The organism is Salinivibrio sp. PR932 (assembly GCF_001996125.1).
GTDB classification, from domain to species: Bacteria; Pseudomonadota; Gammaproteobacteria; order Enterobacterales; family Vibrionaceae; genus Salinivibrio; species Salinivibrio proteolyticus.
The window spans coordinates 57,672-115,342 of the sequence record NZ_MUFM01000001.1 but is presented as its reverse complement, the minus strand read 5'-3'; the positions used below and the strand labels follow the sequence as shown (position 1 = coordinate 115,342).

51 protein-coding genes and 1 tRNA gene (2 of these 52 cut by a window edge) are annotated in these 57,671 nt (G+C 50.7%); 33 read left to right on the top strand and 19 right to left on the bottom strand.

The window, feature by feature from the left end; translation table 11 throughout:
• A protein-coding gene (rfaH, locus tag BZG84_RS00510; RefSeq protein ID WP_077662255.1) for a transcription/translation regulatory transformer protein RfaH crosses the window boundary here: on the top strand, window positions 1-137 show its 3' end. 361 nt of this gene lie to the left of the window's left edge; only the last 137 of its 498 coding nucleotides appear in the window; its start codon lies off the left edge, out of view; the stop codon is at window positions 135-137.
• 222 nt (window positions 138-359) lie between these two features.
• On the opposite strand, the gene folD is transcribed toward rfaH, so the two are convergent.
• A complete protein-coding gene (gene folD, locus BZG84_RS00505) occupies window positions 360-1,217 on the bottom strand; it encodes a bifunctional methylenetetrahydrofolate dehydrogenase/methenyltetrahydrofolate cyclohydrolase FolD (RefSeq protein WP_077480675.1) in 858 nt (285 codons plus the stop codon).
• 296 nt (window positions 1,218-1,513) lie between these two features.
• Here folD and BZG84_RS00500 point away from each other — a divergent pair.
• The 10 genes from BZG84_RS00500 to BZG84_RS00455 all read left to right on the top strand — a co-directional run bounded on the left by BZG84_RS00500 (window position 1,514) and on the right by BZG84_RS00455 (window position 13,241).
• A tRNA-Arg gene (locus BZG84_RS00500) sits at window positions 1,514-1,590 on the top strand.
• Between the two features lie 345 nt (window positions 1,591-1,935).
• The gene (gene tig / locus BZG84_RS00495) at window positions 1,936-3,240 is read left to right on the top strand and encodes a trigger factor (RefSeq protein ID WP_077480677.1); all 1,305 of its coding nucleotides are present in this window, start codon (window positions 1,936-1,938) and stop codon (window positions 3,238-3,240) included.
• A gap of 278 nt (window positions 3,241-3,518) precedes the next feature.
• The gene (gene clpP / locus BZG84_RS00490; protein WP_069590560.1) at window positions 3,519-4,142 is read left to right on the top strand and encodes an ATP-dependent Clp endopeptidase proteolytic subunit ClpP; all 624 of its coding nucleotides are present in this window, start codon (window positions 3,519-3,521) and stop codon (window positions 4,140-4,142) included.
• A gap of 265 nt (window positions 4,143-4,407) precedes the next feature.
• Window positions 4,408-5,685: an ATP-dependent protease ATP-binding subunit ClpX gene (gene clpX / locus BZG84_RS00485; RefSeq protein ID WP_069590558.1), complete on the top strand. Its 1,278-nt coding sequence runs from the start codon at window positions 4,408-4,410 to the stop codon at window positions 5,683-5,685.
• 144 nt (window positions 5,686-5,829) lie between these two features.
• The gene (gene lon, locus BZG84_RS00480) at window positions 5,830-8,202 is read left to right on the top strand and encodes an endopeptidase La (protein ID WP_077677920.1); all 2,373 of its coding nucleotides are present in this window, start codon (window positions 5,830-5,832) and stop codon (window positions 8,200-8,202) included.
• Window positions 8,203-8,390: 188 nt separating this feature from the next.
• Entirely contained in the window at window positions 8,391-8,663 is a 273-nt protein-coding gene (gene hupB, locus BZG84_RS00475; protein WP_069590554.1) for a nucleoid-associated protein HU-beta, read from the top strand.
• 168 nt (window positions 8,664-8,831) lie between these two features.
• Window positions 8,832-10,712, top strand: coding sequence for a peptidylprolyl isomerase (gene ppiD, locus BZG84_RS00470; protein WP_077480683.1), 1,881 nt, complete (start codon window positions 8,832-8,834; stop codon window positions 10,710-10,712).
• A 170-nt stretch (window positions 10,713-10,882) separates the two neighbouring features.
• Window positions 10,883-11,185, top strand: coding sequence for a ComEA family DNA-binding protein (locus BZG84_RS00465; RefSeq protein WP_077480685.1), 303 nt, complete (start codon window positions 10,883-10,885; stop codon window positions 11,183-11,185).
• A gap of 108 nt (window positions 11,186-11,293) precedes the next feature.
• The gene (gene yfbR, locus BZG84_RS00460; protein WP_077480687.1) at window positions 11,294-11,896 is read left to right on the top strand and encodes a 5'-deoxynucleotidase; all 603 of its coding nucleotides are present in this window, start codon (window positions 11,294-11,296) and stop codon (window positions 11,894-11,896) included.
• Window positions 11,886-13,241, top strand: a complete 1,356-nt coding sequence (locus BZG84_RS00455) for an anti-phage deoxyguanosine triphosphatase (protein ID WP_077455697.1) — start codon at window positions 11,886-11,888, stop codon at window positions 13,239-13,241. Before yfbR ends, BZG84_RS00455 begins: the two co-directional genes overlap by 11 nt.
• Here BZG84_RS00455 and BZG84_RS00450 read toward each other — a convergent pair.
• Together BZG84_RS00450 and BZG84_RS00445 are read right to left on the bottom strand one after the other, a co-directional pair.
• On the bottom strand, window positions 13,238-13,861 hold the full coding sequence (locus BZG84_RS00450; RefSeq protein WP_077480689.1) for a tRNA-uridine aminocarboxypropyltransferase: 624 nt from the start codon (window positions 13,859-13,861) through the stop codon (window positions 13,238-13,240). The genes BZG84_RS00455 and BZG84_RS00450 overlap by 4 nt on opposite strands.
• A 65-nt stretch (window positions 13,862-13,926) precedes the next feature.
• Window positions 13,927-15,159 (bottom strand): pyridoxal phosphate-dependent aminotransferase, encoded by a 1,233-nt coding sequence (locus BZG84_RS00445; protein WP_069590543.1) that lies wholly within the window; start codon window positions 15,157-15,159, stop codon window positions 13,927-13,929.
• Between the two features lie 268 nt (window positions 15,160-15,427).
• On the opposite strand from BZG84_RS00445, the gene BZG84_RS00440 reads away from it, so the two are divergent.
• Genes BZG84_RS00440 through BZG84_RS00415 form a run of 6 tightly spaced genes read left to right on the top strand, consistent with a single transcriptional unit; the run spans window position 15,428 to window position 22,525 of the window.
• The gene (locus BZG84_RS00440) at window positions 15,428-16,729 is read left to right on the top strand and encodes an isochorismate synthase (RefSeq protein WP_158011458.1); all 1,302 of its coding nucleotides are present in this window, start codon (window positions 15,428-15,430) and stop codon (window positions 16,727-16,729) included.
• Window positions 16,726-18,450 carry a 2-succinyl-5-enolpyruvyl-6-hydroxy-3-cyclohexene-1-carboxylic-acid synthase gene (gene menD, locus BZG84_RS00435; protein ID WP_077677919.1) on the top strand — a complete coding sequence of 575 codons (1,725 nt, stop codon included), beginning with the start codon at window positions 16,726-16,728 and terminating at the stop codon, window positions 18,448-18,450. Before BZG84_RS00440 ends, menD begins: the two co-directional genes overlap by 4 nt.
• Entirely contained in the window at window positions 18,443-19,252 is an 810-nt protein-coding gene (menH, locus tag BZG84_RS00430) for a 2-succinyl-6-hydroxy-2,4-cyclohexadiene-1-carboxylate synthase (RefSeq protein ID WP_077677918.1), read from the top strand. Before menD ends, menH begins: the two co-directional genes overlap by 8 nt.
• Before the next feature lie 12 nt (window positions 19,253-19,264).
• Window positions 19,265-20,131 carry a 1,4-dihydroxy-2-naphthoyl-CoA synthase gene (menB, locus tag BZG84_RS00425; protein ID WP_069590537.1) on the top strand — a complete coding sequence of 289 codons (867 nt, stop codon included), beginning with the start codon at window positions 19,265-19,267 and terminating at the stop codon, window positions 20,129-20,131.
• A gap of 7 nt (window positions 20,132-20,138) precedes the next feature.
• Window positions 20,139-21,128, top strand: a complete 990-nt coding sequence (gene menC / locus BZG84_RS00420; RefSeq protein WP_108743584.1) for an o-succinylbenzoate synthase — start codon at window positions 20,139-20,141, stop codon at window positions 21,126-21,128.
• 23 nt (window positions 21,129-21,151) lie between these two features.
• Window positions 21,152-22,525 (top strand): AMP-binding protein, encoded by a 1,374-nt coding sequence (locus tag BZG84_RS00415; protein WP_158011457.1) that lies wholly within the window; start codon window positions 21,152-21,154, stop codon window positions 22,523-22,525.
• Here the strand turns inward: BZG84_RS00415 and BZG84_RS00410 are convergent.
• Both BZG84_RS00410 and BZG84_RS00405 read right to left on the bottom strand, forming a co-directional pair.
• Window positions 22,522-24,384: an MFS transporter gene (locus tag BZG84_RS00410; RefSeq protein WP_077677916.1), complete on the bottom strand. Its 1,863-nt coding sequence runs from the start codon at window positions 24,382-24,384 to the stop codon at window positions 22,522-22,524. The genes BZG84_RS00415 and BZG84_RS00410 overlap by 4 nt on opposite strands.
• Before the next feature lie 182 nt (window positions 24,385-24,566).
• On the bottom strand, window positions 24,567-24,962 hold the full coding sequence (locus BZG84_RS00405; protein ID WP_077455705.1) for an NINE protein: 396 nt from the start codon (window positions 24,960-24,962) through the stop codon (window positions 24,567-24,569).
• Window positions 24,963-25,163: 201 nt separating this feature from the next.
• On the opposite strand from BZG84_RS00405, the gene BZG84_RS00400 reads away from it, so the two are divergent.
• Complete coding sequence (locus tag BZG84_RS00400) at window positions 25,164-26,027, top strand: Tim44 domain-containing protein (protein WP_077481345.1); 864 nt, start codon at window positions 25,164-25,166, stop codon at window positions 26,025-26,027.
• 56 nt (window positions 26,028-26,083) lie between these two features.
• Here BZG84_RS00400 and BZG84_RS00395 read toward each other — a convergent pair whose 3' ends face one another.
• On the bottom strand, window positions 26,084-26,350 hold the full coding sequence (locus BZG84_RS00395) for a YkgJ family cysteine cluster protein (RefSeq protein WP_077455707.1): 267 nt from the start codon (window positions 26,348-26,350) through the stop codon (window positions 26,084-26,086).
• 164 nt (window positions 26,351-26,514) lie between these two features.
• Between BZG84_RS00395 and BZG84_RS00390 the strand changes: the two genes are divergently transcribed.
• The 8 genes from BZG84_RS00390 (at window position 26,515) to BZG84_RS00355 (ending at window position 33,133) form a co-directional block, all read left to right on the top strand.
• Window positions 26,515-26,955, top strand: coding sequence for a YcgN family cysteine cluster protein (locus BZG84_RS00390; protein WP_077481343.1), 441 nt, complete (start codon window positions 26,515-26,517; stop codon window positions 26,953-26,955).
• 179 nt (window positions 26,956-27,134) lie between these two features.
• Window positions 27,135-27,494 carry a hypothetical protein gene (locus tag BZG84_RS00385; protein ID WP_077481341.1) on the top strand — a complete coding sequence of 120 codons (360 nt, stop codon included), beginning with the start codon at window positions 27,135-27,137 and terminating at the stop codon, window positions 27,492-27,494.
• A gap of 49 nt (window positions 27,495-27,543) precedes the next feature.
• Entirely contained in the window at window positions 27,544-29,667 is a 2,124-nt protein-coding gene (locus BZG84_RS00380) for a protein-disulfide reductase DsbD family protein (RefSeq protein ID WP_077677915.1), read from the top strand.
• On the top strand, window positions 29,664-30,182 hold the full coding sequence (locus BZG84_RS00375; protein WP_077481337.1) for a protein disulfide oxidoreductase: 519 nt from the start codon (window positions 29,664-29,666) through the stop codon (window positions 30,180-30,182). The genes BZG84_RS00380 and BZG84_RS00375 overlap by 4 nt, the downstream gene beginning before the upstream one ends.
• 29 nt (window positions 30,183-30,211) lie before the next feature.
• Complete coding sequence (locus BZG84_RS00370) at window positions 30,212-30,943, top strand: DsbA family protein (RefSeq protein WP_077481335.1); 732 nt, start codon at window positions 30,212-30,214, stop codon at window positions 30,941-30,943.
• A gap of 120 nt (window positions 30,944-31,063) precedes the next feature.
• Window positions 31,064-32,068, top strand: a complete 1,005-nt coding sequence (gene dusC, locus BZG84_RS00365) for a tRNA dihydrouridine(16) synthase DusC (RefSeq protein ID WP_069589999.1) — start codon at window positions 31,064-31,066, stop codon at window positions 32,066-32,068.
• The gene (locus BZG84_RS00360) at window positions 32,056-32,688 is read left to right on the top strand and encodes an SEC-C metal-binding domain-containing protein (RefSeq protein WP_077481331.1); all 633 of its coding nucleotides are present in this window, start codon (window positions 32,056-32,058) and stop codon (window positions 32,686-32,688) included. The genes dusC and BZG84_RS00360 overlap by 13 nt, the downstream gene beginning before the upstream one ends.
• Before the next feature lie 19 nt (window positions 32,689-32,707).
• Window positions 32,708-33,133, top strand: coding sequence for a (deoxy)nucleoside triphosphate pyrophosphohydrolase (locus BZG84_RS00355; protein ID WP_077481329.1), 426 nt, complete (start codon window positions 32,708-32,710; stop codon window positions 33,131-33,133).
• Between the two features lie 49 nt (window positions 33,134-33,182).
• On the opposite strand, the gene dsbB is transcribed toward BZG84_RS00355, so the two are convergent.
• Both dsbB and nhaB read right to left on the bottom strand, forming a co-directional pair.
• Window positions 33,183-33,722, bottom strand: coding sequence for a disulfide bond formation protein DsbB (dsbB, locus tag BZG84_RS00350; protein ID WP_077481327.1), 540 nt, complete (start codon window positions 33,720-33,722; stop codon window positions 33,183-33,185).
• 91 nt (window positions 33,723-33,813) lie between these two features.
• The gene (nhaB, locus tag BZG84_RS00345) at window positions 33,814-35,394 is read right to left on the bottom strand and encodes a Na(+)/H(+) antiporter NhaB (RefSeq protein WP_077677927.1); all 1,581 of its coding nucleotides are present in this window, start codon (window positions 35,392-35,394) and stop codon (window positions 33,814-33,816) included.
• A gap of 405 nt (window positions 35,395-35,799) precedes the next feature.
• On the opposite strand from nhaB, the gene fadR reads away from it, so the two are divergent.
• Complete coding sequence (fadR, locus tag BZG84_RS00340; RefSeq protein ID WP_077677914.1) at window positions 35,800-36,651, top strand: fatty acid metabolism transcriptional regulator FadR; 852 nt, start codon at window positions 35,800-35,802, stop codon at window positions 36,649-36,651.
• Window positions 36,652-36,775: 124 nt separating this feature from the next.
• On the opposite strand, the gene BZG84_RS00335 is transcribed toward fadR, so the two are convergent.
• The 3 genes from BZG84_RS00335 to BZG84_RS00325 are packed head-to-tail and all read right to left on the bottom strand — an operon-like array spanning window position 36,776 to window position 41,612.
• Entirely contained in the window at window positions 36,776-38,320 is a 1,545-nt protein-coding gene (locus tag BZG84_RS00335) for a SpoVR family protein (RefSeq protein WP_077677913.1), read from the bottom strand.
• Between the two features lie 41 nt (window positions 38,321-38,361).
• Complete coding sequence (locus BZG84_RS00330; RefSeq protein ID WP_077479289.1) at window positions 38,362-39,636, bottom strand: YeaH/YhbH family protein; 1,275 nt, start codon at window positions 39,634-39,636, stop codon at window positions 38,362-38,364.
• Window positions 39,637-39,677: 41 nt separating this feature from the next.
• Window positions 39,678-41,612 (bottom strand): PrkA family serine protein kinase, encoded by a 1,935-nt coding sequence (locus tag BZG84_RS00325; RefSeq protein ID WP_069590012.1) that lies wholly within the window; start codon window positions 41,610-41,612, stop codon window positions 39,678-39,680.
• A 319-nt stretch (window positions 41,613-41,931) separates the two neighbouring features.
• On the opposite strand from BZG84_RS00325, the gene BZG84_RS00320 reads away from it, so the two are divergent.
• Complete coding sequence (locus BZG84_RS00320; RefSeq protein ID WP_077479290.1) at window positions 41,932-42,687, top strand: MipA/OmpV family protein; 756 nt, start codon at window positions 41,932-41,934, stop codon at window positions 42,685-42,687.
• A gap of 95 nt (window positions 42,688-42,782) precedes the next feature.
• On the opposite strand, the gene BZG84_RS00315 is transcribed toward BZG84_RS00320, so the two are convergent.
• The 3 genes from BZG84_RS00315 to BZG84_RS00305 form a co-directional block, all read right to left on the bottom strand.
• Window positions 42,783-43,676 (bottom strand): D-hexose-6-phosphate mutarotase, encoded by an 894-nt coding sequence (locus BZG84_RS00315; protein WP_077479291.1) that lies wholly within the window; start codon window positions 43,674-43,676, stop codon window positions 42,783-42,785.
• 92 nt (window positions 43,677-43,768) lie between these two features.
• Window positions 43,769-44,764: a glyceraldehyde-3-phosphate dehydrogenase gene (gene gapA, locus BZG84_RS00310; RefSeq protein WP_077479292.1), complete on the bottom strand. Its 996-nt coding sequence runs from the start codon at window positions 44,762-44,764 to the stop codon at window positions 43,769-43,771.
• A 359-nt stretch (window positions 44,765-45,123) separates the two neighbouring features.
• On the bottom strand, window positions 45,124-45,981 hold the full coding sequence (locus BZG84_RS00305) for a DUF2989 domain-containing protein (protein WP_077479293.1): 858 nt from the start codon (window positions 45,979-45,981) through the stop codon (window positions 45,124-45,126).
• A 152-nt stretch (window positions 45,982-46,133) separates the two neighbouring features.
• Here BZG84_RS00305 and BZG84_RS00300 point away from each other — a divergent pair, with 152 nt between their 5' ends.
• Window positions 46,134-46,415: a YeaC family protein gene (locus tag BZG84_RS00300; RefSeq protein WP_077479294.1), complete on the top strand. Its 282-nt coding sequence runs from the start codon at window positions 46,134-46,136 to the stop codon at window positions 46,413-46,415.
• 57 nt (window positions 46,416-46,472) lie between these two features.
• Here the strand turns inward: BZG84_RS00300 and BZG84_RS00295 are convergent, their stop codons facing one another.
• The 4 genes from BZG84_RS00295 to sppA all read right to left on the bottom strand — a co-directional run bounded on the left by BZG84_RS00295 (window position 46,473) and on the right by sppA (window position 51,712).
• A complete protein-coding gene (locus BZG84_RS00295; RefSeq protein ID WP_077479295.1) occupies window positions 46,473-47,777 on the bottom strand; it encodes a YjiH family protein in 1,305 nt (434 codons plus the stop codon).
• A gap of 124 nt (window positions 47,778-47,901) precedes the next feature.
• Window positions 47,902-48,570 (bottom strand): glutathione S-transferase family protein, encoded by a 669-nt coding sequence (locus BZG84_RS00290; RefSeq protein WP_077479296.1) that lies wholly within the window; start codon window positions 48,568-48,570, stop codon window positions 47,902-47,904.
• A 107-nt stretch (window positions 48,571-48,677) separates the two neighbouring features.
• A complete protein-coding gene (gene ansA, locus BZG84_RS00285) occupies window positions 48,678-49,691 on the bottom strand; it encodes an asparaginase (protein ID WP_069590079.1) in 1,014 nt (337 codons plus the stop codon).
• 134 nt (window positions 49,692-49,825) lie between these two features.
• Window positions 49,826-51,712, bottom strand: a complete 1,887-nt coding sequence (sppA, locus tag BZG84_RS00280; RefSeq protein ID WP_077479297.1) for a signal peptide peptidase SppA — start codon at window positions 51,710-51,712, stop codon at window positions 49,826-49,828.
• Between the two features lie 214 nt (window positions 51,713-51,926).
• Between sppA and BZG84_RS00275 the strand changes: the two genes are divergently transcribed.
• From BZG84_RS00275 to BZG84_RS00265, 3 genes are all read left to right on the top strand, one after another.
• Window positions 51,927-53,939, top strand: a complete 2,013-nt coding sequence (locus BZG84_RS00275; RefSeq protein WP_069590026.1) for an NADPH-dependent 2,4-dienoyl-CoA reductase — start codon at window positions 51,927-51,929, stop codon at window positions 53,937-53,939.
• A 113-nt stretch (window positions 53,940-54,052) separates the two neighbouring features.
• Complete coding sequence (locus tag BZG84_RS00270) at window positions 54,053-54,601, top strand: NAD(P)H nitroreductase (protein WP_069590027.1); 549 nt, start codon at window positions 54,053-54,055, stop codon at window positions 54,599-54,601.
• 98 nt (window positions 54,602-54,699) lie between these two features.
• Window positions 54,700-56,652, top strand: a complete 1,953-nt coding sequence (locus tag BZG84_RS00265; protein WP_077677912.1) for a DNA topoisomerase III — start codon at window positions 54,700-54,702, stop codon at window positions 56,650-56,652.
• Between the two features lie 10 nt (window positions 56,653-56,662).
• On the opposite strand, the gene BZG84_RS00260 is transcribed toward BZG84_RS00265, so the two are convergent.
• Window positions 56,663-57,421 carry a sulfite exporter TauE/SafE family protein gene (locus BZG84_RS00260; protein WP_077479299.1) on the bottom strand — a complete coding sequence of 253 codons (759 nt, stop codon included), beginning with the start codon at window positions 57,419-57,421 and terminating at the stop codon, window positions 56,663-56,665.
• A gap of 235 nt (window positions 57,422-57,656) precedes the next feature.
• Between BZG84_RS00260 and BZG84_RS00255 the strand changes: the two genes are divergently transcribed.
• Window positions 57,657-57,671 carry the start of a bifunctional diguanylate cyclase/phosphodiesterase gene (locus tag BZG84_RS00255; protein WP_077479300.1) on the top strand. 2,934 nt of this gene lie beyond the right edge of the window, so the window shows 15 of its 2,949 coding nt (coding positions 1-15); the start codon lies at window positions 57,657-57,659; its stop codon lies off the right edge, out of view.

The window sequence follows — 57,671 nt, the reverse complement described above, 5'->3', positions numbered from 1 at the left end:
TCCAAGCGGGGCAATTTGAAGGGGCGGAAGCGATTTTTAAGGAAAAAGACGGCGAGATGCGCTCTATTTTGTTGATCAAAATTCTTAATAAGCAGACTGAACTTCGCGTCGACAATCGATATGTGAGTGCTGGTTGAATCACAGAGCACGGCGAGTGACTGGCGTCAGGAGATTTAGGCCTCCTATATCTATGATGTCGGCCGCTCAATGCTATATATACATGCAGATGGCCTGACTGCTATTCCATACCGCTGATGTATTTCCCGGCATAGCAATTGTCTCGAAGCGTCAGAGCCGGAACCGGCGCTGTTGATGTAAAAAAGCCGGCGGTCAGCCAGCTTCTTCTCATCATGACACGATTAGGCGTCGTGGTATTGCTCGCAGGCCATCAAGGTATTCTCAATCAGTGTCGCCACCGTCATTGGGCCAACACCGCCGGGAACAGGCGTGATATGGCTTGCCTTTTCGTATGCCACGTCATAGTCAATATCACCGATTAGCTGGCCGTTATCCATGCGATTAATCCCCACATCAATCACAATTGCACCGGGCTTAATCCACTCGCCGGGAATAAATTTAGGTTTACCGACGGCGACCACTAACACATCGGCTTGACGTACATGCGCTTCGAGATCTTGGGTAAAACGATGGCAAGTGGTTGTGGTACATCCGGCGAGGAGCAACTCTAGTGTCATCGGACGGCCGACAATGTTTGAGGCACCGACCACAACGGCATGTTTGCCACGCAAAGGTACGTTGTAGCGGTCAAGTAAGGTGATGATCCCTTTTGGGGTGCAGGAACGCAGGGTTGGCATACGTTGGCACAAACGGCCCACATTGTAAGGATGGAAGCCGTCGACGTCTTTGTCGGGACGGATACGTTCAAGGACAGAGGTAGCATCAATGCCCGCAGGTAAAGGCAGTTGCACCAAGATACCATCGATGGTGTCGTCATCATTGAGTGTATCGATCAGCGTCAGTAATTCATGCTGAGAGCAGGTTGACGGCAAATCGTAAGAGCGAGAGACAAAGCCCACTTCATCACAGACGCGACGCTTACTGCCCACATAGACCTGTGACGCTGGATCGTCACCCACTAAAATCACGGCAAGCCCGGGCGCACGGCGTCCCGCTTCTTTACGGGCAGCAACACGTGCTGCGACTTCTCGACGCACCGTTTGCGCGATCAGTTTTCCATCAATGATTTGTGCGGCCATAAGTATCCTTTGGCTAAGAGAGCAAAAAACGGGTCGATATTGTGACAAACTTTGGGCTTAAAAGCTATTGCGCAAACGTTTGCTTTGAGTGGTTTGGTGGCAGAGAAACTGTCAAAGTCATTGTGAATCAAAGGTGTTGTGCCAGATATCGCCTTATATTGGTTGGAGGCACACCACACAAAAGGGCTTTTATGCCGCGCGAACTGGCGTGCTTTTGAGCAACTGATTAGACATTTCGGTGAAAACCGTTGACGACGCCTGACCTCGCTTTATAATCCCCGCTGCATATCTATTTTGCGCCCTTAGCTCAGTTGGATAGAGCAACGGCCTTCTAAGCCGTGGGTCACAGGTTCGAATCCTGTAGGGCGTGCCATTTCTCTTGTTCTCGCTAGTGAAAATAGTCTCCCATTTCTGCTCAAAATCTAACCAAACAGTGCAAAAACACAAAAAGATGTGATCTTGCCCGGTTGAATTGTGAGATATCACCCCAATTTCGATATTGAAACGCCATCGGTCGCCCCTTGTCTCGACTCAGTTGACGGGTGCCGCTATAATAGCGCGTCTTAATTTTCAGTCTCGGATGAGATAGCTCGATACGCCAATTGCGTGTATCCGGATTCGCAGGGGCTATGACGGATTCATAGCTCGGATGATGACACCAGTAAAAACTGGTCAACATCACTCAGTACCCCTGAGTAAATTTGAGGTTAATTTTATAATGCAAGTTACCGTTGAAACCACCGAAGGCCTAAAGCGCCAAATGACCATCACTGTGCCTGCTGCAAACATTGAAGACGCAGTCACGAAAGAGCTACGCAACATTGCTAAAAATCGTCGTTTTGATGGTTTCCGTAAAGGTAAAGTACCTTTGAAAATGGTTTCTCGCATGTATGGCGATGCAGTACGCCAAGACGTGCTGGGCGAGGTAATGCAGCGTCATTTCATCGAAGCCATCATCCAAGAGAAAACTAATCCAGCAGGCGCGCCAACCTTTACACCGGTAGAGAATGAAGCGGGTAAAGATCTGGTATTCAAAGCTGAATTTGAAGTGTACCCAGAAGTTGAACTGCAAGGTTTGGAAGCGATCGAAGTTGAAAAACCGCACGCAGAAGTACAAGACAGCGACGTTGAAGAAATGCTGACTACCCTGCGTAAGCAGCAAGCGAACTGGGTTGAAGCTGACGGTGAAGTAAAAGAAGATAGCCGTGTAACGCTAGACTTCACAGGTACCATTGACGGCGAAGAATTCGAAGGCGGTAAAGCGGAAGGCTTCCAGCTAGTCATGGGCCAAGGCCGCATGATCCCTGGTTTCGAAGATGGCTTGGTTGGCAAAAAAGCGGGTGAAGAATTCACTATCGACGTCAACTTCCCAGAAGACTACCACGCTGAGAACCTAAAAGGTAAAGCGGCGCAGTTCGCGATCAAACTTCACACTGTTGAAGCGCAAGAATTGCCAGAGCTAACTGAAGAGTTCGTTCAGCGCTTCGGTATTGCGGATGGCAGCGTTGAAGGCCTAAAAGCCGAAGTCCGTAAGAACATGGAACGCGAGCTGAAGCAAGCGATCAAAAACAAGATCAAAGAGCAAGTCCTTGACGGCTTGGTTGAGCAAAACCAAATCGACGTACCGTCTGCCTTGATCGATCAAGAAATCAATGTTCTGCGTCAGCAAGCGGCTCAACGCTTTGGTGGCAACATGGACAGCGCATCACAACTGCCACGTGAGCTGTTTGAAGAACAAGCCAAACGTCGTGTTAGCGTTGGCCTGCTGCTGGGTGAAGTGATCAAAGCAGAAGAGCTAGAAGCAGACGACGAGCGAGTTAAAGCTCTGATCGAAGAAATGGCTTCTGCATACGAAGATCCAGCAGAAGTGGTTGCTTACTACGAAAAAGATCAGAAGCTGATGGAAAACATGCGTAATGTCGCGCTTGAAGAGCAAGCGATCGACGCGCTGTTGGGTAAAGCGAAGGTTTCTGAAGCCAACGTTGGCTTTAGCGATCTGATGAACGCAGCACCACAAGCGTAAAAACGCAATAAAAAACGTGGGTGTTGTCATTGACACCCCGTTCATGTATCTGCATAAAATGGCCCTAATGACTTGTCATTTGGGCCATTTTTTCCGTCTAAGGTTCTATTCGACTGTCCGCCAATCATGCGATAGCGAAGGTAACTTTTGCTTAGAAAATTGTCGATGAATCATCCAGCTGCGATCAACGACATAACATTTTAGTGACCTGTTACAGCGTTTTATGCTAAACCTTGGTTAAGGCGAGAGTTAACGAATTCGATTAGGGATATTACGCTATGAGCAATCAAGATAAACACGCAATGCCCCCCATCATGGATGCTTTGGTTCCCATGGTGGTTGAACAAACATCGCGAGGAGAGCGTTCCTACGATATCTACTCCCGCCTGTTGAAAGAACGCATCATTTTTCTCACTGGTCAGGTAGAAGATCAAATGGCCAACCTGATTGTGGCCCAGATGTTGTTCTTGGAGTCGGAGAATCCAGAAAAAGATATTTATCTATATATCAACTCCCCAGGTGGTGTGGTGACCGCCGGTATGGCAATTTATGACACCATGCAGTTCATCAAACCGGATGTGAGCACACTGTGTACAGGCCAAGCCTGTTCAATGGGCTCTTTCCTACTTGCGGGGGGGGCAAAGGGTAAGCGTTATTGCCTACCAAACTCACGCGTGATGATTCACCAACCACTTGGCGGTTTCCAAGGGCAGGCGTCAGATATTGAAATCCATGCCAAAGAAATGATCAAAACCAAGCATCGCCTGAATACCTTGCTGGCAGAGCATACGGGTCAGCCGATGGAGATTATCGAACGTGATACGGACCGCGATAATTTCATGTCTGCTCAAGAAGCGGTGGACTATGGCTTGGTTGACGCCGTACTCAATCAACGAGATTAAACCAGACGAATACCCTACATGCTTGGCGTGACAGCGGAAAAGACCATGGCTCGCCGGATTACATCCAAACATGGATGTAATGCTAGAGCGCACGGAATCCGGTATTGTTGCGCCAAGTAGAAAAGGTATACCGCTATGCATTGAAATGAGAGGATAACTTCTCATTCCCACACATGTGAGCGGGTGTCGGGTCGGAAAAAGTGGCCGATTTGTTGTAAACTCAACAAAAGGCAACGATGGGCAAACGCCCCAAAGAGGTTAGCGAATGACAGACAAGCGAAAAGACGGTGGAAGCGGCAAGCTGCTTTACTGCTCGTTCTGTGGTAAGAGCCAACATGAAGTTCGCAAGTTAATTGCTGGGCCATCGGTCTACATTTGCGACGAATGTGTCGACCTATGTAACGACATCATCCGTGAAGAAATCAAAGAAGTGATGCCAAAGCGTGAAGGGGATGCCCTTCCTACGCCGCGTGAAATCCGTGAGCATCTGGATGATTATGTTATCGGCCAAGAGCAAGCCAAAAAGGTACTGTCGGTTGCCGTGTACAACCACTACAAACGCTTGCGCAATGGCGATAAAAGCGCCGACGGTGTTGAACTTGGCAAAAGTAATATCTTGCTGATAGGCCCGACGGGTAGTGGTAAAACCCTACTGGCTGAGACGCTTGCGCGTTTCCTTGATGTACCATTTACCATGGCGGATGCCACCACATTGACCGAAGCGGGTTATGTCGGTGAAGACGTCGAAAACATTATCCAAAAGCTGCTGCAAAAGTGTGACTATGATGTCGCCAAAGCAGAGCGCGGCATTGTATATATTGATGAGATTGACAAAATCTCACGCAAATCCGATAACCCATCGATCACGCGAGACGTATCGGGTGAGGGTGTGCAGCAAGCCCTACTCAAATTGGTAGAAGGGACAGTCGCATCGGTTCCACCTCAAGGTGGCCGTAAGCATCCGCAACAAGAGTTCTTGCAAGTTGATACCTCGAAAATCCTCTTTATCTGTGGCGGTGCATTCGCTGGATTGGATAAAGTGGTTGAGCAGCGTGTCGATAAGGGATCTGGCATCGGTTTTGGTGCAGAAGTCCGAGGTGCAAGCGACAAGTCAGCGGACGAGTTTTTCGGTAAAGTTGAACCAGAAGATTTGGTCAAATACGGCTTGATCCCTGAGTTTATCGGCCGTTTACCTGTCACTGCGGTGCTTAAAGAATTGGACGAGCATGCGCTTGTACAGATTTTGCGAGAGCCGAAAAACGCGCTAACCAAGCAATACAGTGCATTGCTAGAGTTAGACGGGGTTGAACTTGAGTTCCGTGATGACGCGCTTCGTGCCATCGCTAAGAAAGCCATGGAACGCAAGACAGGTGCTCGCGGTCTACGCTCAATCGTAGAAGCTGTGTTGTTGGATACCATGTACGACTTGCCATCGAGTAAAGAGGTAAGCAAGGTGGTGATTGACGAATCAGTGATCCGTGGTGAGTCAGCGCCGCTATTAATATATGAACACGCTGATAGCCAAGCAGCTGGTGGTGAATAACCGCGAGTATTGCGTGTAACCTTATCAGTGGTAAAAGAAAAGGGAGTGATTGCTCCCTTTTTTATTTTCTGGCGGTGGAGCCGTTGAAACCTGTCCAACAGTCCCCATATACTCTTAATCAGATTGAACGGAAGAGAGAAGCATATGAACTTGGAGCGTTCCGAGCGCATTGAAATTCCGGTGCTGCCACTTCGGGATGTGGTGGTTTATCCTCACATGGTGATACCACTCTTTGTGGGAAGGGAAAAATCGATCCGCTGTTTAGAAGCGGCGATGGACAATGACAAACAAATTCTGTTGGTGGCGCAAAAAGATGCCGCCACCGATGACCCGAGCATCTCTGACTTGTACACCGTTGGTACGGTGGCGACGATCCTTCAGCTTCTTAAACTTCCGGATGGTACGGTTAAGGTGCTGGTTGAGGGGATGCAACGTGCACGTATTGACCAGTTTAGCGAAGACGACTTCTTTACGGCGGAAGCCGAGTATCTTACCACGCCAGCTATGGATGAGCGTGAGCAAGAGGTATTGGTTCGCACTGCGATTAGCCAATTTGAAGGCTTTATCAAGCTGAATAAGAAGATCCCGCCGGAAGTGTTAACGTCATTAAATGGGATTGAAGAAGCTGCTCGCCTAGCTGACACCATCGCGGCTCACATGCCGTTAAAACTGCAAGATAAGCAAAAAGTTCTCGAAATTATCGACATCGCTGAGCGCCTTGAATACTTGATGACCATGATGGAGTCAGAAATTGACTTGCTGCAGGTCGAAAAGCGTATTCGTGGCCGCGTGAAAAAGCAGATGGAGAAAAGCCAGCGCGAGTACTACCTCAATGAGCAGATGAAAGCCATCCAAAAAGAGTTGGGTGAGCTGGATGATGCTCCCGATGAGTTTGAAGCGCTGAAGCAGAAAATCGAAGAATCTAAAATGCCGCAAGAAGCTCGAGAAAAAACCGAGCAAGAATTGCAGAAGCTGAAGATGATGTCGCCAATGTCGGCAGAAGCGACCGTTGTGCGCAGCTACATCGATTGGATGATCAGTGTGCCTTGGACCAAGCGTTCTAAGGTTAAAAAAGACCTCGCCAAAGCTGAAGAAGTACTCAATGCTGATCATTATGGCTTGGAGCGTGTTAAAGACCGTATCCTTGAGTACCTCGCAGTGCAAAACCGAATGAACAAGCTCAAGGGCCCCATCTTGTGCTTGGTTGGTCCTCCGGGGGTAGGTAAAACCTCTCTGGGACAGTCGATTGCACGCGCCACTGGGCGTAAATATACCCGTATGGCGTTGGGTGGAGTGCGTGATGAAGCGGAAATCCGTGGCCACCGCCGCACCTACATAGGGTCGCTGCCGGGTAAATTAATCCAGAAAATGGCGAAAGTGGGTGTTCGCAACCCGCTGTTCTTGCTAGATGAAATCGACAAGATGTCATCGGATATGCGTGGCGATCCGTCTTCGGCATTGCTTGAAGTTCTCGATCCTGAGCAAAACAACGCCTTTAACGACCATTATCTGGAAGTGGATTACGACTTGTCAGACACCATGTTCGTGGCAACGTCGAACTCCATGAATATTCCTGGCCCGTTATTGGATCGGATGGAAGTTATTCGTTTGTCTGGCTACACCGAAGACGAAAAACTGAATATTGCTAAACGTCACTTGATTGACAAGCAAGTGAAGCGCAATGGCTTGAAGCCTCACGAGATCACCATCGAAGATTCTGCCATTATCGGCATTATTCGTTACTACACGCGCGAAGCGGGCGTGCGTAACCTCGAGCGTGAAATCTCAAAGCTGTGCCGTAAAACCGTGAAAGAGATCTTGTTGGATAAAGATCTTAAAGCGGTCACAGTCACCGCGGATAACCTAAAAGATTACTTGGGTGTGCGCCGCTTTGACTACGGTAAAGCCGATGAGCAAAACCGAATTGGTCAGGTGACAGGACTTGCGTGGACAGAAGTGGGCGGTGACCTACTGACCATCGAGACTGAATCGATGCCGGGTAAAGGCAAACTCACCCACACAGGTTCGTTGGGTGATGTGATGCAAGAGTCTGTGCAGGCAGCCATGACTGTGGTGCGTAGCCGTGCAGATAAGTTGGGCATTAATAGCGACTTTTACGAAAAACGTGATATTCACGTGCACGTTCCTGAAGGGGCAACGCCTAAAGACGGCCCGAGTGCAGGTATCGCTATGTGTACGGCGCTGGTGTCGAGCTTAACCGGTAACCCAGTTCGTTCTGACGTCGCAATGACGGGTGAGATTACTCTACGCGGTGAAGTACTGCCTATCGGCGGCTTAAAAGAGAAACTGCTGGCGGCACGTCGTGGTGGCATCAAAACCGTGGTGATCCCAAAAGAGAATGAACGGGATCTTGAGGACATTCCTGACAATGTGAAAGAAGAAATCGACACTCATCCCGTGCGTTGGATTGATGAGGTTTTGACCATTGCGTTGGAAAATAATCCACTCGGTATTGAGCTAGTTAAGCCCGAAAAGAGTGACATGCAGCAAAATTAAGCAACGTAAAACGCTGACAGACCGCAAAAGGCTTGTCAGCGTTTTTTTTGCTAGCTAACGTTAAGTCGAAGCCTTGGCCCGCATGGGGTGGGCAAGGAAGCTTTCAACGTCTTTCGTCGATAAAGCGTCTTTTATTGATACCGCAAAATAATGGGATTTGCGGGGAAGTATTGTAAGGGGATGAAAAAGTGAATAAGTCGCAACTGATTGATCAAATCGCAGAGGGTGCCGATATTTCTAAAGCGTCGGCGGGCCGTGCATTGGATGCCTTCGTAGAAGCGGTTTCTGATACGCTGAAGTCGGGTGACCAAGTCGCTCTGGTAGGCTTTGGTACCTTCTCTGTACGCGAGCGTGCAGCGCGTACTGGCCGTAACCCGCAAACCGGTGCAGAGATTCAAATTGCTGCCGCCAAAGTACCTGGCTTCAAAGCAGGTAAAGCACTGAAAGACGCTGTGAACTAATCACAGCGTGAGCCATTGCCGAATTATTCAAGTTTGACTGGGTGTTAGAGCTGCAAAGCCAATAACAACCGCGTATAATCCGGCAAGAAGAGCGTAAAGGCGCATCATTCGATGCGCCTTTTTAGTTGATAAACCACCAGCCCAAATCAGTTGGAGTACCGGCCAGTTATGATGGAACGTATACGCGAAGGCACCAACAGCCTTGCGGTGAAGATCATTTTAAGCCTTATTATCTTTTCCTTTGCTTTTGCCGGGGTCGGCAGCTATCTGGCAGGGGGTTCCAACCCGCCCGCGGCAACGGTAGGCGATAAAGAAATTAGTCGTGCACAGCTTGAGCGTGCATACCAAAACGAACGCGCGCGCATGCAGCAGCAAGCCGGTGAGCTGTTCAATCAACTTCTGGGTGATCCTGAGTATGTGAAGCGTTTTCGTCAAAACATTCTCGACCGGATGGTTGACGATCTCCTGCTTGAACATGAAGCCAGTGAGCTCGGGTTACGTGTCAGTGACGCGCAAGTCAAAGATGCCATTCGTGCGATGCCACAATTCCGTCAAGGCGGACAATTCAACAATGAGCGCTATCAAGCCGCATTGCGCCAGACTGGGTTGAGCGCGGATGAGTTTGCCAACTACGTACGTACTGACTTAGTCCGTCAGCAGCTGCTTACGGCATTGCAAGCCTCTGAATTTGTGCTGCCGAGTGAGCTAGAAAGTCTCTACCGTCTAGAAGCGCAAAGCCGTGAAGTGCGCACTATCACGCTGCCGGTGGATGCATTTGCTGCCAAGGTGTCTTTGTCAGACGAGGAGCTTGAAGCTTACTATCAAGCCAATCAAGACGACTATGTGCAACCTCGCATGGTAAAAGTGGCGTATGTGGAGTTAACCGGTGAAGGGCTGGCTGACGATATCCAAGTCACTGACGAAGACATTGCCGCTTACTATCAAGAAAACCAATCGCAGTATGGTTCTCAAGAGCGTCGCAAAGTCAGTCATATTCTGATTGAAGGGACTGGTGACGACGCCAAAGCTCGTGCTGAGGCAGCACTTGAGCGCTTGAACCAAGGCGAAGACTTTAGTGAACTGGCACAGCAAGTCTCTGATGATACTTACAGTGCCGAACAAGGCGGATCACTGGATTGGATTGAGCCCGGTGTGATGGATCCTGCGTTTGAAAAAGCGGCGTATGCGCTAGCCAACAAGGGTGACTATAGCCAAGTAGTAAAATCAGACTTTGGCTATCACATCATCCGTCTGGATGATATCGATGCTGCGGATATCACGCCACTGAGCGAGGTGAAAGACGATATTCGCGTTGCGCTGCAGCAAGAGCGCGCGGCGGATCGTTTCTATGCTCAATCAACAAAGCTTGCCGAAGTCGCGTTTGAAGATGCCAATGGTCTTGAACCAGCTGCTGCTGCAATCAATGGTAAGGTACAAATCACTGACTTCTTTGCCCCAGAGCAAGCGCAAGGGGTAATGGCACGCCCAGAAGTGCAACAAGCGCTGGACAGCTATGACGTACGTGAAAATGGCCTGAACTCGGAACTGATCGAGCTTTCGGGTGAGCATGCCATTGTGGTCCGCTTGGATGATGTCAAACCAGAGAAACAACTGAGCTTTGACGAAGTGAAGGATCAGGTGGCACAGACCTTGGCTGCACAAAAAGGCCAGCAGCAAGCCCAAGAGCAAGCAGATGCTTTGCTGACACAGCTTGAAGCCAATGGTGCTCTGACTGATAGTGAATATACATTCAGCGAGCCACAAACCTTAAACCGTGTTGCTCAACAACGTGCGATTTCTGAACTGGCCTTTACCTTACCGAAGCCGGAAGCGGATACCTCGAGCTACGGGGTGACTACAGACGAGCAAGGTAATGTGGTGGTTGTGGCTCTGGATAAAGTGATTGATCCAGAGGTGCCTGAAATTAGCCCGCAAAGCCAAATGGCAGCCCGTGTTGCCCGTGCGATGAGCAATATGTCTTTATCAGCAACCTTGGAAGAGTTACGTAACCAAGTGGATGTCAATTACGCGGACTCAGACAGCCAATAAGCGGATAACGGCACACCGCGAGAGTTAGATGTCTCTCGCAGCAAAGTGTGCGAAACAACAAAAACGGCGTAGGACTTTTGTCCTGCGTCGTTTTTCTTTTTTTGAGCGCATGCAAGGCGTGTAGGAGTGGCGTAGGTTGAGAGCGACAATTCACCAGAAGAGGACACCAGATGAAACAGCTACTCACTTGCCTAATGTTTGCTCTCTCTTTGGTCTTGGCACCCACGGCGTGGAGCGCGGATGAGAGCGCGACTCCTGCGGCAGCTCAAGCGCAGACTATACAGGTCAATATCAACACCGCGGATGCAAAAACTCTCGCCGAAAAGTTAGAGGGCGTGGGGCCATCAAAAGCCGCCGCGATCATCGAATATCGCGATGACCATGGCGCTTTTCGCGCACCGGATGATTTGATTAAGGTTAAAGGGATTGGGAGCGCGACGCTAAAGAAAAACCGGGATCGTATCAAAGTCTAAGTGACCCTTACGCGCAAAGGTTTTGCACAACCTTTGCGCGAATAAGGCTTGAGTCTTTGCCTGCCAAGACACACAATGACTCCATAACCGTCAATGTAGCAGGATGCGATGACTCAAAAACAAAGCCACTTTTTTGCCCACCTCGCGCGGATGAAGCTGATTTATCGTTGGCCATTAATGCGCAATGTTTCCGCAGAAAATATCTCAGAGCACAGTTTGCAAGTTGCTTTTGTGGCGCATGCACTCGCGCTTATCAATAACAAGCGGTTTGGCGCAAATTATCAGCCCGATCGGATCGCGGTGTTAGCCATGTTTCATGACTGCAGTGAAGTGATTACTGGTGATTTGCCGACGCCGGTGAAGTACTTCAATCCTTCTATTGCGACCGAATATAAAAAGATCGAGAAAATGGCGGAGCAAAAACTGATTGCGATGTTACCGCCGGAGCTGCAAGACGATTACCGTAGCCTGATTGATTCAGACACGATCGATGCAGATGATTATTTGCTAGTCAAGCAAGCCGACACGCTATGTGCTTACCTCAAGTGTTTGGAAGAGATTGCGGCTGGCAATCATGAGTTTGAGCAGGCTAAAAAGCGCTTAGAGACGGCGATGGAAAAGCGCCGTTCGCCGGCGACCGATTACTTTATGGCGACGTTTGTTCATAGTTTTACCTTATCGCTCGATGAGATCAGTGACGATGGACTTTAATCTTCCTGACGCGTGGCAAGCGCGTCGCATGCGCAATGAAAATAAAAAGCGACGCAATGATAAACGCTCCGTCTATCAGCGCGATAGAGCGCGCATTTTACACTCGGCGGCTTTTCGCCGCCTACAAGCGAAAACGCAGGTGTTGGGGGCTGAACACAGTGATTTTTATCGCACTCGACTCACGCATTCATTGGAAGTGTCCCAAATTGGTACTGGGATTGTCGCGCAACTGAAAGAAAAGCAGCCGACCTTTCGAGCGCTGTTGCCTTCAACCGGACTGATGGAAAGTTTGTGTCTAGCGCATGATATTGGTCATCCGCCCTATGGCCACGGCGGCGAGATCGCACTGAATTACATGATGCGTGAAGAGGGTGGGTTTGAAGGCAATGCCCAAACGTTCCGTATTGTCACTTTGCTAGAGCCTTATACTCAGCATCATGGTATGAACTTAGCGCGAAGAACCTTATTGGGAGTGATGAAGTACCCTGCCTTAATCAGTGCTGCCCATAACGGACAATCGCCCACGCCGGTGACGGACTTTCGGCACTTGAAGGCGCGCGATTGGCAACCTGCTAAGGGCATTTATGATCATGATAGTGCGCGGCGCGACTGGGTTCTCGAACCATTATGTGACGCGGATAAAGCCCTCTTTTTAACCTTTCGTGATAACCAACCTGATGGCGAACACCGCAAAACCCGCTTTAAATCTTTAGATTGCTCCATTATGGAGCTGGCGGACGACATCGCTTATGGCGTTCATGATCTTGAAGATGCGATAGTGATGGGCTTAGTGAACCGAGAACAGTGGCAAGAAGCGGTTGCCAGTGTGCTCGCCGAGTGTGGCGATCCATGGTTAGAAAGCCATATTGGGGAGCTGAGTGAGCAGATGTTTGGCCCTCCTTATGAGCGCAAAGATGCGATTGGCGCGCTGGTGAATACCTTGCTCACGTCGGTTGAGATTGCGCCCACCGTGCAAGATGGGGCACAGTGCTTTCAATCACCGTTACTGGCGTGGAATGCGTTCTTGCCGGATGTGATGGCTGGTGTACTGGAGACACTGAAACGCTTTGTCAGTGAGTTTGTGGTTAAACAGCCAGAGCTTCAGGTGGTGGAGTACAAAGGGCAACAATTGGTGATGGAGCTTTTTGATGCGTTTGCCTCGGACCCGGAACGTCTCCTACCCAAAGATTACCGGCAAGATTGGCTGATAGCGCAACAGGCGGGAGAGTCAGGAATGCGCGTCATTGCGGATTATTTGTCGTCGATGACTGACAGTTTTGCCCAGAAGCTGCATAGCACCATGTTTACCGCCGCCAGCAATGGTCCGCTTTATGCGATTCGCTAGTCGTCCTGCTGGCCGGATTGAGTGTGTGATGCCGGCATAAATGCCAGTTGGCGCGCGATCATGGCCTTAAAGCTTGCGAGCAATGGCTGATAATACTCACTGTCACCACTGAGTTCGCTAAGTGCGGCAAATCCTGCCTCTAGGGTAGACAAGGCGCCCGGCTTGCGGCTTTTACGTATCCTGTATTGGCTTGATTGCATGGTGTTGATGGTAGCGGTAGGCAAGTCATGCAGGTTGGTTGAAAGCTGATACATCTTGTAGGCTTTTTTCCATGTCCCGTCGAGTAAGATAATCCCCCATGGCCGCGGCTTGTCTTCCTCGCCCAACGCCTCGGTCAGTGATGAAAGGGAGCAAGCGTGCTCGCCCGGATACAAGACGGCATAGCGTCGTTCCGATTGCGCGAGTGCATCGTTAAGCGCGGCATGTTGGCTGAAGTCCTCGCCCACCCAACACTGGCAATTATCCAGCGCAAGCGCGAGCAAACAAGCGCTGTTCTTAGGGTGTGAGACCTCATCAGGATGCTGCAGAATAATCACGGGAATGGCATTGGTCAGCGGTGTGACGGCATCGCACACACAAATCGCTTTGGCTTTATGACAAGACGCGCAGTATCGAGACATGATGATCGCTGGTTGAGAACGGAATCAAACAGCGTTTTACCGCTGCTTGATGAAAAACGCAAGTATCACGTAGCCACAGTCGTGACCTGGCTGTAGCCCGAGAGGAAGCGTTCAAAGCGGCTAATAGCCATTTCTAAGTCATCCACGCGAGGCAAGGTGACAATCCGAAAATGATCCGGTTTGGGCCAGTTAAAGCCGGTGCCTTGTACCATCAAGACTTTTTCTTGCAATAAAAAGTCGAGCATCATCTTTTCGTCATTGTGAATGTTGTAGCGCTTGGTATCGATCTTCGGGAACAGATAGAGCGCTCCTTTAGGCTTTTTGCAGCTTACTCCAGGTATTTGATTGATCAGCTCGTATGCCTTATCGCGCTGTTCTAATAAACGGCCACCGGGAAGAATTAACTCGTTAATACTTTGATAACCGCCCAATGCCGTTTGGATGGCATGCTGCATCGGCACATTGGCGCAAAGGCGCATCGAAGCCAGCATTTCTAAGCCTTCAATGTAGCCCCGAGCGTGCTGTTTGGGGCCAGTGACCAGCATCCAGCCAGAACGAAAGCCACAGACTCGATAGGCCTTAGACAAGCCATTAAAGGTCAAACACAACACATCAGGGGCCAAAGTGGCGATAGAATGATGCTGTGCGCCGTCGTAAAGGATCTTGTCGTAGATTTCGTCGGCAAAAATAATCAGATTGTGCTGGCGGGCTATCTCAACCACCTGCAGCAAAAAGTCGCGACTGTATACCGCCCCGGTTGGATTGTTCGGGTTAATGAGCACGATGCCGCGTGTTTTGGCAGAGATCTTCGCCTTGATATCATCAAGATCTGGATACCAGTCCGATTCTTCATCACACAAGTAGTGTACCGGCTTGCCGCCCGACAATGACACCGCCGCGGTCCACAGCGGATAATCCGGTGACGGCACCAACAACTCATCGCCGTTATTGAGCAAGGCCTGCATTGCCATCACGATAAGCTCTGAGGCGCCATTACCCAGATACACGTCTTCAACATCTAAGTCCATCAAGCCGCGTTTTTGATAGTGCTGAACCACCGCCTTACGCGCGGAATAAAGGCCTTTTGAATCGCAGTAACCTTGTGAGGTCGGAAGGTTACGGATTACATCGACCAAAATCTCATCTGGCGCATCAAAGCCAAAAGGCGCAGGGTTGCCGATATTGAGTTTTAAAATGCGGTGGCCTTCTTCTTCAAGCCGTTTGGCTTCTTTCATCACTGGGCCACGGATGTCGTAACAGACGTCATCCAGCTTGGCGGACATCCCGATGTGTTGCATTGACTTTCCTGTTTAGTAAAAGGTGAATATTGTTATTAGGCTTTTTTGGTAACTTACACTATTCGCGGTCTGATTCGAAAGAGATAAACGAATAAAGTTTTACCGATGGCTGTCGGGCAAAAAAATCGACCAAGTTCGACAGAAGACTGATCTAGCGCATGTTTATCCCCGCAGGGGACAGGTAGACTGACAAGCATTAATTACGTGCTACATAAAGCCGTACATGATTTGCGAATAGGACTGCCGCCCAATGCGGTTGGAGGATGTCGTGACTACCTTGATTCAAGCGGCCAATCAGTTACAGAGCCAGTTGGCAATATGCCAAGCTCCCGCTCTGTTACAAGCAGATTTTGACTGGCCGAGTAATCTTTCCCCGATTGCTTGGCTGGATGCCCAACCTGTCTTCCCTAAAATGTATTGGCAGTCGCGCGATGGCCGCGAAGAGGCATTGGTGTTAGGGGCGTGCCGCCGTTTTTCTCAGCTACATGAAGCGCAAGCTTCACTCACGCCACAGCAGCGAATTTGGGGATGTGTGGCGTTCGATGATGGTGCTGGGGATGGTGACTTTTTCCTGCCGGTCGTCGAGTTGATCCGCCGTGATGCGCATTGGCAGCTCTCTGTTAATGTGCAGGCGGGTGTGGATAGCCAAGCGATATTGAGCCAAGTGATCTGGTTGGGGCGGCCATTGGCCCCCATGCAGAGTCAAGTCAAACACGAAAACCATACCCCGACGTATCAGGGGTGGTGTCAATCGGTGACCACCGCGTTGGAGAAGATGGCATCGACATCGCTTAAAAAAGTGGTTTTAGCGCGACAAACACGGTTGACGTTGGATGCTCCCATTAGCGCCGGCCAGTTACTCAGTCACAGCCAGCAGCATAATGCAGAAAGCTTCCACTTTTTATTTGCGACTAGCGAGCAAGATGCATTTCTTGGCTCGACGCCCGAACGCTTGTATCGGCGCCGCGATTGTCGTGTCAGTACCGAAGCGGTCGCGGGGACCGTCAAGCGTGGCGCGACCTTCAGCGATGATCACCAATTAGGTGAGTGGTTGCTACACGACAATAAAAATATTCACGAAAACCAACTAGTGGTTGACGATATCTTGGCGGGAATACGCCGTCATGCACTCACAGTAACTGCCGATCCTGCTCCGCACTTAATGGTATTGCGTCATTTACAACATTTACGCCGCCGTATCAGTGCGATTGTCGGCCCCGGTGTGGACGATACGGTATTGTTAAGCGCCCTTCAGCCTACCGCCGCTGTCGCGGGGTTGCCGCGTGATTTAGCGCGCGCATTTCTTGCTCAATATGGCATTGTTCGCGGACGCTACAGTGGAGCGGTGGGGTATATCTCACAGCGTGAAAGCCAGTTTTGCGTTGCTATTCGCAGTGCGCAGCTTTCAGGCCATACCATTGATCTCTATGCGGGGGCAGGCATTGTGCCGGGCTCAGATCCGGATACCGAATGGCAGGAGCTAGATAATAAACTCACGACCTTGCGCCAATGTTTACCGGATGCCCCAGTGCCCCTCTCAGCTGAAAGAATGACAGGAGTGTGCGGATGACGCTGGCGCTCACCCACACATGGGCTGAAGTGATTATTGACGAGCTTACGCGACTGGGCGTGCAGCACATATGTATTGCGCCGGGTTCTCGCTCTACACCGCTCACGCTCGCTGCCGTGAAGCAAAGTCAGCATCCACGACGCGGCGTCACTTTGCACAGTCACTTTGACGAGCGCGGCTTAGGCTACTTAGCGCTAGGGCTGGCAAAGGCGCATGCGTGTCCGGTTGCGGTGGTTGTCACCTCTGGCACCGCGGTGGCGAATCTTCTCCCTGCGGTGGCGGAAAGCCGCTTAACCGGCGAACCTTTGGTGATCTTATCGGCCGACCGACCGTTTGAATTGGTTGACTGTGGTGCCAATCAAGCCATTGAGCAACCCCGCTTGTTTTCTTCCCATGTCACGCAAACGCTCTCGCTCCCAGCCCCTGAGACCGCCATGCCCTTGTCAGCACTCCTGAGCAAGGTTGATCATCTGATGGCTCAGCAGGCCCAGCATGGTGGCAGTGTGCATATCAACTGCCCGTTTCGAGAACCTTTCTATGGCGAGCGTGACCCCGCGAGTGAGCAATCATTGCGGGCCGGATTAGGACATTGGCTTACTGATGACAAGCCGTATGTGAGCATGATGCCAACCAGATCGCAGTGGCAGATGCCTGCCTCTTGGCAACATCTCGCGTCGCAAGCCAGCAAGGTGGTATTGATTGCTGGTGCGCTGCCGCCCAACGTAGGCGCGCAGGTGGGGCGGTTGGCAAGCGTCCTCGATGCGGTGGTGCTGGCCGACCCACAATCCGGCGTCAAAAGTACGGCGCCGGGGCATGATTTGTGGCTCAACGCGCCTAGCACTCGCGCGCTATTGGATGAGGCGGAGTGGGTTATTCAACTCGGTGGCCGTTTGGTGTCCAAACGGTTAGGGCAGTGGCTGGCCAACATAGAAGTGCCGTACTGGCTGATCACCGATCGGGAACAAGCGCTCGATCCTGCTCATCGGCCCAGTGAATACATACGGTTTATGCCCCAGCAATGGGGTGAAGGCCTAGATACGTTATCGGATGCGCTCACTCAGGTGCAACGGCCTGTAAGCGACTGGGCGCAGGCGGTGACTACAGCGGCACAGATACAACGGCAACACGTGTACGCAAAGGTGGAAGACAGCCTATCCGAACATCGTCTTTTTCAGTCTCTGCCTAAGTGGCTGCCCTCAGAGTGTGATGTGTTTTTAGGCAATAGTTTGACGATTCGCTTAGCCGATATTTGGAGTGAGCTGGTTGATTATCGCGTATACGCCAATCGAGGGGCGTCGGGTATTGATGGCTTACTCGCAAGTGCAGCGGGCGTGCAGCGAATGAACCAGCACCCGATGCTGGTGGTGTTGGGAGACACCAGCGCTTTGTATGATTTAAACAGCTTGGCGCTGTGGCGTGATGCACCAGCCCCCGCGGTTATTTTGATCCTTAATAACGACGGCGGTGGGATTTTCGATATGTTACCGGTTGAGCCATCTTTGCGAGATGCTTACTACCGCATGCCGCATGGTTTGGGCTTTGAACCGGCAGCAACCATGTTTGGCTTGCCTTACCACCAGCCCAAAGACGTAGTGAGTTTGAGCGAAACCTTGCAAGGGGCGTTACAGTCACCCGGCGCAGAGGTCATCGAAGTCAATACGCCTGCAGGCGAGGCAGGGAGTGTTCTGAACCGTTTATTGGCGGAGGTAGCGCATGGCTAGTCGGCTAACCTTTCGCCAAGGCGGAGATCCCAATGGGCCGCGGGTGGTGTTCTTACATGGCTTATTGGGTAGCGGCGACGATTGGCAAGCCGTAACTGCTGCGCTCTCCCATTGTCACTGGTTATGTCTTGATTTACCCGGACACGGTGAGAGCTGGACACAGCAATGTCAGCATTTTGACGATGCGTGTGACGCCATTTTGACAACCTGTGAGCAGGTATGGGGGCAGGAGCCAGCGCTATTAGTCGGTTACTCCCTCGGTGCGCGTTTAGCGATGCATTGCGCTACTTATGCACCCACTCGCTGGTCTGGCGTGTTGTTAGAAGGCGGTCATCCGGGACTTGCCGATAACGAGGCCCGTCAGCAGCGACTCGAACATGATAAGCAATGGGCCACACGCTTTCGTCATCAGCCGTTAGACGTGGTGCTAGACGATTGGTATCGCCAGCCTGTCTTTCAATCTCTTAATGAATCGGCCCGCTGCGCGATGGTTCAACGGCGCTTATCGAATCACGGTTCGGCCGTAGCGGATACCTTATTGGCCACGTCGCTTGGCCATCAAGCCGACTTACGCAGTGCGCTTAAACACTGTTTTCAACACGGGCTCGTCATTGACTACCTTTGTGGTGAGCACGATAAAAAATTCCATGCACTTGCCAAACACTTGCATCAAACCATTGGGATTGGTGTCACGGTGATCCCTGAAGCGGGTCACAACTGTCACCAATCAAATCCACAAGGCTTTGTACACGCATTACTCGCAAGTGCAGCTTTTCAGGGCGTTGCCCCAACCAACCTATAAAGGGGAGATCCTATGGCTATTACGCCGGGTATAACCGAACAAGAACTGTATGCACCCATTGAGTGGGTAGAGGCTGATCAGACATTCAGCGACATTCTTTACCATAAATCGGCAGACGGTATTGCGCGTATTACGATTAATCGCCCCCAAGTTCGCAATGCCTTTCGTCCCCAAACTGTCAAAGAAATGATGCAAGCGCTTGCTGATGCACGTTACGACAGTGATGTAGGAGTGATCATCTTGACCGGTTTAGGCGAAAAAGCCTTTTGTTCAGGAGGCGATCAATCCATCCGTGGTGACTACGGCGGCTATCAAGACGACGAAGGCACCCATCATCTTAATGTGCTGGACTTTCAACGTCAGATCCGTACCTGTCCAAAGCCTGTGATTGCTGCCGTGGCCGGTTATGCTGTAGGCGGAGGTCACGTGCTACATATGATGTGTGATCTGACCATCGCGGCCGATAATGCCCAATTCGGCCAAACTGGGCCTAAAGTGGGGAGCTTTGATGGTGGCTGGGGCGCCTCGTACATGGCCCGCATTGTGGGTCAAAAGAAAGCGCGTGAAATTTGGTTCCTATGTCGGTTCTATAACGCGCAAGAAGCGTTAGATATGGGACTAGTAAACACTGTTGTGCCACTTGCCGACTTGGAGCGCGAAACCGTGCGCTGGTGTCGTGAAGTGCTGCAGCACAGCCCGATGGCACTGCGTTGCTTAAAAGCCGCGTTGAATGCTGACTGTGACGGACAAGCTGGGTTGCAGGAGTTGGCAGGGAACGCAACCATGATGTTCTATATGACTGAAGAAGGGCAAGAAGGGCGCAATGCGTTCAACGAGAAGCGCCGTCCGGCGTTCAATCGTTTCCCACGCAATCCATGAGGTGAGTATGAGGCAGGCACGGATCTACCACTATAGGTTACCGATCCAGTCGGGCGTATTTGTGCGCGACCAGCGACTGGGTGAGCGGGAAGGGTTAGTGGTTGAGCTGAGCGAAGGCGCACGTCGTGGCTGGGGCGAAGTGGCGCCTCTGCCCGGGTTTAGCCAAGAGAGCTTTGCACAAGCACGCCATGCGTTGATTGCCGCTACCGCGGCATGGTGTGATCACCGCCATGTGGCGATGACGCAATTACCGCCCTCAGTCGCATGGGGAGTGAGTGTGGCGCAAGCGGAGTTGGACCAAAAGCTACCGATAGAGGCGACGTTTGCGACTGTGCCTGTCTGTACGGGCGATCCTGATGCGCTCTTACAAGCCTTGAGTGGACCCAGTCAAACGGCATCACCGCAAGCCAAGGTAAAAGTAGGCGAATATGAGGTGGCGCGCGATCGGTTGATGGTCACGACCTTACTGGAGGCTGTTCCGACATTAACCTTACGGCTGGATGCCAATCGGCGTTGGCGGCCAGAGCAGCTAAGCCAGTTTTGGCAAGGTTTGAGTGAGGCACATCAACAGCGGATTAGCTGGATTGAAGAGCCCTGTGCCGACCCCTTGCAATCGCTTCGCTGTGCGCAACAGTTGGGCTTTCCTCTCGCTTGGGATGAGACATTGCGCGATCACGATGACAGTGAATTGATTGAAAGTGAATACGTTTCGGTGTGGGTGCTCAAACCCACTTTGATGGGCGATCTTGCGTCACTGACAAGCTGGATTGATAGCGCGACAACGCTTGGCAAGCAGGCAGTGATCAGTGCTGCGCTAGAATCAAGCCTTGGACTCACGCAGCTATCACGCTTTGCCACTTGGTTAACGCCGGATGTGGTTCCTGGACTTGATACGCTGAGTATCTTTGCCCACCAACTTGACCGTACGTGGCCGGGTGCGCCGCAGCCATTAGCGCCCCTACATGACCAGCCCCTTATCTGGGTGAATACATTGTGACGGCCTCGGCGTTCGGATTTAAGGTGTGGCCGTGGCGGCACTGGGCTGGCTGTGCGCCAGACTCGCTTGCCATCGAGAGTGACACCTCACTGACATGGCAGGCGCTGGTGGCGGATGTGGACCGTCAGCAAACGCAGTTTAATGCCGCGCCAGTGGTGGTGTTCGACAGTCGTCTTGCTCCCCAGCGCTTAGTGGTTGGCCTGCTTGCTGCATGGCAAGCGGGCAAGATCACCTTAGTGCTCAATCATGCTTTAAGTGACGACGTGAAAGCCGCCGTGTTGGCAGAACTTGGCGAGTGTCAATGGCTGGACCGCGATAACGACAAGGTAAGAGGATCTGACGCGATATCGATAGTGCCTTGGCAACCACAGCAACCGCTCACCATGACGCTGACATCAGGGTCAACAGGAAAGCCCAAAGCCGTGGTACATGCAGCGCATCAACACCTTGCCAGTGCGGCAGGTTTAACCCAGATGCTGCCGTTTCAAGGGCTGTCTGAGCACGAGGAGAGGCCGAGCAGTCGCACCGATAGTTGGTTGTTATCGTTGCCGCTTTTTCATGTGTCGGGGCTGGCTATTGTGTGGCGCTGGTTATTCAAAGGTGCCACCCTCGCCATTTTCCCTTGTCAGGGAGAAGCTTTACCCGAATCACTGACTCGGGTGACACACGCCTCCTTGGTGCCCACACAACTCTATCGCGCCTTACCTTGGTTGGCCGCGCGGCAAGCGCCTTCTCGACTTAAGCATGTATTACTGGGCGGTGCAGTGATTCCCGCACGATTGACACAACTAGCTGAGCAGCAGGGCATTGCTTGTTGGTGTGGCTATGGCATGACAGAAACCGCATCGACCGTCACGTTAAAGCGCGCCGATGGCCATGACGATGTCGGTGAGCCTTTGCCGTATCGTACCGTTGCGCTGGCGAGCGATGGTGAAGTGATTCATCGTGGCGACACGCTCGCGTTAGGATATTGGCAAGCGGGACGGTTAAAGGCGCTTTTGGCAGAACAAGGCTTAGCCTCGCGGGATCTGGCGAGATGGGAGACGCGTCGCCAGCGGCCAGTGTTGCGTATTATTGGGCGCAAGGATAATCAGTTTATCTGCGGTGGAGAAAATGTTCAGCCTGAGCGTATTGAAAACCACTTACTCCAACGAGACAAGATCAGCCAAGTCGTGGTTGTCCCGGTTATCGACCATGAATTTGGCGCGCGTCCTGTTGCGATAGTGCAAAGCACAGCGCCACTGGATCAGGTGCAATTAACGGCGCATTGTCAGTCGTTAGCGCCTTATCAACGTCCCATCGCTTTTTTGCCGTGGCCGACATTCGAGCAGGGTGCCAGTATTAAGCCGTCACGTGTGCAGCTTGCCCAATGGGCAAGCCAGCAAATCGAACATTAAGGTCGGTCGGCACGTAAGCGAATCACCTCGTCGCGCATATACGCGGAAGTGGCTTTTTCCGGCTCCACGGCGGGGCCGGCAACCACAGTTACCTTTGACCAAAAGCGTTTTGGCAGTTTTAACATGGCTTTGCCGCCATGTCGGCTAAAATAACTGCCCCACAAGCCTTGCAGTGCCATGGGCACGACGGGGACCGGTGAACGCTGCAGAATCATATCCATGCCACGACGAAACTGGTCTATTTCTCCATCAAAGGTCAGGTGACCTTCTGGGAAAATTAACACCACTTCGCCATTATCTAACGCGCGTTGGATCTCATTCATCGCGGCGCGAATGGTGCGTCCTCGGTGACTGATGGGGATCACTTTTGAGGTGCGGAAGAACCAATGCAGCACGGGTAATTTATATAAGTCCTCAAACATCACAAAGCGAATCGGACGATGACAAGCACCCGCCAGCAAAAGCGCGTCCATGTAGCTGACATGATTACAAATCAGTAAGGCTCCCCCTTGTTCGGGAATATGGTGTAAATCTTTATGCTTCACCCGATACAAGGTGTGCGTGATCATCCACGTAAAAAAGCGCAGTGCAAAAATCGGCACCAACTGACTGACATAGATAGCCACCAATAAATTGAGCACTGTCAGTAACAGGAAAAACTCGGCAATGGAGATTTTCACCACCACCAAGAGGGTGATGCCAAGAAGGGCGCTTGCCACCATAAACAACGCATTGAAGATATTGTTGGCGGCAATAACGCGTGCACGCGCGGCTTTATCGGCGCGCTGTTGCATCAAGCTATACAAGGGGACAATAAAGATCCCACCGAACACGCCAATCATCAATAAATCGATAAACACCCACGTCAGTGCCGGATCGGTCACAAAGGCGATTAAATCGCTGTGCACAGTTGGGCTGGCGGGCGTGGCAAAAAATAAATGCAACCCAAAGCCGGTAAGCCCAAGGCTTCCCAAGGGCACGATACCGGGCTCGATACGGTGGCCGGACAGCTTGTCACACAGCAGCGCGCCCACCGCGATACCGATTGAAAATAGGGTCAGTAAGAAGGAAACGCCGGTTTCATTCCCGCCCAGCAAGGCGGTGTATTTAGGAAATTGGGTCAGGTAGCTTGCACCAAGAAACCAAAACCAGCTGATACCTAAAATGGCCTGTAAGGTCACTTTGTCTTGGCGTGCAAAACGCAAGGTTTGTTTCATCAGTGCGATGGGTTTATAGCGCAGATTGAGGGTTGGATTACCGGCAGGCGCGGGAGGGATCGCATGTGCCGATAGCACGCCCAGCAGTGCAAAGGCTAATACCGCGGCGCCGGCAACCACATTGGCATGTGGGTGATGAGCGATAAATCCAGCGAGTAAGGTCCCGAGTAGAATAGATAAAAACGTGCCGGTTTCGACGAGCGCATTGCCCGAGACCAGTTCTTTATCGCTCAAGGTTTGTGGTAGCAGTGCGTATTTTACCGGGCCAAAAAAAGCGGACTGGGTGCCCATCATAAACAATAACCCTAGCAGCACTATCCATAATTCGTAATACAAGGCAATCGCGGCGCTCGACATAATCACGACTTCCAGCCATTTCACGCGCCGCATGATAAGGGCTTTATCGTATTTGTCGGCGAGTTCACCGGCAAAGGCAGAAAACAGGAAAAAAGGCAGAATAAATAGCCCCGCCGCAGCATTAATAAATAGAGTCGCATCCATTGGCAACTGCTCGGCGGAAGCAAATGCGACCATGATCACCAACACGTTTTTATAAACGTTATCGTTAAAGGCCCCTAACGCCTGTGTGATGAAATAGGGCAGAAAGCGTCGCTCACGCAGAAGTTGAAACTGTTGGCTCATGAGTACATCGGTCCGTTTAGCGGTGCAATAAGCGACTTATACTAGCAAGGCGAGGCGAGTGCGCAACCTTTAAACGGGTTGCGCATCATTAGGTTATGCGATTGGCAATCAGTGTGCACACCCGATATTGGCTGTGTCAGCGACAAATAACGGTTATTGATTACTGCCAGTCGATAGTGGCGTTAGGCAAATTTTTGGCTGTTTTTTATCGAGACTTGATCATTCAACGTCCAAAAGTCATATAGCACGCCGAGTAAGAAGAAACCGCCCGTAAACAGGTAAATGACCCCAGTGATCCATTTCCCCATGTACATACGGTGGACCCCAAAGATACCTAAAAATGTCAGCAGCAGCCAAGCGACGGTGAAATTGGTTTGTCCGCTACGAAAACGTAGATCCGCTTCCTTATCCATTAGCGGGATCAAGAAGAGATCGATAATCCAGCCAATCCCGAGCAGGCCGAGGGTAAAAAACCAGATCGTCCCAGTGACAGGTTTACCATAGTAAAAACGGTGTGCGCCAAGAAAGCCAAAGATCCAAAGCAGATAACCGATAAACTTGCTGTGGGTATCATTCATGGTCCAGTCCTATCAATGTAAATAAATGCGTTGTGAGCTTGGAGTCGTGACAGCGTAAATGGTTCCTTGAGTGCGCCAAACTTCGCGATGGTTCCCGAATCCGGTGGTGACGTTTGGTAACAATTAATGTCAGTCATAGGATTGACTTCACTTCCAGACACTCTAGCATGACATCAGTCATAAACCACAGATGAAGCAATCATGAAAAAATTACTCTCTGTCGCAGCGTTGATGTTTGTCTTCGTTGTTTCAGCGCCTTACGCAGAAGCCAAGCGCTTTGGTGGCGGTAAGTCATTTGGCAAAAGCTTTAAAACCGCCCCCGCCCCTAAGCAAAAAACAACCGATACCAACACCATCAAACAAAGCCCGACCAAAAGCAGCAGTAAAAAAGGCTTGATGGGTGGTTTACTCGGCGGCTTACTCGCCGGTGGTTTGTTGGCGGCCTTTTTTGGTGGTGCCTTTGAGGGTATCCAATTTATGGATATCTTAATCCTTGGTTTAATTGCCTACCTGATTATGAAATTCTTGCGAGGCATGACACAGGCCAAAGCCAGTGCTCAGGCACAAGGGCCCGCTTACGCAGGACAAAACAAAGGCTATTATCACGAACAGCCCTCAGCGTTTCGTAACAATGCTACAGACACCAGCGCGACGTCGGGTGGTTTCGGGGAAACACAACCCGATGTCCCCTTTAACTTCCCGCCACAATTCGACATGCAAAGCTTTTTGAGTGGCGCGCGCGAACACTATCGTATTTTGCAAGGCGCTTGGAACCATAACGAGCTGGAGAAAATCCAAGAGTACGTGACGCCAGCGCTGTATAACGACTTAGCCGCCGAACGTGCGCGATTAGGCGGAGAGCAACACACCGAAGTGATGTATGTGGATGCTGAGATTGTGCGTGCCGATTACGACAGTCGCACTGCCCAACTGAGTTTGAAATTCACCGGTCGTTACTGTGATCGTGTCGAGGGTGTAGAAGAAGATATCTCGGATATTTGGCATCTGGAGCGTGATTTGACCCAGTCCAATGCACCTTGGTTGATCGTAGGTATTCAAAGCTAAAGCGAGAACACGCGTTTCGCTACAATAACGCTAGCTCATCACTGGGCTGGCGTTTTTTATGTTGCCGCCTCGAGGTAAATTAAATTATCTAACGCTTGCTGGGTACTCTCACCGCACACGTCTTTGTCAGCGCTAAAGGCACTACACACTGCAGGTCGCTCAGGACGACCAAACAGTTTACATAAATTATGCTCGTCGAGTTGGACACATCGTGTTCCTGCGGGTTTACCGTCAGGCATACCGGGTATTGGAGAGGAAATACTCGGGGCAATACAACACGCGCCGCAGCCTAAACGGCACGAGAATGTCGGCGTAGTGGGCATAAAACCTCGGTATCGGAGAAAAACGGGCAGGCACTCTACCATTGACGTTGGTTGTCGCCAAGTCGGGAAGGGAAGGTCGCTTGCACTTTACCGCTATGATGGTTATAACAGCGGCGCAATGTCGTTACCGCCACAAAGCGGAAAAATATAAGAGAGTACACATCATGAGCACGCCTTTTTGGCAACAAAAAACCTTGGCGCAAATGAGCGACGAGGAGTGGGAAGCTTTATGTGACGGTTGTGGCCGTTGCTGTTTACATAAGCTGATCGACGAAGAGACCGACGAGCTCTACTACACCAACGTGGCGTGTAGTCTGCTCGATGATAAAACGTGCACATGCAAAGACTATCCCAATCGCTTTTCTTATGAAGAGTCATGCCTCAAGCTTACCCGCGATAAAATAGATGAGTTCTACTGGTTGCCAGAGACTTGCGCGTACCGCTTGTTGGCAGAGAATAAACCGCTGCCTGAGTGGCATCCTCTGATCACTGGCTCAAAAGCGGCAATGCACCAAGCTGGGATCTCGGTCAAAGACAGCGTGGTATACGAAATCGATGTGATTGATTGGGAAGATCATATTTTGAATCATCCTGCCGAGCGTTAATGGCAGCAGACATATGATGACGTTGTTTAGCTAGGCACCGACACTTGCGGTGCCTTTTTTGTGAAGACGGCACTGTATCGACATGCAAGCCACGGCGTAAGGCGATGGTTCTTCGCGGATAACCCATTGTTTATTTTCTGCTGTTGGGCATAATGATTGCCAACTCGACAGGAGGTGGAATGCAAGAGTATGCACGTCGTTTTAAAGCTGGCTGGGCCCTCGCGGTAGCGATATGGGTTCTGGCAGTGTGCGCCTTGCAAAACCAGCTGAGTTGGCAATCAGGTGTGCAAGCCGCTTGCCAAGCATTGAGTATGCAAGACCAAAGTGATGACACGAGTGCGGTCGGGAAAAAATGTGCCCTGTCTGAGCAGCTGGTACAGCCTACAGTATTGACGCTCGATTGGCTTCCCGCGCCACTTTGGTGGCTGATTGTATTACTTGCGGTCATGGCGACGGTGAGCGTATCGATTACTTTACCTACTCACGACCCACCCACCTATCGGCGACGACACCTTTGCTTTTGTGTGTTCCGAGAATAAAGCGCCTGCTTTTCAAATGGCGTATTTATTCTTAACAAGGAACAGACTTATGAATCGAATCAATGACTATTGGCACACTGTTAAACAAGGTCGCGCTTGGCAAGCTTGGGTCTTGCTGCCGCTATTGTCTTTGTGCTTACTGCTACTCACTCCAACGGCCCGAGCTAATGCCCCGGATACCGGCTGGCTTAGCAATCCTGATCACCCACCGGTGACGGCACGTTTAGCGTTAACTGGGCAAGGGAGTCCAGACACGCTGCGCCTCGATGGTTTACTTTCTATCCGCTTGCAAGGTGATTGGAAAACATACTGGCGCTCGCCCGGCGAAGGGGGCGTGGCACCCGAGTTGATTATCAATGACAGCCAAAACCTGAACCAGATTACTTGGCACTGGCCGGCGCCGAAGCGCTATGAGCAGCTTGGGTTGACCATGCTCGGCTATAAAGGGCAGGTTGCTTTCCCTCTGACATTAGATGTTGAACACTGGCAACAACCGGTTTCACTGGATGCGACGCTGCGCTTGTCATCGTGTACCAGTGTGTGTGTGATCACTGACTATCCTATCTCGCTCGACTTTACGCCTAGTGCACTAGAGGCCGATGGCGAGCGGATGTATCAGTTTAACCAAGCGATGAGTCAGGTGCCCAAGCCACTCCCAAATGTGACGCTTGATTCTGCGGTGTGGGATGCCAGTAAACAGCAGCTCGCCGTCACCGTGACGGGCAACCAAGCTTGGCAGCAACCTGATCTCTTGGTGGATGGTGAGGCGGTGATTGATGACACCTTTGGGGTGCCGAGTATCCACCGTGATGGCAATACGCTGACCGCGACCTTTGATGTAACCAATTGGATAGAAACGCCCAATCTTACCGACAAGCCGATTCAGGTTACCGTCATGGATAAACAGCTACTTGCCGAGCATAGCATCACGGTGCAAGCAGGCCATGTGGTTGCACACGCGGGACTTTCTATTTGGGTGATTGGCGGGATTGCGCTCTTAGGCGGTTTGATCCTGAATGTGATGCCCTGTGTGCTTCCCGTTCTGGGACTCAAACTAAACAGTATCGTTGCGAACCCTAACGCCACTCGTGGTGTCATTCGTGGCCAGTTTTTGGCCTCAGCAGCCGGGATACTCGTCTCCTTCTGGGCGATTGCTGGATTACTGATGGCGCTCAAGCTAACAGGACAAGCGGTGGGTTGGGGCATCCAGTTCCAAAGTCCGATCTTTATCGGGGTCATGACGCTGGTGATTTGGCTCTTTGCCCTGAGCTTATTCGACGTGCTGCGTATTGATTTGCCCTCAAGCTGGCAGACGTGGCTAGCAACACGTGGGGGTCACACCCACAGTGGTCATTTTGTGCAAGGCGTGTTTGCAACCTTACTGGCCACACCGTGTTCGGCCCCTTTCCTTGGCACAGCAGTGGCGTATGCATTGGGCGGCTCCTTGACGGCGCTATGGCTGATTTTTACCGCGCTGGCGATTGGTATGGCGCTGCCGTGGCTGTTGGTCGCCGCTTTCCCGGGGCTGACTCGCGCATTGCCAAAACCCGGCCCGTGGATGAACCATGTCAAACGGATCTTTGCGCTGTTGCTGGCTGGCACCACAGTGTGGCTATTCTGGTTATGGATGCCTTATCTTGGCGTCTTAGGTGCAATAGCAGTGGGAACACTGTTGCTGGTTGCCACTGTGTGGCTGACATATCGGACCCTTGGCAAGCTGGCAGCAATTAAAGGCTCGGCTGGGTTGCTGGTTATTATTGTGCTTGGGCTGATAGGAGCGTCCTTGACCGCGCAGCAGTGGGCAACGCCCCTCAATCCTGAACCAGATTGGGTAAGCCTTGATGAAGCGGCAATCACGCGCGCCGTCGAACAGGGACAAGTGGTGTTTGTCGATGTGACCGCTGATTGGTGTATTACCTGCCATGCCAACAAAGTAGGGGTAATGCTACAGTCGCCCGTCTATGATGCGATCACCGCACCGAATGTAGTGACGATGCAAGGTGATTGGACCCGTCCGAGTGATACCGTGACGCAGTATTTGCAAAAGCACCAGCGCTATGGCGTGCCGTTCAATATTGTTTATGGTCCGGGTGCACCTGATGGGATCGTGTTGCCGGTGATTTTGACCGATAACGCGGTGATGGCCGCGATTGAGCGGGCGAAAACACCATGACGGCCACTCAAAGGAAACTGTCATGGCGTCAGCGGGTCAAACGTGGTGCGCGTGATCTGTGCTGGCTCATCGTGTTTGTATTGATATCGAGCACTGCCGTCGATTGGTGGCGAAGCCGTGATATCGATACCAGTCAGGTACCGGTGACGTCGATGCGTTTGCTGGATGGTCGCCAACAAGATTTGGTTGCTATGTCGCAACAAGAGCCGGTGCTGGTCTATGTGTGGGCAAGTTGGTGTGGGGTATGCCGTTTTGTGACCCCCTCGGTAGATTGGCTAAGTGGTCATGCGCAAGTGGTCTCGATCGCGTTACGCTCAGGCTCGGATAAACATGTGGCCGGATACCTTGCTCATCATGGTTATGATTTTCCTGTGGTGAACGATCAAAGCGGGGCGCTTTCTAATGCCTTTTCAGTGAAAGTAACGCCCACCGTGATGGTGATCGAACAAGGAAAAATTACTTCAATTACAACCGGATTCACCACGCCCCTTGGCCTATGGTTGAGACTGTTGTAATGCATTTATATCAATAAAAAGGAAACCCAATGTCCTTCACTCGTTATATCGCGCCATGTGTTGCGCTCATGATGCTAGCCATGCCTGCTAGCGCCAAGAATTTAAGCGATACACAGCAAGCGCAACTGGATGAAATTGTTAGCCTGTTGGAAGATAACCCCAAGCTAATTGCCAACCTTAATCAGAGTTTGCAGAAGTTTGTCGAGCAACAGCAGACGTTTAAGCAGAACCTTGCCAAACGTCGCGACTGGTTTGAGTCTAAGACCCACAGCTGGATTGGCGCTGAAAATCCAACCGTCACTGTGGTGAACTTTATGGACTACAACTGCCCGTACTGTAAAAAGTTGGAAGACGAACTGCAAAAGCTGGTGGCCGCGCATGATGATGTCAAAGTCATCAATATTGCCGTGCCACTTAAACAACAAACCATTGATGAGTTGGGCACTAACTCTGCGGTGTATGCCATGAATGTATGGCTAGAACAGCCAGAGGCTTTTGCGCAAGTTCATGAATTGCTGATGAAAAAGCGTGGTATGCATGATGCGCGCTCGCTAGAGAAAATCGCCAAGAAAACCAAGACCGAGCAATGGCTAAAAACGCCAGAAGAAACAGGAAAAGCGGTGGCGGATAACTACCGAGCCTTTGTTGAGCTTGGGCTGCGTGGCACGCCAGCGATGATCATTGGCGATCAAGTCGCGCCGGGCTATTTACCTTATCCGCAGTTAGAAGCCATGGTTGAGGCTGCGAAAGCAGAGGGCTAGGTCTGTACCATCAACGCTAACGGTTTGAAAGCCAGTCATATTTTGACTGGCTTTTTTTGTTAGCTGCGCTTTGCGGCAAAAGCTGGCAAAATAGCGCGCCTTACTGGTAAAGGTCATGGCATGAGTCAAACATATCCATCCGCCCCTCGCGTGGTTTTAGGCCCGATGGAAGGGGTACTCGATCCCTTAATGAGAAACCTGCTTACGGAGATCAATCATTACAGTCTCTGTGTGACGGAATTTGTGCGTGTGGTCGATCAGCGTTTACCCGAGAAGGTCTTTTATCGCTTGTGCCCTGAATTGCATCAAGGAGGCGTTACCGCCGCCGGCACGCCGGTGCGTGTGCAGCTGTTGGGACAAGACCCGGTGGCGATGGCGCGCAATGCCGTCCGTGCCATTGAGCTTGGCTCCCACGGGATAGATATTAATTTTGGCTGTCCGTCAAAAACGGTGAATGGCAACCGAGGTGGTGCGGCTTTGCTTAAGACCCCAGAGCATATGTTTGATGTGGTGAAAGCGGTACGCGATGCGGTGGACTCAGCCCATGTGGTGAGTGCCAAAATTCGTCTTGGCTACAACGATTTAGATGACTACCCGGAGATTGCTGATGCGGTATACCAAGCCGGTGCCTCTGAGCTTGTGGTCCACGGTCGAACCAAGCGTGATGGCTACAAAGCGGGTACCATTCGTTGGGATTTGATCGCAGAGATAAATCAACAACTGCCTATTCCTGTCACCGCGAATGGCGATATTTGGCACCGAGAGGATGCATTGCGCTGCCAAGCCATCACCGGGTGCGACACCTTAATGGTTTGTCGTGGCGCCCTGAACATGCCCAACCTTGGCGCCCACATTCGAGACAATGTTGCGCCAATGGCGTGGACAGACGTGCTTACGTTATTGGTACGCTATACCGAACTCGAGCTACAAGGCGATAAGGGCCAGTATTTCCCGAACCGAATAAAACAGTGGTTCAAATATTTACGTCAGTACTATCCGCAAGCAGACGCTTGTTTTAAAGCGATTCGCGTGCTCAATCGCGCCGATGAGATAGTGCGTGAGCTGGATAACGCTCGCCTCGCTGACGCGACTCAACAGATACGGGAGACAGAATGTCAACACTAATCACGCTTTCTTCTGAATGGGAAGGCATGCCAGCCAGCTTTGTAGAAGGCGCCCTGCTGGCCGCCAATATCTGTCCCGCACCGCTATCACCGGACACATGGTTATCGGTATTGATGACGGCAGGCCTTGATGAAGACGATGTCCATTTACCTGACGCCGATAAAAAGACGATCCTCGCGCATCTTGACGCGCAGTATCACGCTCTCATGCGCAACGACTATGGGTTGCCAGACGCGTTGATGCTGTCGTTACGTAGCGAACCGGCTCAAGCGTTTGCCGAGGGTTTTCTTTCGGTATGGCCTTATGTTGAACCTCATTGGCAAGAAGCCACAGTAGGCGATGGAAGTCGCCGCATGTTATCCGCACTGGTGACCTCAATGCTGTTGCTGCATGACGAGGCGGGGACGCTGGCGCAAATGAAAGAAGTTGGCTTAGATATTGAGCCCGGTCGCTACATCGACCAATTGGACCTAATGATCCAAGAGGTCGCCAAAGCAGCCGATGAAGTGCAGCAAGGCAGCCATGGCGCCCATCAAATTAACCCGTTTAAGTCGGTAGGGCGTAACGACCCTTGTCCGTGTGGCAGTGGCACCAAGTTTAAAAAGTGTTGTGGGCGATAAGCGATTGCAGGAGAGAACGATGACGCAAGTAAACACGCAAGCGGCGATTCGTGTGGTCGCCGGTGTGATTGGGCAAGCAAACCAAGTGCTTGTTGCTCAGCGCCACCCAGACAAGGCCTACATTAGCTGGTGGGAATTTCCGGGGGGTAAAGTAGAAGCGGATGAAAGCGATCAACAAGCTCTCGCGCGTGAGCTAAAAGAAGAGCTGGGAGTGACGGTAGCCGTCGGCGCGCCGATTGTCGAAACAGAATATGACTACGGTGATAAGCGCATTTTGTTGTGTAGCTATTGGTGCACCCTCGCCAAGGGAGAGCCTGAAGCCTTGAGTCATCAGGCCATTCACTGGAGCGAACCAAACCGACTCGATCCCGCGGTATTTAGTGCAGCGGATAGACCTTTGCTAGCCAAGCTGCAAACCGATACGAAAATCGTTTGCGAAGCCTAAGTGGCTACAGATGCGCCGCCCTCGATTTGGAGGCGGCGCGTCAAGGTTACTAAGAAAAGATACGACGCGGTGGTCGGCCAATAAATTGGGCGATGATGACTAACCCCCACACCACCAGCATGGCCGAGAAAATGCCTACCAACCATTGTGGCATCGAAAAGCCAAGCCATTGCCATACCACCTTGCTGCAATCACCATAAGCTTCAAATACCTGCGGAAGCCATTGATTGAGTGGGGCCCAAGTCGGGAAGTTCACCGCGACATCACACGTCGGGCCGAACAGTTGATTCGGATCCGGAAATTGGTAACTGACATGCTCAAGTGCCAGTTTCAGCCCCCAGGCAGCGGTCACCCCATAGCCGAGCAACCCCAAGGTGCGTAGTGCAGCATTTTGCGGCGCAATCACGCCAATCAGTGCGGCTGCTCCTACTCCAAACAGTGCAACCCGTTCATAAATACACATCACACAAGGCGCGAGCGATTGGTGATATTGGAAATACAGCGCTGTAGCCTCAAGACCGACAACACACACGAGCAATAGCAGCCAAGAAAAACGACTGCGAGAAAACTGGTTTAAGGCGCGCCACATAACTCAAATTACTCCTGATACAAAAGAAGGCCCTAAACAGGGCCTTGCTATTCAATCGTTTGTTGAGCCTGAGGTCAATGGTAGAAGTGCGTTAGTGCGCACTCGGTAAGGCTTGTTGGGTCATATGAATGGTTTCAGAAATCCATCCTTGATGTAGCATCCATTCCGTGGCCGGCACCAAGAAAAACTCGATCCCCACCACGCCGAGTAGGCCCATTACAATCGTGTAAGGCAATGCCATATAGACCATGCGCCCGTAGGAGAGGCGAAGTAACGGTGCCAATGTAGAGGTGAGCAAGAACAAGAAGGCGGCTTGACCATTCGGGGTGGCGACCGAAGGCAGGTTTGTCCCAGTGTTAATGGCGACAGCCAGCATGTCGAATTGTTCACGGTCGATAACGCCGTTGATAAGCGCGGATTTCACTTCATTAATGTACACAGTGCCGACGAAGACATTATCAGACACCATGGACAGCAACCCGTTCGCGATATAGAACATGGTGAGCTGCATATGGCCCTCCAACGACAGGACGAGATCGATCACAGGCGCAAATAAGTGTTGGTCGATAATCACGGCGACTACCGAGAAGAACACTGCCAACAGCGCGGTAAAGGGCAGCGCCTCTTCAAATGCTTTGCCGATGTGGTGTTCATCGATTACCCCGGTGAACGAGGTTGCCAAGATGATAATGCTAAGACCAATCAAGCCGACTGCGGCTAAGTGAAGGGCAAGGGCGGCAATTAACCAAACGGCGATCAACGCTTGAACCACGAGTTTAGCCACATCTTGTGGTGTGCGTTTGGCGCGTTGTGCTTTATCGTACTCCACCAGAATTTTAAGAACGTTATCTGGAAGCTGTGCGCCGTATCCGAATAGACGTAACTTTTCCACCAACACACAGGTGAGGAGGCCTGCGACAAAGACCGGCAGAGTCACTGGTGCCATCCGCAGAATAAACTCACCAAAATGCCAGCCAGCTTGATCGGCAATAATCAGGTTCTGAGGTTCACCTACCATGGTCATGACGCCACCGAGCGCGGTACCCACGCCCGCATGCATCAGTAGGCTGCGCAAGAAGGCGCGATAGTTTTCCAGATCGTTGCGACTGAGATCATCACTCAGGCTTTCATCTGAGGTGTGGTCATGCGCGGCGCCAAATTCTTTTCCTGAGGCAACGCGGTGATAAATTGAGTAAAAGCCCACGGCGACACTAATCACCACGGCAATCACGGTTAGCGCATCTAGGAAGGCGGATAGCGTCGCCGCCGCGACACAAAACGCGAGAGAGAGTGCAATTTTGGAACGGATCCCCAATAAGATTTTGGTGAAAATATACAGCAACAGCTGCTTCATAAAGTAAATCCCTGCCACCATAAAGACCAGTAGCAGCAAGACTTCAACGTTGGCGACCAATTCATGCTTTACTTGCGCGGGGCTTGTCATACCGATGGCGACGGCCTCAATCGCAAGCAGACCGCCCGGTTGCAGAGGGTAGCATTTTAGCGCCATGGCTAAGGTGAATATAAATTCAACCACCAGTAGCCAGCCGGCAATGAAGGGGTCAATCGAGAATACAATCGGGTTGATGATTAAAAAGGCGACAATGGCCAGTTTGTACCAATCTGGCGCTTTACCGAGAAAGTTCTTCAAAAAAGCGGTTCTGAGTGTCATGGTCTTAGCCATAGTGAAAGTCTCATGGTTATGTATGCATCGTACAGGCGGCGCATGGCGAGAAAACACACGTACACAGAAACCATAGCAGCCCGTTTGAGAGAGCGATGGATCCAGTACGAGGAGCGGGTCACTGTACAAATTCGGTGTTCGGCAATGGCGAGCAGCGTAGGCGGTTGGTCGCAACTGCATGACGGATGTGCGCTATTTTGCCTTAGACATACTTTGTTACATCTTGTATGACATAATTTTGCGAATTATGCCCAGATTTTCATTGATCTGGTACAAAAATCTGCAGGATGTCACTTCATTGGCCCTGAAAACACGTAGCGGTTTCTGCCTGAAAAGACTAGTGGTATGATGAGTTATTAATCAGAGCAAGAAGCAAATTGGAATTAAGATTCAATGGTTATAAAGGCGGATAGCCCAGCAACGTTTGCTGAAAAATATATAATTGAAAGTATTTGGAATAATCACTTCCCGAAAGGGTCGATTTTACCGGCTGAGCGTGAATTATCAGAGCTTATCGGTGTGACCCGAACCACATTACGTGAAGTCTTGCAGCGCTTAGCGCGCGATGGTTGGTTAACTATCCAACATGGCAAACCGACCCGTGTAAACGATTATATGCGCACCTCTGGGCTGAGCATTCTCGATACGTTAGTGACGCTGGAAGGCCAAGATGTTCACGGTGTGCTCGAAGATTTGCTGGCGGCGCGCACCGATATTAGCGGTGTTTATATGCGCTATGCGGCAAAAAATCGCCCGCAAGAGTGCATTAATCTTATCGATCATGTGATTAAACGCTGTGAGCAAGTGCTTGAAAGTGAGAGCTTTGATCAGTTTATTGCCTTGATTGATGAGCAAGCCGAGGTGCTTAAAGACGTCAAGAAGATTCAAGATAAGTACGGCAAGCAAGATCCCGCATTGTGTGAGCGGATCTCAATGGGACGTGCCTTTAACCACTTCGATTACATGCTGTTCCAAGGCATGGCACATTATTCTGGTAATAAAGTGTATGTATTGACCATTAATGGCATGCGTCAGATTTATTCGCGAGTAGGTGGATACTACTTTATGGATCGCCGTGCTTGTGAGATTGCATTACGCTTCTACAGCGACTTGCGTGGTTTGATTGAAAACAATCAACATAATGCCATCAGCGATCGGGTGAAGCAGTACGGTCGTGAAAGTGGTGCATTGTGGTTTGGCAATCGTGAAACCATTGCAGCCAATATGGCCGAAGAAGAGGCCTAGCTGACGCATTACCTCAACCGAGGTGCGATATTGTTTTGCGTCTCATCGGTTTAAACAGTGAAAAGCCAGAGGCCTTGTGCCTCTGGCTTTTTTGTCTATCTATCTTAGGACGGGACAGGTGGCACTAACTACCGACTAACATGTCAGGGTCAAACTGCGGCCGTTTCGGACAGCTACTCAATATTTTCCCTCGTCCTTCACTGGTTTCCTCTTCGAGGATAACTTCAAATCCCCAAAGTCGATGGACATGCTTCAGCACCTCCTCATAGGAATTGGCCAAAGGGATGCGGTTATGAGGCACATAGCGCAGGGTGAGTGACCGATTACCGCGTAAGTCGACATCATAGACTTGGATGTTGGGTTCACGATTACTGAGGTTATATTGGGCTGAAAGTTTTTCTCTCAGCTGACGGTAGCCTTGTTCATTGTGAATACTGGTGACTTCGATATAGCTTTGCTTATCGTCATCATTGACGGCGAAAAGCTTCATATCGCGCATGACTTTGGGCGATAAAAACTGGCTGATAAAGCTCTCGTCTTTAAAGTTTGCCATCGCAAAATGCACCGTATCGAGCCAGTCCTTGCCTGCAATCTCTGGGAACCAGTACTTATCTTCTTCGGTTGGGTTTTCACACATTCGGCGAATATCTTGGAACATGGCAAAGCCAAGTGCATAGGGGTTAATCCCTGAGTAGTATTGGCTGTTGTAGGGCGGCTGTGCGACCACATTGGTATGGCTGTGCAAAAACTCCATGATAAAGCTTTCCGTCACCAAGCCCTCATCGTAAAGATGATTCAGTATGGTGTAATGCCAGAAGGTTGCCCACCCTTCATTCATCACTTGAGTTTGTTTTTGCGGATAAAAATACTGGCTAATCTTGCGCACTATGCGCACCACTTCACGCTGCCAAGGCTCTAGTAATGGCGAGTGTTTTTCAAAGAAATACAGCAGGTTTTCTTGCGGCTCGGCGGGGAAGCGTCGTTTTTCTTGTTCCTGTTCTTTATTACCACCAGGAATGGTACGCCACAGTTCATTCACTTGGGTTTGCAAATAATCTTCGCGGGCTTTTTGTCGCGCTTTTTCTTCCGCGAGAGAAATTTTCTGTGGACGTTTGTATCTGTCTACCCCGTAATTCATCAGCGCATGGCAAGAGTCGAGCAAGTTTTCGACTTCGGCGAGGCCATACTTCTCTTCGCATTCACTGATGTAATTTTTCGCAAACAGCAGGTAGTCGATAATTGAGCCAGCATCGGTCCAGGTTTGGAATAGGTAGTTGCCCTTAAAAAAAGAATTGTGCCCATAACAGGCATGAGCCATCACCAATGCTTGCATGGTGATGGTGTTTTCTTCCATTAAATAAGCAATACAAGGGTCTGAGTTGATCACTATCTCATAGGCAAGTCCCATGTAACCGTGCTTATAGTGACGTTCTGTCTCGATAAACTTCTTGCCAAATGACCAGTGGTTGTAGTTTATCGGCATGCCAACGCTTGAGTAGGCATCCATCATTTGCTCGGCAGCGATAATTTCAATCTGGTTGGCGTAGGTGTCGAGCCTGTAGTGCTCGGCAACGCGCTTAATTTCCTTGTGATACTGCTCAAGCAGGTCAAAGGTCCAATCCGGCCCATCATGGAGCGGCGTCTTACGTTTGCCTTTAGTGACAGCCATACCTAATCTCCCTGAAAAAACATACCGATGCAGAGATGGCGTCAGGCTTCGACCTGACGCTTAAACAATTCGCGGAACACGGGGAAGATGTCTTCCGCCGAACGAATATTCTGCATCGCAAAGTTGTCATGACTTTCCGCGAGTGCCTCATATTCACGCCATAACGTTTGATGCGCGCGGCGCGTAATCTCGATATAGGCGTAATAGCGGCTGACCGGCAGTAAGCTTTTCTGCAGTAGCTCACGACAACCCGGTGAATCGTCTGCCCAGTTGTCGCCGTCAGACGCTTGGGCGGCATACACGTTCCACTCTGTGGGGTTGTACCTGTCTTTGATGATCTCATCCATCAAGCGCAATGCACTGGAGACAATGGTGCCGCCGGTTTCTTGCGAGTAAAAGAATTCGTGCTCATCGACTTCTTTTGCTTGGGTATGATGGCGAATAAAGACTACCTCTACATTTTTGTAGGTACGGGTTAGGAACAAATACAACAAGATATAAAAGCGTTTTGCGATATCTTTAGTCGCCTGATCCATTGACCCTGATACGTCCATCAGACAGAACATCACCGCTTGGCTACTGGGCTGTGGCCGTTTTTCGTAGTTTTTATAGCGAAGATCGAAGGTATCAATAAAAGGTACCGCGGCGATCTTGCTTTTCAGTGCTGCAATTTCCTCTTCAAGTCGCTTCATTTCCAAAGGCTGTGCTGGCTCAGAGTGACGCAAGCTTTCCAGCGCTTCCTCTAGCTCTGCCAGCTCTCGGCGCTTGCTCGCAGACATCGCGGTGCGACGCGCCAACGAGTTTTGCAACGAGCGCACAATGGCGATATTTGAGGGTACGCCATTGGAGGTATACCCCGCACGGTGGGTCTTATACTCCACCATTTTTTGCATTTGATTTTTCTTCAGATTGGGTAGCTCGAGATCTTCAAACAACAAGTCGAGATACTCATCTTTCGAAATTTGGAAGACAAAATCGTCTTGGCCTTCACCGTCTGGACTCGCTTGTCCGTCACCTGTGCCACCACCGCCTTCGCCACCGGGGGGGCGTGCAATACGATCGCCGGGGCTAAATTGGTCGTTGCCAGGATGGACAGCATCACGCTGTCCTCCTTTGCCTTGGTGAAAGGTCGGTTCACGGATGTCGCGTGATGGAATCGAAATATCCTCGCCACTTTCGACATCAGTGATTGACCGGTTGTTGACGGCGTCGGCGATTGACTCTTTTATCTGCCTTTTGTGGCGGCGTAAAAAGCGCTGTCGATTGACGGTGCTTTTATTTTTGCCATTGAGCCGACGATCAATAAAATGCGCCATAACTCTCTCCCGTCACGTGTGTCCGCCCTGAAAGGGATATGCTACGACGATTTACGTACGCGCAAATACCATTCAGATAGCAAGCGAACCTGCTTGCGGGTATATCCTTTTTCCATCATACGAGCGACAAAGTCGTCGTGTTTTTTCTGCTCGTCGCTAGACGTTTTGGTGTTGAATGAAATCACCGGTAGCAAGTCTTCGGTATTGGAGAACATTTTCTTCTCGATGACCGTTTTCAGCTTCTCGTAGCTGGTCCAAGCAGGGTTTTTTCCCTCATTATTGGCACGTGCACGTAGGACGAAATTGACGATCTCGTTACGGAAGTCTTTCGGGTTGCTGATCCCGGCAGGCTTCTCAATTTTCTCCAGCTCGCTATTGAGTGCCGAGCGATCGAACAGTTGGCCGGTGTCTGGGTCGCGGAACTCTTGGTCTTGAATCCAAAAGTCTGCATAAGTTACGTAGCGGTCAAAGATATTCTGACCATACTCCGAGTAAGACTCGAGATACGCCGTTTGAATTTCTTTGCCGATAAACTCGATATATTTCGGGATTAGATAGCCTTTTAGGTGCTCGAGGTAACGCTCTGCAATTTCTTGTGGGAATTGCTCACGTTCAATTTGTTGCTCAAGGACGTAAAAGAGGTGGACCGGGTTTGCGGCGACTTCTGCGTGGTCAAAGTTAAACACACGAGATAGGATCTTGAACGCAAAGCGGGTTGAGAGCCCATCCATGCCCTCATCAACCCCGGCGTAATCGCGGTACTCTTGGTACGACTTCGCTTTGGGATCGGTGTCTTTGAGGGTTTCACCGTCGTAGACGCGCATTTTCGAATAAATGGACGAGTTCTCAGGATCTTTCAAGCGAGAAAGCACCGTAAAGCGAGCGAGAATATCTAGCGTACTTGGTGAACAAGGCGCTTGTTTTAGCTCACTGTGCGACAAGAGTTTGTCGTAAATACGGATCTCTTCGGAGACGCGTAAGCAATAAGGCACCTTGACGATGTAAACACGGTCGAGGAATGCTTCATTGTTTTTGTTGTTGCGGAATGACTGCCATTCCGATTCGTTGGAGTGAGCGAGAATGATGCCATCAAACGGCAGGGCAGACAGACCTTCGGTCCCGTTGTAGTTGCCCTCTTGCGTCGCCGTCAACAAGGGGTGCAGCACCTTGATTGGTGCTTTGAACATTTCCACAAACTCCATCAGCCCCTGATTGGCCTTACACAGTGCGCCAGAGTAGGAATACGCATCAGGATCGTCTTGCGAAAAGTGTTCGAGCTGACGGATATCGACCTTGCCCACCAAGGAGGAAATATCCTGATTGTTTTCATCCCCGGGCTCGGTTTTCGCCACGGCGACTTGATTGAGTACTGAGGGGCGAACCTTCACGACTTTAAATTGACTGATGTCGCCACCAAACTCTTTAAGTCGCTTGGCGGCCCAAGGCGACATAATGCTACGAATATAACGCTGCGGGACACCGTACTCTTTTTCTAGCAGGTGACCATCCTCTTCAGCATCAAAAAGGCAGAAAGGATGATCATTGACCGGACTGCGTTCGCCGTTCGCGGTTAGCACATAAATCGGTACTTGCTGCATCAAGCTTTTCAGTTTTTCTGCAAGCGAGGATTTACCGCCGCCGACAGGGCCGAGTAAATAAAGGATCTGTTTGCGTTCTTCCAGCCCTTGCGCGGCGTGTTTGAGGTAGGAGACGATTTGCTCAATCGACTCTTCCATGCCATAAAAGTCTTCAAAGGTCTTATAGCGTGAAATAACACGGTTGGAGAAAATACGACTGAGCCGTGGGTCGAGGGAGGTGTCAATCTTCTCTGGTTCACCGATGGCCATCAACAGGCGCTCGGCGGCATTGGCATAAGCGCTGCGATCGTCTCGGCACAGATCCAAGAACTCCTGAAGGCTCAATTCTTCGTCTTTTGCATCTTCGTAACGCTGACGATAATGATCGAAAATAGTCATGGTCCTGCCCCCTAAATCGTCTGATAACTCATAAAGAAAAGGTGGTCCTTTGGCTGAATTTCCCTTTTCCTCATAATAATGTTAGACCCCAATCCACGATTTTGCGTGAAAGAATTGATTGTTTTTTCGATATTTTTTCCCCTACCATTGATAGGTAAATCAAATAGCCACGTGTAAGACAGCTTAGATTCAAGTTGTTGTAGTAGGCTGTCACGTTGAGAGGGTAATATCAGTGATGGTGTCCACGATAAGTGTGGTGTATGGACAGCTACTGGCCTAATTCTAAATTGTGCGTTGACCAGCAAATTAAGGAAGAAGAATGACTGAAAAGCTTGTTAAAGCGGCGGTGGCATCATGCCTACTACTCGCCGCGGGAAGTGTTTCCGCAGAAACACGTGTGTCTGCCGGTGTCCTCGCCGCCTTTTCTCCCCAACCTTATAAGGACACTGATACCGACCCGCTGATTGTACCGACCATTAATGTCGATACTGACCATTTCTATTTCCGAGGACTTACCGCAGGCGCGCGTTTGGCGCCAAAAGATGCCACGCATAACCTCGTCCTATCGACGACCTATGATCCACGTCGTTTTGATCCTGCAGATACCGATGACCCACAGCTAAGTTTACTTGATAAACGCGATACGTCGGTTGTTTTGGCTCTAGCGTATCAATACCACTCGCCAATCGGTCGATTTCAAGCGTTAGTCGGTGAGGGGGTGACCCATGATAGAGATGGCCTGTATGGGGAAGTCAGCTGGAAATATGGGATGAACCGCCAGCGATGGGGGATCTCCCCGGAAGTGGGGTATTCCTACAACAGTAGTGACCTTAATCAACACCTTTATGGGATCAGCGCCGCGGAGGCATCACGCTCTGGATTATCCGCCTACGAGCCCGGCTCTGCGGGACACTATTTTATCGGTGCTAGTGGTTATGTGATGCTGACAGAGCGCATCCAGCTGCTTGGTGGGGTGCGTTACACCAATTTAGATGACAACATTGCAGATAGCCCAATGGTAGACCAATCAACGGCGACTTCAGGCTACCTTGGAATGAATTATATTTTTTATTGATTCAGGCCCCCCAGCGAGCGGTCAGCCTGTTCGCTTGGCCGCGACCAACATGCAAACAGGCAGCGTAGGCTGCCTTTTTCGTGTTTGCAGATTACCTAGAGCAGTAACTCACCATGTTTTTCGTCATGAATACAGGTGTTCAGCGTGTGGCTTTCTCCCGGTGCTAGCTGAATACTGGGTTGCTCAATGGCGGCTTCAATACAGACAAAATGTAGATAGCCGTCGTCGTCCATATCAGACATTTGTACCGAAGCCGCTTGGCCTGGATTCCAGACGACTGCGCTCGTCTCGCCTTGATTATTGACGACAATACGTCGATACCCTGCCGTATCAGTCAGGGTTAATGACGAGGCAGAGTCGGTATAAATGCGGTCGACGGGCTCTTCAAAAGTCACGGTGCCAGAGGCGGGCTTTCTCTGTCCGTGGCTGAAGTTGTCGAGATAGTGGCTTCCCACACCCGCTACGGTTGCTTGTTCACTATCCGCAACGGAAAGGTAACTGTGCAGGGCGCCTCCGAACTCAAATGGCAGCGAGTCAGTGTTTTTTACCGTTAAAGCGACATCGAGCGTGTGGGTGAGCGTGAATGTCATAACGGCTTCAAAATCGTGTGGCCAAAGGGCACGGGTCGTCTCCGAGGGCGTCAGAGATAATTGTATCGTCACACCTTGCGTATTTTCTTCAATGTGTTGGATGTTCCACATAACGCGACGTGCAAAACCATGTGAGGGAGATCCCGTTTGGCCGAACCAAGGAAAGCAAACGGGAATGCCACCCCGTAGAGGCGTTTTTGCGTCATAGACTGCATTGCCACTCATCCAAATCAGTGGTTCCGCATCGCGTGGAGAAAATGACAGTAAGTGTGCCCCAAATTGACTGATAGTCGCATCACAGGCTGGATGTTGAATCCGAAGAACGGGGACGGCTTGGCGATAACATAAATCAACTGACGCCGAGAGCCGGCGCTCGAAGTGCAGAGTATGAGAAGTCATAATCGCGTCCTTTATTGCGCAGAAACGGCATAGAGCTCATAAACAAAAGGCGGCCAACGGCCGCCTTTAATCAATACTAGGCTAATTGCAACTTACTTAGAGATGTGTGCAACTAGGTCAAGTACTTTGTTTGAGTAGCCGATTTCGTTGTCGTACCAAGATACAACTTTAACGAATTTGTCGGTCAGTGCGATACCTGCTTTGGCATCGAATACTGATGTTTGTACTTCACCGATGAAGTCTTGAGAAACAACCGCATCTTCAGTGTAACCAAGAACACCTTTCAGCTCACCTTCAGACGCTTCTTTCATCGCGGCACAGATTTGCTCGTAAGATGCTGCTTTCTCTAGGTTGACAGTCAGGTCAACAACAGAAACGTTGGCAGTTGGTACGCGGAACGCCATACCAGTCAGTTTACCGTTCAGCTCAGGAAGTACTTTACCTACTGCTTTCGCTGCACCAGTTGAAGATGGGATGATGTTCTGAGACGCACCACGGCCACCGCGCCAGTCTTTCGCAGAAGGACCGTCAACAGTTTTCTGAGTTGCAGTAGTTGCGTGAACAGTAGTCATCAGGCCAGACTCGATACCAAACTTGTCGTTCAGTACTTTCGCGATTGGCGCAAGACAGTTAGTAGTACAAGATGCGTTTGAAACGATATCTTGACCCGCATACTCGCTGTGGTTAACACCCATTACGAACATTGGGGTTGCGTCTTTAGATGGACCAGTCAGAACAACTTTCTTCGCACCCGCTTGGATGTGTTGACGTGCTGTTTCGTCAGTCAGGAAGATACCGGTTGCTTCAGCAACAACGTCAACACCAGCCTCATCCCACTTAAGATCTGCTGGGTTGCGCTCTGCCGTTACACGTACTTTCTTACCGTTAACGATCAGGTTGCCGTCTTTCACTTCAACAGTGCCGTTGAAGCGGCCGTGAGTTGAGTCGTACTTCAGCATGTAAGCCATATACTCAACGTCAATCAGGTCGTTGATTGCTACTACTTCAATGTCTTCGCGCTCTACAGAAGCACGGAATACGAAGCGGCCGATACGACCAAAACCGTTAATACCTACTTTGATAGTCATTATGTTGCTCCACAACTTAATTTCTAGTGAGATGAAACTGGTAGTAAAATTACAGAATAGGACCCGTCCATGCAAGGGTAATCGCGCCCAAAATTGTTTAAAGTCAAAAAAAAGTACGGATTTTTTTTACATCACCTAAACATTTTGCGCCCCTGCGACTCTACCTGTCCCTTCTTTGACCAATTGGTACAAAGCGAAAGGATGAGGTATTGGATGACAGCTGGTGTATTGAAAAGCGTAGAAGCAGATGCGCGATCGTGAAAGGCAAGCACATCAATTCCGTTATCTGTCGAAGAGAGCTGGGTTTGAAAATAACTGACAAATAGAGAGAAGCGCCCGCGATCGCAGGCGCCTTGATGCTAGGTCGGTTCTTTGGGATCAATTGCGTTGACTAAAGTGGCTTCGAAATTACCGTCTCGGATTGCTGCAGAGATATCTTTTGCTATTGATTCCAACTGGTTGCGGCGCTCCTCTGATAGAGGATAGAGCCGTGCTAATCGGTCACTGTCAGCTATGGGTAAGTTATAGTCTTTACCCACTTTGGCCCATAGATACGCATGATCGAAGCGCTCTAATGCATGGTTAGTGGTCGCTAAGGATTTAATCGCTTCAGGGATCACTTCGTCACGTACCTCTTCATCGTTGCCGTCATACAGCTCAAGCACATGCAATAAGATACGAACGGTTTTGTGTCTGTCTCGGGAGACGTAATAGGTGGCGAGTCCAAGTTGAAGCTGAGGCGTTTCAAGATGCTGTGTCCCCTCAAGTTTTAGAAATTGAGGTAAAGCGCTGTTATCGCCTTGTGACCAGCGGTAATAAATCACCGGTGGCTGATACGAGTCTTTCAATTCACGTTCTAAGCGTTCGATAGAATCATAGGCGTGATAGACCGCTTCGGTACGCTTCGTTTTTCGCTCTTTTAGAGTGGTTGGTTCGATTCCCGCAACCAGCTCCATGCAGCGTAAATAGACTTGAGTCTGTTTGAGCTCGGCCAGCTTATTAAGATCACTGGGCTTTTCATCCACCGCTAACCGTTTGAAAATCAAGTCTGAACGCTCAAAACGGCATTGGCCATCACCAATATTTAACCCTTCGCACAATTCAGGATGCGTATCACACACTTGGTTGGTGGTCGGTTCTCCCTCACAACCAGCCAGTAGCAAAAGCATTGCGCCAGCAGAAGCAGCAGTGAGTGATTTAGGTAATCTTAAAGGCATGGTTGTTCGTATCCTCAATCAGTTGCGGTGAGTATACTTCAAATCTAAGTGTAGTTTATGTCCTAAAGCGTGATTTTGCGCACTGAACTCGAGATGCCGAAAGGCAGGTCGGTTAAGGCATAATAGGGACATGTCAAAAAGCGGAGCCATCCATGGATATTGAACAACTGTTAAAAGCGATGACACCAGAGGTTTACGATCGCTTATGTTATGCCGTCGAAACGGGAAAGTGGCCCGATGGAACAGCGCTTAACCAAACCCAGCGTGATCAAGCACTGCAAGCGGTGATGCTTTATCAATCGCGACATAACGAACAGCCACAGCATATGACGGTTGCTAAAGGTGGACAGGTGACGTTCAAGTCGAAAGCAGAGTTAAAGCGTGAGTTTGCGAAACCGGACGAAGCACGCATCGATGTACAAACCAAGCACTGATGTTTTGACGCGTCGATGGTACGCGCCGCCTGTTAAAGCGGCGCATTTTCGTGTTACTTAGCCAGCAATGAGCAATGCGAGCGGGATAGAAAGCATTAAACTTAATGCCGTACGCAATGCCCAAATCACCACCAATCGGAACACGCTGATTGGAATGCTGGTGGCGAGAATACAGGGAATCGATGCGGAGAAAAACAGTACGCTCGATACGCAAGTAATCGCCGCGCTAAAACGTAATACAAAGTCTGCCTCGCTCAGCAACAGCGCGGGCAGGAACATTTCTGCTAAGCCGGCAGATGCAGCTTGAGCAAGCTGATGGCCGTTATCTAGTCCCCATAGTGCGGTGATGGGATAAAAAATCCAGCCTAACCACTCAAAGACGGGGGTGTACTTGGCAGCTAACAACCCTAACAACCCCACCGACATGATCGCAGGCAAGATTGTCATCGTCATCAACAAGCCGTCTTTCACTGTGGCAATCAGGTTGTGACTGACTCGGCCTGCTTGAGCGGCTTGAGATAAGCCGGTTTGGTAGGCCAGTCCCCAGCGCTGTCCCTTGATGGCTTGCGGTTCCGGCGCTAGCACATTGTCACTTAAGCCTTTAATAGGCGGTAGTCGCACCGTAATGGCGGTGACGATAAAGGTGATGATTAACGCACTCCAAAAATACAGATTCCAGTGAGACATTAAATCGAGGGTACGGGCCACAATAATCATAAATGTGGCTGAGACGGTCGAGAAACCGGTTGCGATAATGGTGGCCTCTTTGACCGAATATTGCCCATTCTTGTAGACATTATCCGTAATGAGCAAGCCGAGTGAATAACTGCCAACAAACGAGGCGACCGCATCAATGGCTGAGCGGCCAGGGGTTCGCCAGATGGGGCGCATAATCGGCTGGAGCAAAATACCGATAAGCTCAAGTAAACCGTAACTGACCAAAAAGGACAGAAAAATCGCACCGACGGGGACAATCACGCCGACTGAGACCACTAGTTTGTTGAACAGAAAGGGCAGAATATCGGGCTCATGGAGAAAGGCTGGGCCAATTTTGGTGAGCGCCATGAACGCGCTAACGGCACCAATGCATTTTAATAACGTGAATAGCTTCTGTCCGCCGCTTTGCCGCCACTGCCCCGTCCACAGTGGCATAATGGCACCGGCTAAAATAATCATGAGCACATACAGGTTGATCAGGTTGCCAAAGGTGCTTTTTATCCAACTGACAAGGTGATCGAGCGGAATGGTGGTATTGCCATCAATAGAAATAGGGACGAAGAAAAACACAATGCCAATGGCACTCAGGCCGAACAGGCGCCATAACACCTGCGAATGGGAAGTAACTTGTCTGACGTGCTCCATGTCAGCCTCCAGCTATACAAAATCCTAGTTTTGTATATACCAGAATACAGGGTGTAAGGAATGCTGGTCGGCGAAAAGCGTAAAGGGACTCACAGTTTCCACCACCAGTGAGCATTGATCCCAACTAGTCGTTTGGCGCAGAGAGGCTGATTGGACTGGCGAAAAAAGGCGTCAATTGGTGGTTCTCTTCCTGCGCATAATCGTCAAACAGCGGATGCTGGCTGAGTGCTTCAAGATACTGATTTAGCTGGGTGTAGCTGCTGTCGAGCACCAGCCCTGCCATTTGAGCACAGCGAAATAGACTCCATACACTGATGGTTGCCATATTGACCTTATCCGCAGGAATATGGGTAAGGAGTTGTGATAGGTATTGGCAAGCTTCTGGTAGCGTTTTTAACGCATTATTGACGGCTTGGTGGTCTATGTCTTTTTCGAGCATATGACCCCGAACTACACGCTGATAAAACAAGGTATCCACGATTAAAGGGCTGAGATGGTGACGACAATACCACTCAATCCAGCGTATATCGGCACGGTGACGGGCATTGCCAGGATAAAGAAGAGGATCAGGGTACGCATCATCAAGGTACTCGGCCACGATTGTATCGTGATAAATCGTATGCCCGCCATCGAGCAGTGCAACGATTGTTTGCATGGGCGGGTGGCGCAGCACAACTTCATGCGCTTCAAACGGAGAAGCTGGGACCAGTTCGTAATTCAGTTGTTTAAATCGTAAAGCCAGCGCAATTTTTCGCGTTTGTGGTGATAAAGAATCACCGTGCAACACCATCATTGTGGAGACCCTGATCGGCGAAATGTATGAATAAATTAGCAGATAAAAAAGCCGACATCATTGTCGGCTTCACAAACTCATGATTTTTTGACCAAACTTGAGGCAAGCTAGTAATAGCTCAGCTCACCACGTAGATCCTTTTGCACCATGGTGCGTAGGGTTTCAAAAGGCAAGTCTTGGCTGAGCAAGAAATGGAGTTTGGCGAGAGCTGCTTCAGGCGTCATATCATAGCCGCTGAGTACGCCGGCATCAGCAAGGGCACAGCCAGTGGCATATCCCCCCATATTGACACGTCCAGCCAAACATTGGGTTAGGTTCAGCACCAACACTCCGCGTTCTGTTGCTTGTTTGAGTAGCGACAGTAGCTCAGGGTTTTGCGGAGCATTCCCTACCCCAAACGTAAGTAAAATCATGGCATTAACAGGTTGCTTTAATGCGTTGCGTACCACGTCGGGTGAGATTCCCGGGTACATCATAATCACCGCTACTGGCTGGTCGTTGATGGTATGTACTTTAAACGGACCTTGTGCCGGCTGATTAAGATCGGTGGCTTTCACTTCGATATGAATGCCCGCTTCCAACAGTGCGGGTAAATTCGGTGAAGTGAACGCATTAAATCCATCCGCATGCGATTTGGTACTTCGATTACCGCGAAGTAATTGATTATTGAAGAATAAAGTCACTTCATTTACCGGATAGTTCGCTGCAATATGCAGGGCGTTCAATAAGTTCGCCTGTCCGTCAGAGCGAAGCTCGGCAATGGGGATCTGAGATCCGGTGACAATCACAGGTTTTTCCAAGTTCTCTAACATGAACGACAACGCCGAGGCGGTGTACGCCATGGTGTCGGTACCATGTAAGATCACAAAACCATCGTAGTCGTCGTAATTCGCTCCAATATCGTCAGCAATGCGTTGCCAATCCTCTGGCGTCATATCCGATGAATCAATGAGTGGTTCGTACTCATGAATGGTAAAACGAGGCATTTCTGGACGATGGAATTCTGGCATGTTTTCGAGCTGTTGCTGTAGAAACCCAGAAACAGGCACATAGCCATGATCGGATTTCTGCATGCCGATGGTGCCGCCCGTGTAGGCGATATAAATATGTTTACGTTCCATCATGACAAATCTGCATTAAATGAGCGTGAGCACAGTATACATGTAACCGTTACATGGTTGGTACTGCGTAACCACACAGAATCGAGGAAAACTTTGGGATAAAGCTCCGACCAGAACGGCCGGAGCAAAGCGTGTTACTGATATTGGCAGTTTAAGCAGAACAAGTAACGGCCTTGAGGGTCGTTAAATTGTTCGAGCATTGTTACCGACTGTAACTGCGGTGACGCTAGTAACTGGCTTGCAAACGTCGGGATATTCGCTTGCATGGCTTGGCCAAACACCGACGCGGTTTGGCCGAGCATCTCAGTCATAAACTGCTCAAACGGCGTCAGCGGTTTTTGCATCCAATCCAGCTGGTAGTTTTCCAGGCCCGCCAATTCTGCCGCTTGTGTCACCGCATCATCAAAGTCGCCTAATTGATCGACTAATCCGAATTTCAGCGCGTCGCTACCGGTCCATACGCGACCTTGAGCCACCTTATCTGTTTCTTCCAAAGACAGATTACGGTGCGTGCTAACCAAGGAAATAAAGCGGTGATAACCGTGCTCAATGCCAAGTTGCATGATCTGGCTAACATCGTCAGGCAAGGCGCGGGTCACACCAACTCCCGAGAAGGGGGTTGTGCCTACGCCATCTGTGTGGACACCAATATCTTCCAGCGTGTTCTCAAAGGTGGTGAACAGACTAAAGATACCAATAGAGCCGGTGATGGTAGTTGGCTGCGCTACGATGCGATCCGCGCTGGCTGAGATCCAATAGCCGCCGGAAGCCGCGACGCTAGACATAGAAACCACTACTGGCTTGCCGGCTTCGCGCAGTGCATCGACTTCATTGCGGATAATTTCAGAAGCAAACGCACTACCGCCTGGGCTATCTACACGCAACACAACTGCTTTAACACTGTCGTCAAGGCGTGCATCGCGCAGCATCGCCGCCGTGGTATCACCACCGACGGTGCCCGGACGCTGAACGCCATCCATAATAGGACCACTGGCGACAACGACGGCAATATTATTGTCCCCGGGGATGGTAAAGCGGGATTGAATTTTGGGTAGATAGTCGTAGTAGCTGGTGTACTCAAAACTGTCTTCCCCGTCGCTGCCAAATTTATCGGCAAGATAACGACGGATCTCTTGGCGTGTCATCAACTCATCGACAATGCCAATATGCTTGGAAAGTGACGCAAAATCTCCCCCAAACGCCTCTAATGAGGTAATGAGTGTATCGGCAGACGGAGAGAACATCGTCGCTTCAATGCCACGGTTTTTCGCCACATCGCTTACATACGCGTTCCAGAGCTGGTCGAGCCATGCTTGATTTGCTTCACGCGCTTGGGGAGACATGTCGGTGCGTGTATAGGGTTCGACAAAGGACTTATAGGTGCCGACTCGGAAAACGTGAGTCGAGACATCTAATTTATCGAGCAGATCCTTCCAGTACAGGTTGTAACTGCCATACCCTTGGAGCATCACCATGCCATCTGGTGACATCAGAATTTCGTCAGCATAGCTCGCCAAATAGTACTGGCTTTGGCTGTACATTCCACCGATCGCCACGACCTCTTTACCGCTTTGCTTGAACTCGTCGATAGCTTTGGCGATGTAGCGAAGCTTGGTTAGGCTCGTGGATGGCATATCGCCTAGGCTAAGCACCAACCCGTTAATATCGTCATCCGTCGCGGCATGGCGGATGGTATCGACGATATCAAAGAGTACGTTTTCGGTTTCAATCGGTTGTCCGAGCGCGTTGCGTGAGAGGGTATCGATAGGATCGATACGACGGCGCTGTTCAACAATCGGGCCGTTTATATTCAGTAACAACGCCTGTGGGGCGGGTTCAGCTTGAGTGGCTTTCTTCGCGGTTGTGTCACCGGTTGGCAGCGGCGAGTCGGCGGTTATCGCCCAATAAATGCCCACGATAACAGCAATGAAAAGCACATTTAACAAAAGCTGACGCACGAAACCGATAGCAACCCAAAGCCATCGGAACAAAGATGCAATGAAGCGAAACAGTTTTTTCATACTCTAATCCATCGATATATGTCGCTGATATCCTAGCTGATCACTGCAAGGATCGATAGCCCAAGCTTATCCCGTATCCGACAGAGTGGGGAGGAAAGTCCTACTGAGATCAACTATTCGACAATCGATGTTGCTAGTTTGTAAACGAACGTTTGAAAAACAGTAGCCGACAGCGCTATAGTCTGGTCAGACCACAACAATAAGTGAGCAAGCAATGGAACAGCACTCTTACCCCCATATGCTAGCCCCGCTAGACCTCGGGTTTACAACATTGAAAAACCGCGTTCTGATGGGCTCGATGCATACCGGATTGGAAGAAGCCAATGACGGTTTTAAAAAGCTCGCAGCCTTTTATGCAGAGCGCGCGAAAGGCGACGTTGGCTTAATTGTCACTGGTGGCTTTTCGCCGAACTTTCGCGGTCGATTGACTCCATTTAGCGCACAGTTTAGCTCTGGGCGTGCCGCTCGTACTCATCGAGCCATCACAGATGCGGTACATGCCAATGGCGGAAAGATTGCACTTCAATTGCTTCATGCTGGGCGTTATGCCTTCCATCCGTTTGCCCAAAGTGCTTCCGCAATCCGCGCTCCGATCAGTAAGTTCACGCCTTTTGCCATGAGCGAGAGAGCGATTTGGCGCACGATCAAAGCCTTCGGCCGCAGCGCCGCGCTCGCACGAGAAGCGGGTTATGATGGGGTTGAAATCATGGGATCTGAAGGTTATCTCATCAACCAATTTTTCTGCCATCGTGCCAACCGCCGTTATGATCAATGGGGCGGCTCGGTGGAAAATCGCATGCGTTTTGCCGTGGAAGTCATGCGGGCAGTGAGAAAAGCGGCCGGTGACGATTTTATTGTGATCTTCCGATTATCGATGTTGGATTTGGTCGAGCAAGGCAACACCTTTGACGATGTGGTCGCGCTAGCGAAAGGCCTAGAGCAGGCCGGTGTCACCATTATTAATACTGGTATTGGCTGGCATGAAGCGCGCATTCCAACCATCGCAACGCAAGTTCCTCGCGGCGCCTTTAGTTGGGTGACAGAAAAACTCAAAGGTGAGGTGTCGGTGCCTCTGGTTACCTGCAACCGAATTAATACCCCAGAGGTGGCCGAACAGATTCTCGCCAGCGGTCAGGCTGATATGGTTTCGATGGCACGTCCTTTCTTGGCCGATGCTGCCTTTGTTGCCAAAGCTAAGGCTGGGCAATCGGAGGACATCAATACCTGTATTGCCTGTAACCAAGCGTGCTTGGATCATGTGTTTAAAGGCAAGCGAGCCAGTTGCTTGGTGAACCCGAAAGCTTGTTACGAAACAGAGTTGGTGGCGACGCCAGTTCGGCAAGTGAAAACAGTGGCTGTCGTGGGAGGCGGAATGGCTGGGATCAGCTGTGCCACCGAAGCGGCTGAGCGAGGCCATACAGTGACCTTGTTTGAAAAATCTGATCGCTTGGGTGGGCAGTTTAACTTGGCGATGACCATTCCCGGCAAAGAAGAGTTCCAAGAGACCATTCGCTATTACTTGCGTCGTTTGGAGAAAGCCGGTGTCACCGTCCATCTTAATCACAGTGTTGAGGTCGACACCCTCAGGGAATTCGATGAGGTAGTGGTTGCAACCGGGGTTAAGCCTCGCCGCCCCGCGATTGAGGGCATTGATCATCCTAAGGTGATTGACTATCAAACCTTTATTCGTGAGCAACCTGAGCTGGGGAGTCACATTGCGATTATCGGCGCGGGCGGGATCGGCGTGGATGTGGCCACTATGATCACTGAACCTGCGAATCAACAACTGGACGATTGGTTGAAAGAGTGGGGGATTGATAAAACCATTTCCCACGAAGGGGGATTGTACCCTGCCCATGACACTAAGAGTGACAAGCAAGTATGGGTCCTGCAGCGTCGGGAAGGCCGCGTTGGCAAAGGCCCAGGGAAAACCACGGGTTGGATCCATCGTAAAACTTTGCAAAAACGAGGCGTAAACTTAGTGGGCGGTGTGACCTACCATAAAATTGATGATGGGGGATTACACATCAGCATCAAAGATGAGCCTCATGTCATTCCTGCCGACCAGATTATTCTCTGTGCCGGTCAAGAGTCTGTGAATGCGTTGGCCAAGACACTTGAGTCGGCAGGTTTGCCATTCCATTTGATTGGCGGGGCGGAGCATGCGGGAGAGCTAGACGCTAAACGGGCCATTCGTCAGGGCATTGAAACCGCACTCGCGCTGTAAACCCGTATAAACTGCGCGACTTTGTCGCGCAGTGTCTGTGTTAGCATAAAGCAATCAGTACGATACGCTGCGGTGATACCGTGGCTGCATATACGGGTTACAAGGAAAAGACCATGAACGCACTTGATTTGCTATTACAGCGCCGCTCTATTCCACGTTTAGCCGAGCCAGCGCCAAGCGGCCAAACGTTAGAGAACATTCTTCAAGCTGGATTGCGCGCCCCTGATCATGGCGCATTAACGCCTTGGCAGTTTGTGGTGTGTGAAGGTGAAGGATTAACGCGGCTATCTCAGATTTTAGTGGAGGCCGCGAAAGCCGATGGCGCGGACGATACTGCGATAGAAAAAGCCAAACAAGCACCGTTTCGTGCACCCATGGTCATTGCGGTCATTGCGCGTACACGCTTTCATGAAAAAGTCCCGACGATTGAACAGCATATCTCCGCCGGTTGTGCTACCCAAGCAATGCAAATGGCAGCAGTTGCGCAAGGTTTTCAAGGGTTTTGGCGTACCGGCACCTTTGCCTATCACCCTGTTGTGCGCCAAGCGCTAGATGTAGATGGTGATGATGCGATTGTCGGCTTTTTGTATCTCGGTACTCCAGATTGTGCACCGGCCAATGCACCAACGCGTGATACCAGCAAATACGTGAAGTATCTCTAATTCACTTTTAAAGACCTGTGCATATGTACAGGTTTTTTATTGCGCCCGCCATACGCTTTGCATAACATGTGGTTCATTGCACAGAGTTAGAGAGTGATATGGCGCGCCTATTTATCGCCGAGAAGCCCAGCCTCGGCAGAGCCATTGCCACCGGTTTGTCCAAACCGCAAAAAAACCACAAAGGCTATATCGAAACCGCCAACGGTGATGTGGTGACATGGTGTATCGGCCACTTGCTTGAGCAAGTCGAGCCGGACGCGTATGACAGCCAGTACAAGCAATGGAAGTTAGCACATCTGCCCATCATACCTCAGCAATGGAAACTGCGTCCGCGCAAATCAGCGGCCGGTCAATTAGCGATCGTGAAAAAACTGATCAAGCAGTTTGATCATCTCGTGCATGCCGGCGACCCTGATCGCGAAGGGCAACTACTTGTTGATGAAGTCATTGATTATGCGGGAGTGAGTGCAGCGAAAAAGGCTCGGATTCAGCGCTTGTTAGTCAGCGATCTAAACGTGTCGGCCGTGAAAAAAGCGCTCAGCAAAATGGGTGACAATCACGCCTTTGTTCCGCTGTCCGTATCAGCGTTGGCGCGCTCTCGTGCTGATTGGCTCTATGGGATGAATTTGTCGCGCGCCTACACGTTACTTGGTCAACAAGCGGGCTACCAAGGCGTGTTGTCTGTAGGGCGTGTCCAAACCCCAGTGCTGGGTTTGGTGGTCCGTCGCGATCAAGAAATCGAAGACTTTGTCCCACACCCTTTCTACCAACTCGATGCTCTGTTGCCGTATCAAGGTGAAATGATCCGAGCTAGATGGCAGCCTAGTGACGCGTGCGCGCAATGGCAAGATCCGCAAGGGCGCGTGATTTCTCGCGCGCTGGCCGAAAATGTTGCCAATCGTATTGCTGGCCAACCAGCAAAGGTGACAGAGGCCGAGCGTCAAACCCGCAAGCAGGCTGCGCCGCTGCCCTATAATTTGTCGGCCCTGCAAATTGATGCATCCAAACGGTTTGGCTTTAGTGCGCAAAAAGCGCTAGATATCTGCCAGCAGCTTTACGAGCGACATAAATTGATTACCTATCCGCGTTCGGACTGTCGATACCTGCCTAAGGGCCACTTTGCGGAGGCAGGTAAAGTCGTGCAAGCGATTCGACAAGGGTGCGAACCGCTTATCGATGCGTGCGATCAGGCAGATACCTCTAGAAAGAACAAAGCATGGAACGATGCAAAGGTCGGCGCGCACCATGCCATTATTCCCACCGCAAAAGCGGCGCCTGCTGGGCTTTCTAGTGATGAAGCCAAACTTTACCAGCTCATCGCGCGCCAGTATCTCATGCAATTTTATCCACCGGCGGAATATGCAGAAGGCAAACTGGTGTTTGATATCGCGGGCGGTTGCTTTATTGCCAAAGGAAAAGTCTTGACCATTGCAGGTTGGCGTTCGCTACTGCCGAATACGCAAGTGGCTGAGGCGTCAGCGAGCCCCTTGCCTCACTTACAGCCGGGCGAGCAACTAGTGTGTGAGCGCGGTGAGATAAAAGATTGTATGACAGAACCGCCAGCCGCCTTTACCGAATCGAGCCTGTTGCAGGCGATGACGGGGATCGGTCGCTATGTGCAAGATAAAAAACTGAAGGATATTTTACGAGAAACCGATGGTTTAGGGACTGAAGCAACCCGAGCTGGGATCATCGAGTTGTTGCTAAAGCGTGGCTTGTTACTGCGCCAAGGCAAAACCTTACATGCTACACCGAGTGGGAAAGGACTGATTGCCGCGTTGCCGGATAGCGCCACCTATCCAGATATGACCGCGCAATGGGAGCGCCAACTGCAAGACATGGCAGAAAAAAAATGCGCCTATCAACCTTTTATGCATGCATTGACCGAACAATTACAAGGTTTGATTGAGACGGTAAAAACCGCACCGCCACCTACGTCATTGAAGAATTTACCGCCGCCACCTAAGCGTCAATTTACCCGTAAACGTCGCACGGGTGAGAAAACAACGCGGCGCAAGCGTGCACCCAAACGACAAGCGTCTACAGGCTGATGCTATGGGATTAAAACGCATAAGCGGCAATACAGCCCGCCAGCGTCATGACAAACAAAAAGAGTTTGAGCGTCTTTGGATTGGCTGAAATCGCAAACTTGACGGCTACGCGCGCGCCAGTCATGGTGCCGATAGCAAGGAGTAAACCGGGTAGCCAATGCACCAGATCATCGGCGATAAAAACCAGCAGCGATAAGGTGGTGAATGCAAGTGTACAAGCCAGCTTAAGCGCGTTACCGCGCACCAGATCATAATTCAAGGTGCCGCATAAGGCCGCCAGTAACACAAAGCCAACCCCAGCTTGCACAAAGCCACCGTAGAAGCCAGCTAAACATAAACCCAGCCATGCACTCGGTGTGTCTTTCACTTTTTTAATCGGTGTTCCCGGTGGCGGGGTGAGGGTGGTCGGTTTGACTAACATCACCACTGTCATGGTGAGTAGCGTCCCCAGTAAAAGAGGTTTGACCCAGCTGGTGGGCAGCCAAGCGGCGGCAAGTGCGCCAAGTAAGCCACCAATCAGGCTGGGTATCAGCACAGGCCAGATATCTTGCGTATCAAGTTTGTCGTGGCGTTTAAAGCCTGCCATCCCCGAGGCACACTGCAACCACACGCCAACGCGATTGGTCGCATTCGCGACGTCGGCGGGCATCCCCATGACCATTAACGCTGGAAGGGTCAGGTTGGAGCCACCGCCTGCTAAGGTATTTATAATACCGGCAATAAACCCGAGCGCGACCAATATCGCGCCATACTCCATGGTCAGTGTCATCCTTGTCTCCTGATGTCTAAAAAGCCAGCATACCTTACTATGTCAATACGTATTATGCATCGTGCAACGCCTTTGGTGTGTTACTTGATCTGAACCATGTTGTCGGAAACCATTCATCATAAACCGGCCCTAAGTGCTGGCGATTCTACGCGGCGGTTATATAATCCCGTGCTACGCCTGAAGTTGTTCATCATGTTCGCCTAAAAAAGTGGGCGAAATAAGGTTGTATTGCGTCATGCAGCAAGCAGTT

What these genes read in the sequence shown, in the direction of transcription:
- folD (WP_077480675.1), bottom strand. Translation starts at nt 1,217, where the DNA reads ATGGCCGCACAAATCATTGATGGAAAACTGATCGCGCAAACGGTGCGT.
- tig (WP_077480677.1), top strand. Translation starts at nt 1,936, where the DNA reads ATGCAAGTTACCGTTGAAACCACCGAAGGCCTAAAGCGCCAAATGACC.
- clpP (WP_069590560.1), top strand. Translation starts at nt 3,519, where the DNA reads ATGAGCAATCAAGATAAACACGCAATGCCCCCCATCATGGATGCTTTG.
- clpX (WP_069590558.1), top strand. Translation starts at nt 4,408, where the DNA reads ATGACAGACAAGCGAAAAGACGGTGGAAGCGGCAAGCTGCTTTACTGC.
- lon (WP_077677920.1), top strand. Translation starts at nt 5,830, where the DNA reads ATGAACTTGGAGCGTTCCGAGCGCATTGAAATTCCGGTGCTGCCACTT.
- ppiD (WP_077480683.1), top strand. Translation starts at nt 8,832, where the DNA reads ATGATGGAACGTATACGCGAAGGCACCAACAGCCTTGCGGTGAAGATC.
- BZG84_RS00465 (WP_077480685.1), top strand. Translation starts at nt 10,883, where the DNA reads ATGAAACAGCTACTCACTTGCCTAATGTTTGCTCTCTCTTTGGTCTTG.
- yfbR (WP_077480687.1), top strand. Translation starts at nt 11,294, where the DNA reads ATGACTCAAAAACAAAGCCACTTTTTTGCCCACCTCGCGCGGATGAAG.
- BZG84_RS00455 (WP_077455697.1), top strand. Translation starts at nt 11,886, where the DNA reads ATGGACTTTAATCTTCCTGACGCGTGGCAAGCGCGTCGCATGCGCAAT.
- BZG84_RS00450 (WP_077480689.1), bottom strand. Translation starts at nt 13,861, where the DNA reads ATGTCTCGATACTGCGCGTCTTGTCATAAAGCCAAAGCGATTTGTGTG.
- BZG84_RS00445 (WP_069590543.1), bottom strand. Translation starts at nt 15,159, where the DNA reads ATGCAACACATCGGGATGTCCGCCAAGCTGGATGACGTCTGTTACGAC.
- menD (WP_077677919.1), top strand. Translation starts at nt 16,726, where the DNA reads ATGACGCTGGCGCTCACCCACACATGGGCTGAAGTGATTATTGACGAG.
- menH (WP_077677918.1), top strand. Translation starts at nt 18,443, where the DNA reads ATGGCTAGTCGGCTAACCTTTCGCCAAGGCGGAGATCCCAATGGGCCG.
- menB (WP_069590537.1), top strand. Translation starts at nt 19,265, where the DNA reads ATGGCTATTACGCCGGGTATAACCGAACAAGAACTGTATGCACCCATT.
- menC (WP_108743584.1), top strand. Translation starts at nt 20,139, where the DNA reads ATGAGGCAGGCACGGATCTACCACTATAGGTTACCGATCCAGTCGGGC.
- BZG84_RS00410 (WP_077677916.1), bottom strand. Translation starts at nt 24,384, where the DNA reads ATGAGCCAACAGTTTCAACTTCTGCGTGAGCGACGCTTTCTGCCCTAT.
- BZG84_RS00405 (WP_077455705.1), bottom strand. Translation starts at nt 24,962, where the DNA reads ATGAATGATACCCACAGCAAGTTTATCGGTTATCTGCTTTGGATCTTT.
- BZG84_RS00400 (WP_077481345.1), top strand. Translation starts at nt 25,164, where the DNA reads ATGAAAAAATTACTCTCTGTCGCAGCGTTGATGTTTGTCTTCGTTGTT.
- BZG84_RS00395 (WP_077455707.1), bottom strand. Translation starts at nt 26,350, where the DNA reads ATGCCCACTACGCCGACATTCTCGTGCCGTTTAGGCTGCGGCGCGTGT.
- BZG84_RS00390 (WP_077481343.1), top strand. Translation starts at nt 26,515, where the DNA reads ATGAGCACGCCTTTTTGGCAACAAAAAACCTTGGCGCAAATGAGCGAC.
- BZG84_RS00385 (WP_077481341.1), top strand. Translation starts at nt 27,135, where the DNA reads ATGCAAGAGTATGCACGTCGTTTTAAAGCTGGCTGGGCCCTCGCGGTA.
- BZG84_RS00380 (WP_077677915.1), top strand. Translation starts at nt 27,544, where the DNA reads ATGAATCGAATCAATGACTATTGGCACACTGTTAAACAAGGTCGCGCT.
- BZG84_RS00375 (WP_077481337.1), top strand. Translation starts at nt 29,664, where the DNA reads ATGACGGCCACTCAAAGGAAACTGTCATGGCGTCAGCGGGTCAAACGT.
- BZG84_RS00370 (WP_077481335.1), top strand. Translation starts at nt 30,212, where the DNA reads ATGTCCTTCACTCGTTATATCGCGCCATGTGTTGCGCTCATGATGCTA.
- dusC (WP_069589999.1), top strand. Translation starts at nt 31,064, where the DNA reads ATGAGTCAAACATATCCATCCGCCCCTCGCGTGGTTTTAGGCCCGATG.
- BZG84_RS00360 (WP_077481331.1), top strand. Translation starts at nt 32,056, where the DNA reads ATGTCAACACTAATCACGCTTTCTTCTGAATGGGAAGGCATGCCAGCC.
- BZG84_RS00355 (WP_077481329.1), top strand. Translation starts at nt 32,708, where the DNA reads ATGACGCAAGTAAACACGCAAGCGGCGATTCGTGTGGTCGCCGGTGTG.
- dsbB (WP_077481327.1), bottom strand. Translation starts at nt 33,722, where the DNA reads ATGTGGCGCGCCTTAAACCAGTTTTCTCGCAGTCGTTTTTCTTGGCTG.
- nhaB (WP_077677927.1), bottom strand. Translation starts at nt 35,394, where the DNA reads ATGACACTCAGAACCGCTTTTTTGAAGAACTTTCTCGGTAAAGCGCCA.
- fadR (WP_077677914.1), top strand. Translation starts at nt 35,800, where the DNA reads ATGGTTATAAAGGCGGATAGCCCAGCAACGTTTGCTGAAAAATATATA.
- BZG84_RS00335 (WP_077677913.1), bottom strand. Translation starts at nt 38,320, where the DNA reads ATGGCTGTCACTAAAGGCAAACGTAAGACGCCGCTCCATGATGGGCCG.
- BZG84_RS00330 (WP_077479289.1), bottom strand. Translation starts at nt 39,636, where the DNA reads ATGGCGCATTTTATTGATCGTCGGCTCAATGGCAAAAATAAAAGCACC.
- BZG84_RS00325 (WP_069590012.1), bottom strand. Translation starts at nt 41,612, where the DNA reads ATGACTATTTTCGATCATTATCGTCAGCGTTACGAAGATGCAAAAGAC.
- BZG84_RS00320 (WP_077479290.1), top strand. Translation starts at nt 41,932, where the DNA reads ATGACTGAAAAGCTTGTTAAAGCGGCGGTGGCATCATGCCTACTACTC.
- BZG84_RS00315 (WP_077479291.1), bottom strand. Translation starts at nt 43,676, where the DNA reads ATGACTTCTCATACTCTGCACTTCGAGCGCCGGCTCTCGGCGTCAGTT.
- gapA (WP_077479292.1), bottom strand. Translation starts at nt 44,764, where the DNA reads ATGACTATCAAAGTAGGTATTAACGGTTTTGGTCGTATCGGCCGCTTC.
- BZG84_RS00305 (WP_077479293.1), bottom strand. Translation starts at nt 45,981, where the DNA reads ATGCCTTTAAGATTACCTAAATCACTCACTGCTGCTTCTGCTGGCGCA.
- BZG84_RS00300 (WP_077479294.1), top strand. Translation starts at nt 46,134, where the DNA reads ATGGATATTGAACAACTGTTAAAAGCGATGACACCAGAGGTTTACGAT.
- BZG84_RS00295 (WP_077479295.1), bottom strand. Translation starts at nt 47,777, where the DNA reads ATGGAGCACGTCAGACAAGTTACTTCCCATTCGCAGGTGTTATGGCGC.
- BZG84_RS00290 (WP_077479296.1), bottom strand. Translation starts at nt 48,570, where the DNA reads ATGATGGTGTTGCACGGTGATTCTTTATCACCACAAACGCGAAAAATT.
- ansA (WP_069590079.1), bottom strand. Translation starts at nt 49,691, where the DNA reads ATGGAACGTAAACATATTTATATCGCCTACACGGGCGGCACCATCGGC.
- sppA (WP_077479297.1), bottom strand. Translation starts at nt 51,712, where the DNA reads ATGAAAAAACTGTTTCGCTTCATTGCATCTTTGTTCCGATGGCTTTGG.
- BZG84_RS00275 (WP_069590026.1), top strand. Translation starts at nt 51,927, where the DNA reads ATGGAACAGCACTCTTACCCCCATATGCTAGCCCCGCTAGACCTCGGG.
- BZG84_RS00270 (WP_069590027.1), top strand. Translation starts at nt 54,053, where the DNA reads ATGAACGCACTTGATTTGCTATTACAGCGCCGCTCTATTCCACGTTTA.
- BZG84_RS00265 (WP_077677912.1), top strand. Translation starts at nt 54,700, where the DNA reads ATGGCGCGCCTATTTATCGCCGAGAAGCCCAGCCTCGGCAGAGCCATT.
- BZG84_RS00260 (WP_077479299.1), bottom strand. Translation starts at nt 57,421, where the DNA reads ATGACACTGACCATGGAGTATGGCGCGATATTGGTCGCGCTCGGGTTT.